At 43.5% G+C, this 57671-nt stretch carries 38 protein-coding genes (1 of these 38 only partly in view); 20 read left to right on the forward strand and 18 right to left on the reverse strand.

Going from position 1 to position 57671, the window contains the following annotated elements:
* Positions 1–48 precede the first annotated feature (48 nt).
* Together QUA99_RS06490 and QUA99_RS06495 are read left to right on the forward strand one after the other, a co-directional pair.
* Entirely contained in the window at positions 49–2946 is a 2898-nt protein-coding gene (locus QUA99_RS06490; RefSeq protein ID WP_333239253.1) for an ATP-binding protein, read from the forward strand.
* On the forward strand, positions 2943–4760 hold the full coding sequence (locus QUA99_RS06495) for an EAL domain-containing protein (RefSeq protein ID WP_333239251.1): 1818 nt from the start codon (positions 2943–2945) through the stop codon (positions 4758–4760). The genes QUA99_RS06490 and QUA99_RS06495 overlap by 4 nt, the downstream gene beginning before the upstream one ends.
* 19 nt (positions 4761–4779) lie before the next feature.
* Here the strand turns inward: QUA99_RS06495 and QUA99_RS06500 are convergent, their stop codons facing one another.
* Positions 4780–7998, reverse strand: a complete 3219-nt coding sequence (locus tag QUA99_RS06500; protein ID WP_333239249.1) for an ATP-binding protein — start codon at positions 7996–7998, stop codon at positions 4780–4782.
* A 349-nt stretch (positions 7999–8347) separates the two neighbouring features.
* On the opposite strand from QUA99_RS06500, the gene QUA99_RS06505 reads away from it, so the two are divergent.
* Complete coding sequence (locus QUA99_RS06505) at positions 8348–9733, forward strand: response regulator (RefSeq protein ID WP_333239247.1); 1386 nt, start codon at positions 8348–8350, stop codon at positions 9731–9733.
* A 429-nt stretch (positions 9734–10162) separates the two neighbouring features.
* Here the strand turns inward: QUA99_RS06505 and QUA99_RS06510 are convergent, their stop codons facing one another.
* Positions 10163–10291: a hypothetical protein gene (locus tag QUA99_RS06510; RefSeq protein WP_333239245.1), complete on the reverse strand. Its 129-nt coding sequence runs from the start codon at positions 10289–10291 to the stop codon at positions 10163–10165.
* 137 nt (positions 10292–10428) lie between these two features.
* Positions 10429–11712 carry a glutamate-5-semialdehyde dehydrogenase gene (locus QUA99_RS06515; protein ID WP_333239243.1) on the reverse strand — a complete coding sequence of 428 codons (1284 nt, stop codon included), beginning with the start codon at positions 11710–11712 and terminating at the stop codon, positions 10429–10431.
* A 226-nt stretch (positions 11713–11938) separates the two neighbouring features.
* On the opposite strand from QUA99_RS06515, the gene QUA99_RS06520 reads away from it, so the two are divergent.
* On the forward strand, positions 11939–13663 hold the full coding sequence (locus QUA99_RS06520) for a zinc metalloprotease HtpX (RefSeq protein WP_333239241.1): 1725 nt from the start codon (positions 11939–11941) through the stop codon (positions 13661–13663).
* A gap of 143 nt (positions 13664–13806) precedes the next feature.
* Here QUA99_RS06520 and QUA99_RS06525 read toward each other — a convergent pair whose 3' ends face one another.
* From QUA99_RS06525 to QUA99_RS06560, 8 genes are all read right to left on the reverse strand, one after another.
* Positions 13807–13986, reverse strand: a complete 180-nt coding sequence (locus QUA99_RS06525; RefSeq protein ID WP_333239239.1) for a hypothetical protein — start codon at positions 13984–13986, stop codon at positions 13807–13809.
* 4 nt (positions 13987–13990) lie between these two features.
* Entirely contained in the window at positions 13991–15064 is a 1074-nt protein-coding gene (locus QUA99_RS06530) for a class I SAM-dependent methyltransferase (protein WP_333239237.1), read from the reverse strand.
* 118 nt (positions 15065–15182) lie between these two features.
* Positions 15183–15905 carry a peptidylprolyl isomerase gene (locus tag QUA99_RS06535; RefSeq protein WP_333239235.1) on the reverse strand — a complete coding sequence of 241 codons (723 nt, stop codon included), beginning with the start codon at positions 15903–15905 and terminating at the stop codon, positions 15183–15185.
* Between the two features lie 97 nt (positions 15906–16002).
* Entirely contained in the window at positions 16003–16746 is a 744-nt protein-coding gene (locus QUA99_RS06540) for a hypothetical protein (RefSeq protein WP_333239233.1), read from the reverse strand.
* A 151-nt stretch (positions 16747–16897) separates the two neighbouring features.
* Positions 16898–17419: a DUF4242 domain-containing protein gene (locus tag QUA99_RS06545; protein WP_333239231.1), complete on the reverse strand. Its 522-nt coding sequence runs from the start codon at positions 17417–17419 to the stop codon at positions 16898–16900.
* A 75-nt stretch (positions 17420–17494) separates the two neighbouring features.
* Positions 17495–19099 (reverse strand): FAD-dependent oxidoreductase, encoded by a 1605-nt coding sequence (locus tag QUA99_RS06550; protein ID WP_333239229.1) that lies wholly within the window; start codon positions 19097–19099, stop codon positions 17495–17497.
* Positions 19100–19123: 24 nt separating this feature from the next.
* Positions 19124–23320: a tetratricopeptide repeat protein gene (locus QUA99_RS06555; RefSeq protein WP_333239227.1), complete on the reverse strand. Its 4197-nt coding sequence runs from the start codon at positions 23318–23320 to the stop codon at positions 19124–19126.
* A 298-nt stretch (positions 23321–23618) separates the two neighbouring features.
* Entirely contained in the window at positions 23619–26846 is a 3228-nt protein-coding gene (locus QUA99_RS06560) for a BTAD domain-containing putative transcriptional regulator (protein WP_333239225.1), read from the reverse strand.
* A gap of 391 nt (positions 26847–27237) precedes the next feature.
* Here QUA99_RS06560 and QUA99_RS06565 point away from each other — a divergent pair, with 391 nt between their 5' ends.
* Positions 27238–28083 (forward strand): SMP-30/gluconolactonase/LRE family protein, encoded by an 846-nt coding sequence (locus QUA99_RS06565; RefSeq protein ID WP_333239223.1) that lies wholly within the window; start codon positions 27238–27240, stop codon positions 28081–28083.
* 124 nt (positions 28084–28207) lie between these two features.
* Positions 28208–29947, forward strand: a complete 1740-nt coding sequence (locus QUA99_RS06570; protein WP_333239221.1) for a hypothetical protein — start codon at positions 28208–28210, stop codon at positions 29945–29947.
* Here the strand turns inward: QUA99_RS06570 and QUA99_RS06575 are convergent.
* On the reverse strand, positions 29944–30381 hold the full coding sequence (locus tag QUA99_RS06575; RefSeq protein WP_333239219.1) for a hypothetical protein: 438 nt from the start codon (positions 30379–30381) through the stop codon (positions 29944–29946). The two genes, QUA99_RS06570 and QUA99_RS06575, sit on opposite strands and share 4 nt — an antisense overlap.
* A gap of 20 nt (positions 30382–30401) precedes the next feature.
* Between QUA99_RS06575 and QUA99_RS06580 the strand changes: the two genes are divergently transcribed.
* The 4 genes from QUA99_RS06580 to QUA99_RS06595 all read left to right on the forward strand — a co-directional run bounded on the left by QUA99_RS06580 (position 30402) and on the right by QUA99_RS06595 (position 34272).
* Positions 30402–31865 (forward strand): DUF1565 domain-containing protein, encoded by a 1464-nt coding sequence (locus tag QUA99_RS06580; protein WP_333239218.1) that lies wholly within the window; start codon positions 30402–30404, stop codon positions 31863–31865.
* A gap of 322 nt (positions 31866–32187) precedes the next feature.
* Entirely contained in the window at positions 32188–32523 is a 336-nt protein-coding gene (gene psb28 / locus QUA99_RS06585) for a photosystem II reaction center protein Psb28 (protein ID WP_333239215.1), read from the forward strand.
* A gap of 84 nt (positions 32524–32607) precedes the next feature.
* Complete coding sequence (locus QUA99_RS06590) at positions 32608–33114, forward strand: MogA/MoaB family molybdenum cofactor biosynthesis protein (RefSeq protein WP_333239213.1); 507 nt, start codon at positions 32608–32610, stop codon at positions 33112–33114.
* Positions 33115–33411: 297 nt separating this feature from the next.
* Complete coding sequence (locus tag QUA99_RS06595; protein WP_333239211.1) at positions 33412–34272, forward strand: methylated-DNA--[protein]-cysteine S-methyltransferase; 861 nt, start codon at positions 33412–33414, stop codon at positions 34270–34272.
* A 112-nt stretch (positions 34273–34384) separates the two neighbouring features.
* On the opposite strand, the gene QUA99_RS06600 is transcribed toward QUA99_RS06595, so the two are convergent.
* The 4 genes from QUA99_RS06600 to QUA99_RS06615 all read right to left on the reverse strand — a co-directional run bounded on the left by QUA99_RS06600 (position 34385) and on the right by QUA99_RS06615 (position 37786).
* Positions 34385–35287 carry an alpha/beta fold hydrolase gene (locus QUA99_RS06600; protein WP_333239209.1) on the reverse strand — a complete coding sequence of 301 codons (903 nt, stop codon included), beginning with the start codon at positions 35285–35287 and terminating at the stop codon, positions 34385–34387.
* A gap of 76 nt (positions 35288–35363) precedes the next feature.
* Positions 35364–35747 (reverse strand): Mth938-like domain-containing protein, encoded by a 384-nt coding sequence (locus QUA99_RS06605; protein ID WP_333239207.1) that lies wholly within the window; start codon positions 35745–35747, stop codon positions 35364–35366.
* A 476-nt stretch (positions 35748–36223) separates the two neighbouring features.
* Positions 36224–36547, reverse strand: a complete 324-nt coding sequence (locus tag QUA99_RS06610) for a hypothetical protein (RefSeq protein ID WP_333239205.1) — start codon at positions 36545–36547, stop codon at positions 36224–36226.
* Between the two features lie 303 nt (positions 36548–36850).
* The gene (locus QUA99_RS06615) at positions 36851–37786 is read right to left on the reverse strand and encodes a class I SAM-dependent methyltransferase (protein ID WP_333239203.1); all 936 of its coding nucleotides are present in this window, start codon (positions 37784–37786) and stop codon (positions 36851–36853) included.
* Positions 37787–38116: 330 nt separating this feature from the next.
* On the opposite strand from QUA99_RS06615, the gene QUA99_RS06620 reads away from it, so the two are divergent.
* Together QUA99_RS06620 and QUA99_RS06625 are read left to right on the forward strand one after the other, a co-directional pair.
* Positions 38117–39019, forward strand: a complete 903-nt coding sequence (locus tag QUA99_RS06620) for a hypothetical protein (protein WP_333239201.1) — start codon at positions 38117–38119, stop codon at positions 39017–39019.
* Positions 39020–39247: 228 nt separating this feature from the next.
* On the forward strand, positions 39248–40189 hold the full coding sequence (locus QUA99_RS06625; protein WP_333239264.1) for a glutathione S-transferase C-terminal domain-containing protein: 942 nt from the start codon (positions 39248–39250) through the stop codon (positions 40187–40189).
* Between the two features lie 245 nt (positions 40190–40434).
* Here QUA99_RS06625 and ltrA read toward each other — a convergent pair whose 3' ends face one another.
* Complete coding sequence (gene ltrA, locus QUA99_RS06630) at positions 40435–42108, reverse strand: group II intron reverse transcriptase/maturase (RefSeq protein ID WP_333239200.1); 1674 nt, start codon at positions 42106–42108, stop codon at positions 40435–40437.
* 737 nt (positions 42109–42845) lie between these two features.
* Positions 42846–43220 carry a helix-turn-helix transcriptional regulator gene (locus QUA99_RS06635; RefSeq protein ID WP_333239198.1) on the reverse strand — a complete coding sequence of 125 codons (375 nt, stop codon included), beginning with the start codon at positions 43218–43220 and terminating at the stop codon, positions 42846–42848.
* 434 nt (positions 43221–43654) lie between these two features.
* Between QUA99_RS06635 and QUA99_RS06640 the strand changes: the two genes are divergently transcribed.
* From QUA99_RS06640 to QUA99_RS06675, 8 genes are all read left to right on the forward strand, one after another.
* The gene (locus QUA99_RS06640) at positions 43655–45352 is read left to right on the forward strand and encodes an aromatic amino acid ammonia-lyase (protein ID WP_333239196.1); all 1698 of its coding nucleotides are present in this window, start codon (positions 43655–43657) and stop codon (positions 45350–45352) included.
* Between the two features lie 230 nt (positions 45353–45582).
* Positions 45583–45921 carry a hypothetical protein gene (locus QUA99_RS06645; RefSeq protein WP_333239194.1) on the forward strand — a complete coding sequence of 113 codons (339 nt, stop codon included), beginning with the start codon at positions 45583–45585 and terminating at the stop codon, positions 45919–45921.
* A gap of 2 nt (positions 45922–45923) precedes the next feature.
* The gene (locus QUA99_RS06650; RefSeq protein ID WP_333239193.1) at positions 45924–47447 is read left to right on the forward strand and encodes a long-chain fatty acid--CoA ligase; all 1524 of its coding nucleotides are present in this window, start codon (positions 45924–45926) and stop codon (positions 47445–47447) included.
* Positions 47448–47502: 55 nt separating this feature from the next.
* Complete coding sequence (locus tag QUA99_RS06655) at positions 47503–48546, forward strand: methyltransferase (RefSeq protein WP_333239191.1); 1044 nt, start codon at positions 47503–47505, stop codon at positions 48544–48546.
* A 121-nt stretch (positions 48547–48667) separates the two neighbouring features.
* Positions 48668–49789, forward strand: coding sequence for a 3-oxoacyl-[acyl-carrier-protein] synthase III C-terminal domain-containing protein (locus QUA99_RS06660; RefSeq protein ID WP_333239189.1), 1122 nt, complete (start codon positions 48668–48670; stop codon positions 49787–49789).
* A gap of 235 nt (positions 49790–50024) precedes the next feature.
* Entirely contained in the window at positions 50025–55475 is a 5451-nt protein-coding gene (locus tag QUA99_RS06665) for an AAA family ATPase (RefSeq protein WP_333239187.1), read from the forward strand.
* A gap of 301 nt (positions 55476–55776) precedes the next feature.
* Positions 55777–57051, forward strand: coding sequence for a response regulator (locus QUA99_RS06670; RefSeq protein WP_333239185.1), 1275 nt, complete (start codon positions 55777–55779; stop codon positions 57049–57051).
* A 278-nt stretch (positions 57052–57329) separates the two neighbouring features.
* Positions 57330–57671, forward strand: the beginning of a protein-coding gene (locus QUA99_RS06675; RefSeq protein ID WP_333239183.1) for an EAL domain-containing protein. Its footprint extends 1401 nt past the window's final position; the window shows 342 of its 1743 coding nt (coding positions 1–342); the start codon lies at positions 57330–57332; the stop codon falls past the right edge of the window.

Genomic DNA, 57671 nt, shown 5'->3' on the forward strand with positions numbered 1-57671 from the left:
TCTTAATAGCTATTTACAAAGAAATCATTATCCATTACTTATTAGATTATGAACAAGCCCTTACACCAGCGCCTCACCGAACCCATAAATTTAATGGCGTTGTTGTTAATTTTTATCTTTCCTTTTGCTCTGGTAGTTTATCAACTAATCGCTGAAGTTGATAGTAAAATTGAATTGACTCAAAAAGAAAAACTCGGCTTGGCTTATAATTATCCTTTAAAAAAATTGCTTGTCGCTGTTATTGAACACCGCACGCAAGTTAATCAATATTTAAATGGGGATAAATCTTTAGCACCTGCGATCACCACGGCAACAGAAAAGATCGAAACTGCCATTCAAAACCTCAATGCAGTAGAAAAACAGCTATCGCCCCAATTTAAAACTAGCCCGCAATGGCTAACGCTCAAAACTTCCATTAACCGCAACTGGCAGCGATTAAAAAAGCAAAAATTCAACTTATTTCCTACCCAAAGCTGGCAAGCACATACAACTATTGTTAACGATATCCTAGATTTAATTGCCCACATTGGAGATGTTTCTAATCTCATTCTCGATCCATCTTTAGACAGTTATTATTTAATGAATGCAGTGGTTACGCAGCTACCATTAACGATAGAGAATACGGCTCAAGCTAAAGATCTCGGTGCAAAGCTCACCGCTCAACAAGCTAAACAAAAAATTGCAGACAGCGATCGAGCAAAACTTTTGATTATTCGGAGTTTAATTGCACCGCCTATACAAGCAGTGGAAAGAGGCTTGCAAATTTCTGCTAATGCTAATCCGCAAATTCAGCGGCAGCTATCCACTAGCGTGCGCCAAAATTTCAAGGATATCAAAAGATTTATTGACTTACTCGACAAAGATATCATTAATGCCAATAGAATCAACTTACAGCCATTCGTATATACAGCTACAGCCGAAACTGCCCTAGAGTCCCAATTAAAACTTTACGATACAGCTTTTCCACTTTTAGATCGTTTATTGGAACAGCGACTGAATCAGTTAGTTGGTAGAAAATATCAAATCATTGGGTTTGCACTGCTAGTATTAGCGATAGTTACTTACATTTTTATGGCTTTTCTCAGCAATCGCAAAAAGCGCCAACAATTTGAAAAACAATTGCAAGCTGCTGAAGCCAAATATCGCAGCATTTTCAAAAATTCAATTCACGGAATTTTCCAAATTACGCCAGATGGTGAATATCTTAGCGCTAATCCCGCCTTGGCTGAAATTTATGGTTACAATTCTACTGACGAATTAATTGGCAAATTAACCAATATTAACCAACAAGTTTATATCGAGCCCAACCGCCGAGAAGAATTCGTAAAAATTATAGGCGATCGCGGCAGTATTGCCGACTTTGAATCTCAAGTTTATCGCCGCGACGGTAGTATTATCTGGATTTCAGAAAATGCTCGCGCTATTTGTGATGAAAATGGCAATATTCTCTACTACGAAGGGACAGTAGAAGACATTACCGAATACAAACGTGCCGAACAAGAAATTTATGCAGCCAAAGAAGCCGCAGAAAATGCCAACCAAGCCAAAAGCGAGTTTCTGGCTAACATGAGTCACGAACTGCGAACCCCACTCAACGGTATCTTAGGCTACGCCCAAATCCTCAAACGTTCTGTAAAACTAGGAGAACACGAACAAAATAGCGTTGAAATTATCTACCAGTGCGGTTCTCACCTGCTAACTTTGATTAACGATATTCTCGACCTTTCTAAAATAGAAGCTCAGAAAATGGAACTCTACCCTACAGAATTTCATTTTCCCGCTTTTCTACACGCCGTTGCCGAAATTTGTCGCATTCGCGCCGAACAAAAAAGTCTCAAATTTAGCTACCAACCCGATCCCGATTTACCCATTGCCATTCACGCCGACGAAAAACGCTTGCGACAAGCATTAATTAACCTTATTGGTAACGCCATCAAATTTACCAAAATAGGAGAAATAAGTTTTAGTGTCAGTTCAATTGAAAAAAAATATATTAATTTTTCCAATCAAACTAGCTATAAAATTCGCTTCAGTGTCAAAGATACAGGAGTAGGAATTAAACCCGAAGAAATCGCCCAAATATTTTTACCTTTTGAACAAGTTGGGTCTCGCAAAAATCAAGCAGAAGGAACTGGATTAGGACTGACAATTACTCAAAAAATCATTCAACTAATGGGCAGTACCATTCAAGTCACCAGTCAATTACAAATGGGCAGTATTTTTTGGTTTGATTTAGATTTATTAGAAGCCACAGAATGGGTTAATACAAGTTCTCAAAACGACAGAGGTAGAATCATTGGATTTAAAGGAAATACCCAAAAAATTCTCGTAATTGACGATCGTTGGGAAAATCGATCGGTCATTCTTAATTTACTGACTCCTCTAGGATTTGAAGTAATAGAAGCGAGCGACGGTAAACAAGGATTGAACATAGCAATTCAGGCTAAACCAGATTTAGTTATTACAGATTTAGTCATGCCGGAAATGGATGGATTTCAATTGATGCAATACTGGAAAACAAGCTTAGAATTAAAAGATATTAAAATAATTGTTTCTTCGGCTAGTGTTTTTGAAACAGACCAAAATCAAAGCTTACAAGCTGGAGCAGTTGATTTTTTAGCCAAACCCGTTCAAGCTGAAGAACTTTTAGAAAAATTAGCACTTCATTTACAAATAGAGTGGATTTATGAACCGGTATCATTGATGCCTTCAGGAAGGAAACCCAATTACGATAAAATTGTTCTTCCTCCTCCAGAAGCATTAGATAAACTGTTGGATTTAGCGTTGCGGGGTAATTTGAAAGAAATTATCAAACAAACAGAAAATCTTGAAAAAACAGATCCAATATACTTGCCATTTGCGTCAAAAATGCTACATTTAGCTAAAGATTTTCAAGAGAAAAAAATTTTGGAGATGCTCACTCAATACAAAGAAATAAATTTATGAAAAATTCAATGTCTTACTCAAATACAATTTTGGTAGTGGATGATGTCCCTGCTAATTTAGGAATCTTAGCGGATTTCCTCAGTGAAGCTAGTTTTGAGGTTTTGGTAGCTCAAGATGGAGAAAGTGCTCTTCAAAAAATAAATTATGTGATTCCAGACCTAATTTTATTAGATATAATGATGCCCGGAATCAACGGATTTGAAACTTATGAACGCTTGAAAGCAAACCCCCTATGGAGTAAAATTCCTGTAATTTTTATTACGGCTCTTTCGGAAACAGATAATGTTGTCAAAGGTTTATCTTTAGGAGCCGTAGATTATATTATTAAACCTTTTCAAAAACAAGAGGTTTTAGCGAGAATTAAAACTCATTTAGATGTGCGAAACTTAACTAAAACTATTGAAGCTAAAAATCAGCATTTATTGCAAGAAATTGCCGATCATGCTAAGGCTCGCGCCGACTTAAAACAGCTAAATCAACAATTGGAAAACCGAGTAAAAGAACGAACAGCAGAACTTTCTCAAACGCTGCAAGACTTGTACAGAAGTAAAGCTCAATTGGAGCATAATGCCTTTCATGACTCCTTAACCGGTTTGCCGAATCGAGACTGGTTGATTAAGCAATTGCAGGAGTTAATTGCAGCCAATACGAGTTATTCTGTTTTGTTTGTTGACTTAGATCGTTTTAAAATTATCAATGATAGCCTAGGACATTTAGCAGGAGACGAGCTACTAAAGTGCGTGGCCAAGCGGATGCAAGGGTGTTTAAAACCTTCCCAAATAGCAACGCGAATGGGGGGGGATGAATTTGTTATTTTAGTAGAAACAGAAACCGGAACTTCAGTGGCTCAAAAATTATTAGAACAGTTTAAGTTACCCTTTAAGTTTAATGACTATGAAGCGATCGTAGAAGCGAGTATTGGGATCACTTCTAGTGCCATGAATTATCAACAACCGATGGATATTCTTAGAGATGTGGATATTGCAATGTATCGAGCTAAAAAGCAGGGAAGTGGTAACTATCAGGTTTTCGATCCGCAGATGCAAGCGGATGCGATCGCACGCCTCGATCTGGAGCAAGACTTGCGAAAAGCGATCTCTCAACAAGAATTTTGCTTGTACTATCAACCGATTGTTTCCCTGATTACTGAAGAAATTAAAGGTTTTGAAGCTTTAATCCGCTGGAATCATCCCAAAGGCATGATTTCACCCGATCAATTTATCCCTGTTGCTGAAGAAACCGGATTAATTAATCCTTTAGGTTGGTGGATTTTACGCGAAGCTTGCAACCAGTTACGACGTTGGCAAGAGCAATTGCCTCACCTGCCTTTGAAAATGAACGTTAACTTTTCTCCCATTCAATTCCAGCAAGTTAATTTATTTGAACAAATTGCAGAAATTTTACAACAAACTGGGATAAAGAAAAACACTTTAAATATAGAAATTACTGAAAGTTGTCTATTAAAAACAACCAATTTAAACTTGGAATTTTTAAAAACTATGGGTGTTGGTATATGTATCGATGATTTTTGTACTGGCTACTCTTCATTAAGTTTACTCAAAGAGTTACCAATTGATACTTTAAAAATCGATCGTTCCTTTTTGCAAAACCTGGCTCGAAATCCCAATGATACAAGTTTAATTCAAACAATTATATTATTAGGTAAAAATTTAAGTATGGAAATTGTTGCTGAAGGAGTGGAAACTCAAGAACAAATAGAAATTCTTCGAGAACTAGGATGTATTCTCGGGCAAGGTTACTTTTTTTCTCGCCCCTTAGATAGTCATAACGCCACGCGGTTTATAGGCTTATAATTGAACTATTATTATCGCGTTATTTTAAACCATCAATTTGATTTTTGTTATCGGCTTTGTAATCGTTGATAAATAACCGTAATTGTTTTTCCTGAAAGCTTGCAGCCAATTCACCTACCCGTTCGGCAAAGGGAATATATTTTGCATCCAAATTTTTTAACTGTTCAACTTGTTGAGTCACGGCTTTTAAATTACCTCTCATAACCAAATCGTATAAAATTACCAGTTCTTCATCTGGGGGAGGTACTAACGAAGCAGCGGAATCCGATCGCACGGATTGATTGACATTTTGATTGAGGTGAGATGACTCTTGATATACCCAAGATATCCCTAAATGCTTTTGTAGCAATACAAATAACTCAGCCGCCTGTACGGGTTTGGGTAAAAAAGCATTTGCGCCCACATCTAAACTCTTATGTTGGTCAGCTTCAAACACGCTAGCTGAAGAAACTATAATGACTAAATCTTTAAATTTAGGTTGAGAGCGGAGACAGCTCACTAACTCGAAGCCATCCATTTCTGGCATGACTAAATCAGTTATTACGGCATTAAATTGGCAAGAATTAACTTGGTTTAAAGCTTCTTTACCGTTAGCAGCTTCCAGCACTTCAAAGTCAAGGGGTGTCAACAAATTAACCAGTACGGAGCGATTTTCCCACTTATCATCAACTGCGAGAATTTTCACTTTAGTTCCCTGATAGCCCGCGATCGCAGCTTGTGGCTGAATTGCCGATTCCCATTTACTAGCAGAAGGCAAGTCTAAATCAAACCAAAATTGGCTGCCAGCATTTAACTGACTGGCCACTCGAATACTACCACCCATCATTTCGATAATTTTTAAGCTAATTGCCAATCCCAAACCCGTTCCTTCTGACATCTTCTCGGTATTGCCTACCTGTTCAAAAGGTTGAAAAATTTTCTGCATTTTCTCTTCGCCGATCCCCACTCCAGTATCTTCTATTTGAAAGCGGATAGTGTTGATGGCGTTTAATTCCTTGGGGTTAGGTTCTAAGGCTACTGATTTTATGAGTTGAACTTTGAAAGTAACGCCCCCTCGATCGGTAAATTTTACAGCATTACCTAAGAGATTAATTAAAATCTGCCTTAAGCGTTTTTCATCCCCTTGCACGTTGGTGGGTAAGGAAGAGTCAAATTGACAAATAAAACTGATGGCTTTTTGTTCGGCTCTGAGGCGAAAAATTTGACTGACTTCCTCTAAAAATGCCAAAAAATGAAATTGTGTCGGGTAAAGCTCCATTCTCCTGGCTTCGATTTTAGAAAAGTCGAGGATGTCGTTAATTAAAGTGAGCAAATGAGAGCCACACTGATGAATAATTTTCAGACCGCTCATATCTTGAGAGTCTAAATTTTTTGAACGCATGAGGATTTGAGCGTAGCCCAATATACCGTTGAGTGGCGTGCGAAGTTCGTGGCTCATGTTGGCTAAAAATTCGCTTTTGGCTTTGTTCGCAGCGTCGGCAGCTTCCTTGGCTATTTGCAATTCTATTTCCGTTTGTTTGCGATCGGTCAGATCGGTGTGAGAGCCGACTAAACGTAGGGGTTGGCCTTCCGCATCCCGCTCGACAACCCGACCTCGCGATAGTATCCACCTGTAGCTACCGTTTTTGTGTTGCATCTGAAATTCCCAACTATATGGTTCGTTACTTCCACTTTTTAAATAGTTTCCTAAAGAGTCTAATACCGGGTGTAAATTATCGGGGTGAACCAGTGTTTCCCAAGAGCTAAACTCGTTAATAATTTCGTTGTCTTGATAGCCTAGCATGGCTTTCCATTGGAGTGAAAAATAGATGGTGTTTGTTTTGATTCGCCAGTCCCAGATGCCCTCATTCACGCTTTCTAGAGTTAATTGATACCTTTGTTCGCTTTCTCGGAGGATCTCTTGGATCTGTTGGCGATCGCGTATTTCTTGCTCTAATGCTTGGGTTCTTTCTGCGACTTTTTGTTCTAAGGAGTGCGAATAATCTTCTAATTGTGCGTAGGACTGCTTGAGTTGCTGGCTCATTAAATTGAAAGAAGTCGCTAAAGCGCTGATTTCTTTAACAGAGGAAGCAGTTACTTTTTGCTCAAAGTCGCCGTCAGCGATCGCGTTTGTGGCTTTACCCAAACGCCGAATCGGTCGAGCTATCCATTCAGAAGTCAAAATTCCCAAAACAGTTGCCAAAAATAGTGCCAAAAGACATAATAAAATCGTCGTATGTCTACTGCTGTTAATTTGTTCCATAAAATCATTTTCTGGAACCGCAATGACCATTAACCAATCAATACCTTTACCATCTTGAAAAGGAACAACTTGTACTAATTGTTTTTGTCCGTTAAGTAAAAAATCTAACGGCTGAGAATTTTTAATAGAATTGAGATTGTTAAATCGCTCTGTTAGATATTTGGCAGTAGATTTGGTTAACATATTTTTGCTGTCGGTTGCAAGAAATCTTTGCTTATTTCGATAGGGTTTTTCTGATGTGGAAGTAGCGACTAGCATTCCGGTTCGCTCAATAATAAAAGTCTGTCCCGTTTCCCCAACTTTTAAAGTTTGCAAAAAATTACTAATCAGAGATAAACGTAGAGTGGTAAATAAGACACCAAGAACTTTCCCGTTTTTGTCAAAAACTGTTTGACTTGCCGCCATTAAAGGTGTATGAATAGTCTCGCCAAAATAAATTGGACTCCAGATAGGTTTGCCAGCTTTTAAGCTCTGTTGGTAGGCTTTAATCTTGCGCAGATCAAAGTTTTTAACCACTTTAATTAATTTAAGCCTTTCTCCTTTGTTACCAGCAAAATACATATATAATTGATTGGGCTTAGTTGTCTCTGTTGAATGAATTACTAGCTTTTCTTCATCATTAGTCTGAATAGCTGCACCTTGACCTTTTTCATTTATTATTAATATGCCATTTACGCTGTTAAATTGATTTTTTTGCCTCCAAATATGACGCTCCCATGCTCTCATATCTTCTATACTCAATTGATCCAGACTAACAGCATCAGCATTAATTTGATTAACTAAATGGGGAGCAGCAAGATATGTCCGCAAATTCTGCTCAATTCTCGTAGCCATTTCACGGCACAACTGTGCGGCTACATCATTAACAGCTTTTTGTCCATTTTGTAACGAAAAATATCCGGTTACCCCTACTGCTGTAAAGATTTGTAAAACAAAAGGAAGAATTAAGACACGGCGTAGCGGAATTTTCTGGAACTTAGCAACATTTGTAGACATAACTTTTTAGTAAAAATGTATTTGTCTATACTATAGCGCAAGAGAATCTTCACCAGACGTAGGACTCTTCTGTAGAGAAAGGGATAGGAAAACCATAAGACTAGAGTGTGTTACAAAAACTTTACGTTAAGATAAAAAAGATTACATTGGTTAGCATTCTCGTTGAACTATAATATGATGATACACCAAGGGAACAAAGCTACTTTTTTCCCGCCCATGAAATAGTCAGAATGCTACGCAGCTTATAATTGAAAAATCCTGCCGCAGATTGGCTCTGCAAACTGGCAGATTAGATAGTCAGGACGCCACGCGGCTTATAATTAAAAACAAAGGAGAAGGCTAAACCGTTATGAATAATTTATCTTTCTCAAAAAACACCATCTTAATTGTAGATGATAATCCGACAAACTTAGGTGTTATATTTAACGTTTTAGATGAAGCCGGGCTAGAAGTTTTAGTAGCTCAAGATGGAGAAAGTGCGCTGCAAAAAATAGAATATGTCACCCCAGATTTAATTTTATTAGATATAATGATGCCGGGAATTGACGGATTTGAAACTTGTTCTCGACTGAAAAGTAACCCGTCAACTTCAGAAATTCCGATAATTTTTATGACGGCTCTTGGCAACACAGATCAAAAAGTCAAAGGGTTGAGTCTTGGGGCTGTAGATTATATCACTAAACCATTTCAAAAAGAAGAAGTATTAGCGCGAATTAAAGTTCATTTAGAATTGCGAAACTTGACCAAAGATTTAGCGAGCAAAAATCAATTACTCCAAGAAAAAATTGAAGAAAAAACGGCTTTAGAAAAAACTTTACAACAATTGAATCAAGAATTAGAAAAACGAGTTGAAGACCGAACCTCTGAACTCAAACAAGCTCTACAGACCATCCAACAAGCTCAACTACAATTAATCCAAAGCGAAAAAATGTCTACCCTCGGTCAATTAGTGGCTGGAGTGGCACATGAAATTAATAATCCAGTAGGGTTTATCAAGGGAAACCTGACTCATGCTGAAACTTATATTCAAGATTTATTAGAAATTGTTCATCTTTATCAGCAACAGTTGCCCTCTCCAGGTGCAGCGATCGCCATTCGTGCCGAAGAAGTGGATTTAGAGTATTTAATAGAAGACTTACCCCAGCTTATTTCATCCATGAAAATGGGCGTAGAACGGATTCGTCAAATTAGTGTATCTTTAAGGACTTTTTCCCGCGCTGATAGTACATCAAAAGTAGAAGCTAACCTGCATGAAGGGATTGACAGTGCATTACTAATTCTACAACATCGATTAAAAGCAAATGATCTACGTCCGAAAATAGAAGTAGTTAAAGAATATGGAAATTTACCTCTAGTACCGTGCTACCCCGGACAGATAAATCAGGTATTTATTAACATTATATCTAATGCAATTGATACCTTAGAAGATTCTCTACTGAAGCAAAACTTGGAAGAAACAAAAGCAAATCCCAGACACATTATGATTTACACTGAAGTTGACCCCCACCGAAATCTCGCTATAATTCACATTAAAGATAACGGTTTGGGAATGTCGGAAGAGGTACGCGCTAAAATATTTGATTATCTATTTACAACCAAGCCAGCAGAAAAAGGTACGGGATTGGGTTTATCAATTAGCCGTCAGATTGTTGTAGAAAAACATGATGGTCAACTGAGTTGCTTTTCAGAACAGGGTGTTGGGACAGAGTTCATTATTGAAATTCCTTTAGCGTAAGGGAGAGCGTAGGAATTAACAAATTTATGGGAGACTAAACCGACGTAGTAGGCAACCTCTCTACTCGGTCAATGAGACCCTTCATTTAGACGCGCTATATAGCGGTTCAAAGCAGGATTTATCAACGCCCTTGGAGAAATGATGATTTTCATCCCCGCAGTTCCCCCAGCCAATCAATAAAAATTAAGAGAAGCCGCTAGGACTTACACACTGACAAAATGTTTATATTTTGTATAACTGCCCCTAGAGGCGATCGCTATTTCCAGAGCCGACAGAATTAAGTAAAAATTACTCAAGTTGTCATTGGGAGCAGAAACATTAGACATCTCCCCAAAAGCTGAATCACCTACTGGGACACAATTGTGCAGAATATTCACAGCCAGTGGACTTCACCTCGATTTGACGACAGCATCAAGATGAGAAGCAATTCTACTTCTCTACTGCTGTTGCTAAACCTTCTGCTTTTTGGGCGAGCGATCGCAGCTTTGACGAACTGATTGTATGCGCTTGTGAGAGTTGCTGAATTTCGTAAGGGTTAATTGTGATGCTGGCGGACATCTGTTTCACCTCTCAATAGTGTTGTTATTGTACCATTTACAAAACTCATCTAACATTTGTCAGGGTTGATAAAATGTAATATTGTCCCTTTTTTCAATGCTCTTGTAGCGATATTTTTCGCAAATGGTATTACTTTTTTACAAATCCCGATGAGTAAACCCCTTAGCATCTTTCCCTACATAACTAGCCGCAATATGGCCATCTCCAACAACTCGATACTTATAGGTAATCAACCCCTCTAAACCGACAGGCCCGCGAGGCGGCATTTGCTGCGTGCTAATCCCCACTTCTGCACCGAAACCGTAGCGGAAACCGTCGGCAAATCGAGTCGAACAATTGTGATAAACTCCGGCCGCATCGACTCCATTTAAAAATGTTTCGGCGGTTTCGCTATCTTCGGTGACAATCACATCTGTATGTCGGGAACCGTAGGTATTGATATGGTTAATTGCCTCTTCCACAGAATCTACTATTTTGATTGACAAAATTAAATCGCTGTATTCTGTAGACCAATCCGCTTCATTTGCTTCGGCAATATTTTCGAGGATGGCGCGAGTTTTTTCGTCTCCCCGCAATTCAACTTTTTTCTGCTGCAAAGCTGCGGCAACAGCGGGCAGAAATTTGGGGGCGATCGCACTGTGAACTAACAAAGTTTCAATGGCATTGCAGGCGGCTGGATACTGGGTTTTTGCATCGACAGAAATCTCTACTGCTTTCTGAATATCCGCTGCTTTGTCTGCGTACAAATGACAAATGCCGTCGGCGTGTCCCAAGACGGGAATTCTCGTATTTTCCTGTACGAACCGCACGAAGGAATTAGAACCTCTGGGAATAATCAAATCTACATATTCATCCATTTTCAGCAGTTCGATTGTTTCTTCCCGCGTGGTCAGCAACTGCACGACTTCTGGATTAACCGCAGTTTCTGCTAATGCTTTGTGAATTATTTTTGTCAAGATTTCGCAGGAACGAACAGCTTCTTTGCCGCCTTTGAGAATGACGCCGTTTCCCGATTTGATTGCCAAGGATACTATCTGAATTAAAGCTTCGGGGCGCGCTTCAAAAATAATGCCTAAAACGCCCAAAGGACAGGTGACGCGCTTCAGAATTAATCCTGTATCCAATTCGCGGTGAATTTGCACGGAACCTACGGGATCTGGGAGTTTCGCAACATCTCTCACGCCCGCGATCGCACTTTTCAACTTGCTCTCATCCAACTTGAGGCGATCGTACAGCGGTTTCGCAATTCCATCAACCTCAGCCGCCTTGCAGTCAGCAGCATTCGCCGCCACAATATCCGGCGCAGCAGCTTCTAAAGCTTTAGCTATAGCCTCAATAGCTTGATTTTTGGTATCAGCGGGCAAAACTGCCAATTTTCTAGCAGATACGCGCGTTTTTTGGGCAATTTCAATAATAGACATGGCAGTAAGTTTTAAATAGTTTTGATTGTTGGGTTTTGAATTTTGAGTTGTGAATTGAATCCGCACAAATAAATTTCTGGGCGGTTTTCAGTCTTAACAATTCTAGAAGAAATTCTATATTTTTGTTGAGACACCTTACAGCAATCCGCATTCACAGGTTAAAACAGTGAAGTATAGATAAAATCCCACGGTCATTTCCATTTGTCAATAACCTTAGGAGATTATTATGTCATCTCACGCCCCTTTACGCAAGGCAGGGCGAGCCGCCAAAGCCGGGGTTAAACTGATACAGAAAACTGGGGGAAACCTCGTTTTAGCTTCCGGCGTCACCATCAGCCTGCTGTTTGGTATGGTGTTAGCGCTATCTTTAGCCTCTGTTTTGATTCTCAACAGTCCCGATCCAGTTACCGGATTGGCGATCGCACTTCCAATAACTCTGATTTTTAACATCGCTACTTTTTTCCTATCGCCTTACTTGATGGACTTAACCCAAAATTGGCTCTACAATACTCGCTGGGTTTCCCTAGCAGAAATTGAAAGCCTAAGTCCCGAAACAGCGAAAGTTATTCAGAAGGTTTGCAAGCAGAAAAAACTCTCTTCTCCGCGTTTAGGAATTATCGACGACCAAAACCCTACTGCTTTTACTTACGGTTCATTTCCCAACAGCGCTCGCTTAGTCGTCAGTCAAGGTCTTTTCACCTATTTAGACGACGAGGAAATTGCCACTGTTTACGCCCACGAACTCGGTCACATCGTCCACTGGGACTTTGCAGTAATGACTTTAGCTTCGACTTTAGTGCAGATTACTTATTTAATTTACACTACAGCTCAAAGGCTGGGTCGAAGTGGTGGCGACAAAGCTAAAGATGCGGCCGGTACGGTAGCTGCTGTTGCTTATTTGTTTTACATCGCCGGCACTTATTTATTGCTGTATTTGTCGCGGACGCGAGAATATTTTGCCGACCATTTTGCAGCCGAAACAACCGGAAATCCCAATGCTTTGTCTCGCGCTTTGGTAAAAATTGCTTACGGTATTTTGGAAGAAGGACAAACAGCAACAGAACCCAGCAGCTTATTAGAAGGAACTCGCGCTTTAGGCATTTACGATGCCAAAGCTGCCACATCTACCGGCTCTGCTTACAGGATTTCTTCGGAACCAGAAAAGATTGGGCGAGTGTTTTTGTGGGATATGTTTAATCCGTGGGGTTGGTGGATGGAGTTGAACTCGACTCACCCGCTGACTGGTAAACGAGTTCGCGCTTTGAGCACTTATGCCGAACAATTAGGCTTGGATGTTGAGTTTGACATGGGCCGGATTGTCGGCGAAGGCAATCTTTTGAGCAAGCGGAAATTGTACGGAAATTTTGTGTTCGATGTGCTGCTGTACAGTGCAGAAACTCTGGGGTTAGCGGTGGGTTTTGCGATCGGCATTTCCCTGTATGCTGTAAACCCGATGATGATGGTTGCTTGTCCTTTAATCGGTTTGGGTACGGGAATTTTGCTCAAGACTCTGGTGATGTTCCCGAATTACCAACAAGCAGAACGCTTAGATATTTTAACCTTAATGTCTGACCCTTACGCAAGTCCTCTGCGGGGTCAACCGGCGCAGCTACAAGGCGAATTAATTGGTCGCGGCGATGCGGGTTATGCGTTTGGTTCTGATTTGAAATTGCAAGACAGAACGGGAATGATTTATCTGCGATATGCTTCTCGTTTTGGGCCACTTGGTAATTTTATGTTTGGTATGAAACGAGTTGAAAGTTTGATTGGGATGGATGTTAGCGCATTGGGTTGGTTCCGCCGGGGTGTTGCACCTTGGATGGATTTGATTCAGCTTGAAAGCGATAGCGGTACGACGGTTAAGAGTTATCACCGCTTCTGGTCTTTTGTGATGGGTATCGGTGCGATCGTTCTTGGTATTGCGGCGCTATTTGTTTCATTTCCAGCTTGAAAGTTGAACAGAATAAAGTCCTCACTATAAATAGGTTCATAGTGAAGACTTTATTCGTCTTAAGTCAGGGTTAATGACTAAAGCATTCGTGTCCACTTAAACTGTTGACTGATTGACCTCTTCCTAAGTAGAATCCCTGGATGTTAAACCAGGGGCTTAACTGATGACTGAGGAATGTGAAGTGGTTTAGCTGATTTGAATTCCGGTGTGGAAGACAATTGCTTCAGATCGATAAATACCGAAAATTGGCTGGTATCCAACAAGCCGGAATTAGGCTGTTTTTTCTTCTGCCATTTTTGACCGATCGCACAAATATTGCACATGATTTTAGCTCTTTTTGATGATATAATAGTTGTTCTGAATGTCATGAGCCAGCCGCTTGATTTCAACGCTGCTAAACCCAGCTTCACTCAACATTTGCAGCGCTTTTTCTTGACCCCACATGGTGCCCAATCCCATGCCGCCATAGGCTAAAGAAACTGTCATGCAGTGCATACAAGAAATGGTGTAGAGTAACGGCGCAATGGGATGCTCTAGATTACCGCCGACATCCGTTGTGGCGCGGATATCTTGCATCAAGTAAACGCCATCGGGACGCAACGCTTTGTAGATGTTTTGCAGTACAATATCGGGTCTGGCTTGATCGTGAATTGCATCAAATGTGGTGATCCAATGGTAGCGATCGCATTCATCCAATGTTGTGGCATCCTTGACCTCAAACTGGATATTGCTTAATTGCCGCAGTTGGGCTTCGGTGTTGGCATGGGCAATGGCTTCTCCCGAAAAATCATAGCCTGTGAATCGGCTATTCGGAAAGGCGACCGCCAGCTTGTTGAGTGCTCGTCCGCTGCCGCAGCCGACATCCAATACATCAATGCCTTGCTGCAACGCTTCGGTAAGTCCAGGAATTAGTGGCAGAATGTGATCAAATAACGCCGATACCACGGTTTGACCGCTATCTTCTGCCATCACCGCGTGAAAACGTTTGAACTCGGAGTAAGGCACACCGCCGCCTTTGTAGAAACAATCGATAATTTGATCCTCCACCGAACCTAACAGCGGAATGTATTGAGTAAAGGGGGCAATGTTGTCTGAAGCCGCAGCCCGTGTCAGGAATGCTGCATATTCTGTCGGCAAAGTGTAGGTTTTGTCGATCGAATTATAATCCACTAAGCGACCCGTTACCATTGCACCCAGCCACTCCCTCACGTAACGTTCGTTCAATCCGGCAGCATCGGCAATTTGTTGACTCGTAGAGGGCGGCAATTCTGCCATTGTGTCGAACAGTTCGGTGCGATGCCCGATCGAAATCATCACTGCGAGTGCGCCGCTGTTGAGAATGTCCAGCATCCGTTCGGCGAATGCTTCTGCTTTGGTTCGATCGAATGTTTGTGTCATCATAATTTAATGGTGATGGTATTCAAAAGTTTCTATTTGGAAGATTTGATTTTGGCAGGGATTATATCGTTGACGGTTGTTTCTGAACGATTTAACCGCAGAGAACGCAGAGAACGCAGAGTTAGAGAATAGAGATACGCATCTGTTCTTGCACCCATTTTTCAAACAGTTCGCGCAGCAAACGTTGACGAATGGCTACATCGAACTGCGCCGGAATCAATGTTTCTAATCTGACAATTACCAGCCATTCTTCTATGCGGATAGGATGCCAAAGCTGACCGGGCCCGCTTATCGTCAACAGATGCGCCAAATTCGGGTGGATTGTGCCGAGTTCTGCCGGGCCAAGAATCCCATTGACTTGAGCTTCTGGGCCTTGGGAATACTCGCGCGCCAGTTCGGCAAAGGATTGCTCTTTTTCTTGAATCCGAAAATACAGTTCGCGCGCAATTTCTGCGTCTTTAACCCGAATCAAAGAATAGATGACTCGATCTAGCGATCGCTTGCGTTGCAGAAAATATGACTCTAGTTTGTGATGCCAAGTTTGGTGTTTGAATTTCTCAATTTTCAGCAGTCGCGGAATGAAAACAGTCTCTAAAAATTCCCGACTCATCCCGTGCTGTTTTAGCCAAATCTGTTGTGTGGTTTCGTCGATCAGTTGATTTTGTTCGTAGAACTGCTGGCGGACATTCGCGATTTCTTCAGCGGTGCAATCGATGGGGGCGATCGCTTCATCAATGATGCTCTCGCGGTATAATTGGGGCAGCATTTGGTAGCTGGCAAGTCGAGGAACTATCTCCTCCCCAGAGAAGGTGCGATTGCGGATTTGTAATAAAACTGCGGTCATAGCTGTCTGGCTTCAATTAAAGCCATTTGAACGAACAATTGATAGGTAAGGTGCACAGTGTGCACCCTACAGATAGAGTTTTTACATCCAGGAATTTCTAGTTGGGAATCGGAGTCAAGGTAACAGAGTAATTAGTGTTACCTGTGAATTGAGAGGCTTGAAGATAGTAGTTAGTTGCAGGAGCCAAGTTTTGGACAAATCCTTCGGAAATAGTGCCTCGCTTAACGACACTTCCAATTACCTCACCTGCATCGACGGCGCGATTGTTGTTTTTGTCTTGAATCAATCGGAGATCGGCATCAGCGCTGAGATTATTGAGACCAAAGTGATAAAATCCCTGGGTATTGACAGCGAGATGGATAGTATCGGTGGTGTCGGTGTTACCCACAGAACCTTGATGAGTTCTTGGTTTGTCGTTGGAAAAGACGGCACCGAAATCATCTTCTACGGCGAGGACTTTGCTGGGTGTTCCGATCGCGTCAGCCGATACTCTCAAATTGTAGGGAGTATCGTTGAACGCACGGTTCCGATTGACTTGCACCACGTAATTGCCTGCATCAACATCAGCAACTGCTGAGGACAAGTTGATTACTTCATCCAAACGCAATCGATCGGAAATAGCAATTTGCTTATCGTTACCATCAACTAAGCCATTGCCATTGAAATCGCGAAATAGTTGAACATTCAGATCGTCGGTCATACCAACCAGCCCAAGGTTGATATTTTTATCGCTATCCAGACGGAAACTGTAGGTGTCTTTGCTGTTGAGATTACTGATAGTGCGGCGCGGAACTACTACGGCACTATTAGATGGCAAGATACCAAGGTCAAATTCAGCCATTTTATTTCTCCTTAAAGTGTAAAGGGATGAGTTAATTTGCTGGTTGTTTGATTAACTTGATATCAATCTAACGAGGCGATCGTTCCGAAAGCGTTCCGAAAGCGTTCTCGAAGCGTTCCCAAAGCATCCAAGCGCGATCGTCCGCGCGAATTCAAGGTTTGAGAACTTCCGCACACCAAACGCGATCGAAGGGAATTCCAGCTTTACCGTGGGCTTCTCGAATCATTTCGGCATCGGGCGCGTTCAGTTCGCACACCACGCGAGTTTTATCCAGCGACGCATAGGAACGCACCCATTCAATACCCCGTTCCTCATAGGAGGCTAAAATTAATCGATTGGCTTCGTTCCACTCTTCATCGGTAAAGCCATTCGGATAGCTTCTCTCCCACACCTTGAGGATTGGTTCGTTCCATACAGGTGGCACACCTTCAGGTTCAATAACTTGGGCTGTCCAAACCTTGCTAAACCCAACATCGGCTTGGCGGTAAGCTTGTCGCACAGACTCTGCATCTGGTGCCTCAAAGGTGCAAATCATGCGATCGCGATCGGCTGATAGTAAAGAGTAGCACCACTTGGCATTTCTTGCCCCAAGACAATCCAAAACTCGCGTATCAGCTAACATTTCTGCGGTTATGGGTCGATCGGTCGTTGTTTCAACTTTGATGAGAGACATAATTACCTCACAAAATGTAAAATGCGATCGCTATTAGATCCCCGACTTTTTTAATCAGTCAAGGATCTGGGTATTCTATTTTAATTCAAGCACCTTGCGGATATAAGCTGGAGCAGGATGGCGTCCTGTAATCCCTTCGTGGTCGTAAAAGTTTTCGCTGACAAACTTCGGGTCTAGAATTGCCTGGGCTAAGTCCTTAGAGAATAGAATGCACTCTGTATGCAGCCCAGCCCCGTTGCAATAGTTGCCAGATAGATAAAAAGTGCGATCGTGTAAAACATCATCGTACAAATCACTGCCGTTTTGCGGGGGGTTCCAGTTACCAATCTGGTTGAGTTGAATGTAGCGTTGCGCCTCTAGGGCTTCCTGGGTAAACTTGCAATGCAGGAATGTTGCCCGCGCTACTTCGCCGTTAGTTTGCGACAGGATGTGTTCTCTAAAATCTTGGCTGCTCGTAGTTAGCGGATTCACTGTAACGTAAAAATCTTTTGCATTTTCTTCACCCAACTGCGGTTGATGTTTGTTCGCTGAATAAGTCATGTGATAGGGCTTGAACATCCCATCAAATTTGGCCCAATCCGGCCATTCAACTTGCTCCGAGTTCAAAGCATAGTTGTGGTAATCGTATATACGCACGTTGTAAGCGCAGATGAAGTCCCATATGGGCGGAACTTGATTCGGGTCATCGTTTGCATAAACTACGCAAGGTACATAGCGAAATGCTTTGGTTTTTTGCAGGAGTTTGTTTGAGTTGAAGGTTAGCGAGTCTGCGATCCGTTCTACTTGATAAGCTGGAGTGCAAAAAACTACTTTATCGTAATAACTAGACTCTCCATAATTAGAGTAGACATAGGCTCCTTGTCCGTGGCTGCATACTTTGATACCATCAATTGCTAACTGTATATTTACCCGACAGTCGTGGATGAGCTTTGCCGCGAGAAATTCCAGCCATTTCTGACAGCCTTGGTTGAAAAACTTGCGTTCCTCGTCTTTGTCTGGGCGATCGGGATCTAAACCCAAACCCTCCTGAAGTACATAGTAGTGCGATACCAACCACATCGGCATATCCAGTACCGGAGGTCGCCCCATCGGACTTTCTTCATAAGTGAAGAACATGGCGTTGATACGCGGTAGCAAAGCTAGCTCAACGAACGGCTTGTATTTGATGTCTGTAAAATATTTATGGATAAACTGCTTAACAGTGATTTTAAATGCAGAGGGGTTGTTCTCGTTCTCGGCGTACCATTGCTTCAGGAATTTCTCAAAGTCCTGGAAACCTTGTTGTATTTTGTATTGTGTGTCATTGTCTAGATTATGAACAGAAATATCGCCATTATTAGAAACTTTGAAGCCATAAGTATCTTCTGGGGTTGCACCGTAAGAGAAAAACGAAGCTTCATTCACCAGTGTCCCTACATACTCGTTTTGGGGTAGACCAATTTCTTCCCAAAGATCCAGCATGGCATTATAGGTATTAATGTTAAAGTCATTAACTCCCATATCTACCCATGTATTGGGGCGATCGAGTCGTGAAAGATCGAGTTCTTGAGTTAGGGCATTTCCCCCAACGCGATCGGCTTGTTCGTAAACAACAATCTCTATGTTTCCCTTACTATATTTGTGCAGGTAATAAGCAAGAGAAAGACCAGAGACACCGGCGCCAACGATCGCAATTTTCATACTGAACCTCTAGATGGATGATTTTTAATTTACCATTAAAAGTTCAATTTTTTCTAATTTCTGCCGAATCTCCTGCACGGGTTGGGCGGTGAGAAAAGTTTGTTTGATTTGTTCGGATTGCAATCGCGATCCTGTATCTTCAACGAGTTGCAAAGCTTGGCGATAAGCTGTCACTGCTTTCTCAGTTTGTCCGCATTGAGAGTGTAAATCTCCCATAGCTGTATAAGTTTTCCAGAGTTGGGGAGGATTACCGAGTTCTTCGGCAAGCGCGATCGCTTTTTCTAAGCATTCCTGCGATCGTTCAATATTACTTTGAGCGAGGAAGGCTTGACCCATTAACCGCCACCCTTTGACGATATTTTTGCGGGTTTTTGTCGGTTCGGCTAGCTGTAGGCACTCCTGGGCTAACCTCAGCCCTGATTCTGCATCTCCCTGTATCAATCGCAATTCGCCCAAGCTGTGACAGCAGTGCTGCAAGTACCGCCACTTCATCCATTCTTCGCCCCACTTCCCGGATTGTTGGGAATCGCGATAAACCATCAGTAACAAAGATTCGGCTGTAATTAAATCTTCTTTCAGCAGATAGCAATCCCCCAAATTTATCGCGGCATTGCGAATAATTTCTGGGTCGCCTATTTTCCAAGCAGACTGCAATCCATCTTGATTGTATGGGATAGCTGTTTCTATGTTGTAAAGTTCGCTGTACAGCCAACCTAAAGTATTGAGGATGCGACTTTTCCAAACTTTGTCACCGAGGCGATCGCTTAATTTTAATGCCGTTTCCAAGTCAGAAAACGATCCTTCATATTTACCCTTACCGCAGCGAGTAATTCCTCTTTCCCACAAGTTCATCATCCAGACGAGGAGGATATTGTCATCTCGGCCAATTGCGACTCCCCGATCGCCTAATTGGTGTGCGGGTTCGTATTCTCCTTTCCAGTTATAAACTAGACCCAGCATAAAAGTATTCAGACCTTCCTGAATTTTATCACCAGTCTCCTGACTCCAATTTATTCCTTGAGAAAAACAACCAAAAGATTCATCTAGCTTGGCCGTCACGCCATAGATGTAGCCCATGACAAATTGGCTGGCGGCTAGCATACTTTTGTAGTCGATTTCTAATGCCAAGTTATAAGCTTGTTGGGCATATTCGAGGGCTGGCTCGAAGTCATGGGCCCAGAACAAACCATACCCGATGTTGTAAAGCGCTTCTGCTTCCTTCTGTCTGTCACCTCGACGGCGACAGACTTCCAACATATTTTGATACGCAGCAATTGAAGGCTGGAATTCACTCAGGAGAAAATGAACTTGTCCCACTCCTGCATAAATCGAAATTAAAGTATTGTCATCTACAGAATTTCCCAGTTGTTCGCAAACCGTTAAGGCTCGCTTGTAATGAGATAGCGCTTCAGGATTAACATAAGCTTGCTGTGCTTTTTGTCCGGCTTTAACCAAATAATCCAGTGCTTTGTCCCAGATTTCTGCCTGCTCGTAATGATAGGCGAGAATCTCATAATATTCTGGCATATCGTTACCATAATGTTGCTCGTACCAATCAGCCACCCGTTGATGTAACGATCGTCGCTGGGCAAACAACATCAGGTTGTAAGATACTTCTTGAGTGATGATATGTTTGAAAATGTAAGCTAATTCTGGCTCTGGTGTCATCAGCGGTGTCAGATCGAAGACTGCCAGTTGTTTTAGATACTCTGTTAATTGCTTTTTATCTGCTTCGATGGGGTGAACTTCTTGCAATATTTGTAAGCCAAATGTGCGTCCGATCGCACTCGCTACTTTTAAGGTAAGCTGCATGGAAGGAGAAAGGCGATCGATGCGACTGGTAATCACCCCCTGAACCGTATTTGGCAAGTTCAAACTGTCTAAATCAGAGACTCCGGGTGGGAGGTTACACTTACCGTCTCGAATCACAATTAAATCGGCATCACGCAGCGCATAAGCGATTTCTTCGCTGAAAAAAGGATTTCCCTGGGCTTTTTGAGCAATTAAATTGGTGACTGATGGCGGTAGGGTGTTTACTCCCAAACGCTGACACACGAGTTGCAATGTATCTGACTCATCTAGTACCTGCAATTTTAAATGCTGGGTGTGCGGAGATTGGAGTAATTGCAGGTAGTCATCGGGTGGTTTTTCTGTCAGAGGACGCGTGGATATCGTTAATAGTAAGTGTTGAATTTGTTGGCTGACTTGCAATGCGAGTGTCCAAGAAGCAGAATCTAGCCAGTGTGCGTCCTCTAATACCAAGAGTTTGGGCGATTTACGAGCAGCAATTTGTAAAACTTCAACTAAAAACTTGTGCGTTTGATCGGCCCGTTCTTTGCCGCTGAGAGATGCGGTCATCTCAGTTTCTGGGAAATCGAAAGGTAGCACGATATTAAGCAATGGTGCCAACTCTAAAATCTCCGGTTTTTCTGCCAAAATTTCTAAAACTTTTTGGTGGTTATTGCTTGAGTATTTTTGGTTAGCTGTTTCCTGTTCTCGATCGCTTGTTGGTTGTTGAATTTCTAGATTGTTTTTGTCTTCTAAGTCTAAATTGAACACCTGACTGAAGACTTTGCGCCAAACATAGTAAGGGGTAGATTTTTCAATCGCATCCGCATTTCCGAATAAAATCTCTAGTTCTTTCTCCCGCGCTGCTGCGATAAAATCTTCTACTAACCGAGATTTACCAATACCCGGTTCGCCGGAGATAATTAAAACTCCACTAATATTGTTTTCTAAAAAAGCTTGTAGTTGAAATGCCAGTTGCGATCGCTCAAGAGCGCGACCGACCATCTGACTCTGGTATTCTAAAGTTGTATGACTGGATTTAGCTGCGATCGACTGACCCGTGGGACGATAAATTTTAATTGGGTGGGCTTTGCCTTTAACTCGAATTGGTTCTAAAGATTCAAACTGCCAACTCTTTTGGGCTTCCCGATAAGTCATCTCATCGCATAAAATCTCGTTACTTGCAGCTTGCATCAATCGTGCCGAGAGGTTCACCACATCTCCCAATACGGTATATTCCCGTCGGCATTCGTTACCCACAGTCCCGCAGTAAACTCGACCTGTGGTGACACCAATCTTGGAATCAAAACCCAGACTCCGCAATCTCACTTGTATCGCTTGTGCTGCCTGGACACCTCGTACAGCATCATTTTCATGAGAGATTGGCGGCAAACCAAAAGCTGCGATCGCTACCAAACCCTTATCATCCATCATCACTTTTCGCAGAGTCCCTTCATACTGAAACAAGACACTCTGGATAGTCTGGGTACAGGACTGAATCTGTTTTAAAGCCGCTGGGGTTAAGTCTTTTACTGGCGGTAATCCGATAAACAATACGGTGACTCGGCGCAGTTCCGACAGCCACTGGCTTTGTCCTGCATCCAGTCGCGCTAGAATATCTGGGGATATATATCCCCGCAAAGCGTTTACCATTTCTGGCATTAAGATTGGGCAATTGGGATTGGAGAATTGAAATGGGGGAATTGGAAATTGGGCAGAGGAATTGTCAAGTTTTCCTGGTGTTAATAAGTTCTTTTCCTCTACTCCGAAATCACTCCCAAATTGTTCTTCTGCCCCCTTTTTCAACTCATTCAATCTCACAACTCCCGACTCTAGGAGAGTCCCTTCGCAGTAATGTTGAATCAGCGTCCAACCTTCAGGGGAAATACAGGCTTCGCCAGATTTCGCTTGAACTTCAGCTAGCGCCATTTGATTCAGAGGTTGACCAGCGACTAAATATTCCCAAGATCCGTTTACCCCACCAACGTGCAGACTCATTAAATCTCCTGCTGCAACACCGATATGCAGGGTAAGACTAACGTCTCCAGCAACGTAATGGCTGAGTTTTTTGAGAATTGCCAAGCTACACTCAGCAGCGCGGTAAGTTGCTGTCACCAGTGACTCGTCCGTGGCGGGCCAAATCGCCAACATGGCATCTCCAGCAAACTGAATGATATCGCCACCGCGATCGGTAATCAGTTCAATCAGTTGTCCAAAATAGGCGTTCAGATGCTTGGTTAGTTCTTCTGCACCATCAGGTCCGCTTTGGGCTAGGCGTTCGGTGAGGGCTGTGAATCCAGAAATATCGGTAAACAAAACTGCCGCTTTTAAGTGTTCTTGCAGCGGTGTTGGTAAGATTTCTGAGTGGACTGCGATCCGTTTGAGTAGACTCTTGGGCGCATAGCTGGCCAAAATTTCTTCGAGTCCAAGCATATAGAGTGTTTTAACTGATGTTCTAGTTTTGAATTGCTTTTAGATGCACCCTTAATATCTATTTTCACCGTCTATGGCGATTGTAGCAGACCTGAATCTTGCTAGAATCCATTACAGATATTCCCGTACATTGTCCGAAACAATTGTGACTGTAACAATTGTGACTGTATAGAAAAATTTGCTAGGCAAGATTTTGAGTTGAGTGACCTCAATAAAGATGCTGGCGGGCGATCGTAACTTTAGAGAATGTCAACAGTCAACAGTCAACAATCACCTGACGGTGTTACCGGAATTAATATCAGATCTGTTCGATCGCCCGATCGACAGCAGTGCGGGCGCGGAAACTCAGCGCAGGACGATCGATGCGATCGCGCAGCGATTCAAACAGCGCGATCGCCCCTTCTCGATCGCCCAAACCTAAAGCACCCTCAATCAAAATTGCCCAAGCCAGAGCAATCTCGCTGGGATGATCGACCATCTGAGCGGCTTCTAAAGCAACTTCAGCGCGGGCTGTTGCCAAAAGAGGTCGATCGCACTCTAAATCCACTTGAGCCGCCCCAATTAGCACGTAAGACAGCATCCGTTTGGCATCCACCTGCTGCAAAGTCGCGATCGCCCGCTCCAAAGCAGCATCGGCTTCAGTTTGCTGAAGCTGATAGTTTGCTAAAGCTAAAAGTGCATTGGCGATCGCACCTTCACTACCTTCGCCTTTAATTTTGGCTCCGACGATCGCCATTTCGTGACAATAAGGCAATGCCGCCGCCGGATCGCCCGCTTCGAGTTCCGTCATCGCCAAATAGCTGAGGTTATAACACTCGCACCAGCGATCCTGCTGGGCCGCGGCCAATCGCCACGCCTGTTGCCACAAAACTCGCGCTTGGGCATAGTTCCCGTGATGGCGCTGTACGGCACCGAACCCTTGGTCAATTCCGATGTTCTTCAAACCAACTCTCTCAGCCAGGGACTGCGCCTCTAGCAACAATGCTTCTGCCCGCGCCATTTCCCGTCCAATTTCCGCCAAGCAAGACCCGCCATAGGCCAGCAATCGCACGGCAGTAGCTGGACTGGATGCCCGACTTACCTCTGCTGCGCGCAGCGAGTGTTGATGAACGTTAGCGAAGTTGCTGCGATCGAAATGCAGGATCACCAATGCCTCAAGTCCCGTGGCTTCTGCTTCTTCTAAACCTAGAGCATTGGCTTCATCGATTAAGCGGTGCAGCTCGCTGTCGAGTTGAGAGACTCGATCGCCCGTAACGCCTGCGATCGCGCTAACCCGCAGCAATTTTAAATGCAATTGAATGCGAGTGCGATCGTCAAGTCCTTGACACTGCTCGATCCCAAGCTGAGCTAGGTCGGACGCCTCGGTGTAGGCAAACAATTTCAGGCAGCGTTCGGCGGCACAGAAGGCGCTAGACGCTGCTAATTCTCGATCGCCCCCGATGGCCGCGTGACGGGCAATATCGCCAGCCCATGCGCCGTCTGGTGTGGAGAGTTGATTCAACTTATGGGCAATTTGCAAATGTATCAAATGGCGGCGCGGTTGTGACAACTGCCGGTAGACAGCCTGACGCACAATATCGTGAGCAAAGTCATAGCCCATTTCGTCACCGAGAGAGGCGCTGGGACGGATAATGGTTTGTTGTTCGAGCTGTTCGATCGCCATCAGCAATTTCGGCAGCGGATAGTCTGCCACATGAGCCACGGCTGTCGGTTTGAAGCTCCGCCCCAATGCAGCGGCCCAAGGCAAAAATTCGCGAGCCATGTCATCTAATTGGTGGAGGCGATCGCGGATCAAAGCTTCTAAATTATCAGCATGAGTAGACCGATCCTGGGACAATGCCCGGGCAACTTCCAGCGCAAACAGGGGATTCCCCCCACTATCGATAAATACGCGATCCACCGCTTCTTTCGATAGCTCTAACGGATTAACCGCTTGCTGTCTGCGAATCAGTTCAGCCGTTTGTTCTCGATCGAAAGGATGCAATTCCAGCGTTAGCAGCCGTCGCTCTCGTCTGAGTGCCTGCACCACCCGCGAGATGCCCGCATTCTCCTCTAGTTCCCTGGAACGCCCGGTGCAGGCGAATAAAATCGGCTTATGACTCAGCAAGCGGATGGCGTAGTGCAGCAATGCCGATGAAGCTTCATCGATCCACTGAATGTCATCCAGAATGACGATTAACGCAGCCTCACTGGCAGATTGAGCCAGCAATTGTACCACCGCATCAAACAGATGACTGCGATCGGGCGGAGCTTTCCCAGGTTGAGCGAGCTCTGGGAGCAAGAAACCTAGCTCCGGCGGAATGTTGAGGGCGGGGGGAATAACGATCGATCGCAAAGCATCAATCCAGATACCGTAGGGTCGCACCATCTCGGCCGCAAATCCGCGTCCCCACAGCACTTGCACCGCCTGTGCCGTGGCTCGCAGCTCTTCCAGCAAGCGAGTTTTGCCGATTCCGGGTTCGCCGGCGAGCAAGAGCACTGGCGATGCCTCAGCGTTAGCGTTCGCGCCGCAGTTCGCAAGCAGTATCGGCTTTGCCCACTGCTGAATCAATGCCCATTCGCGATCGCGTCCCACTAGAGGCGACAAAGCTAAAGGTGAGGGAAACAAATTCGTTTGGGGTGGCCCAGCGGAGTGAGACGAGGGTTGAATGTCGGGCGCTGCGTCTTCCAGCAACAGTTGCTCGTAGAGCTTGCGAGTGATCGCACTAGGGTCAACTCCTAGTTCCTCGCGCAGCAAAGTCATGCAGCGGTGGTAGACTTGCAGTGCATTGGCGCGATCGCCGTTCAAATGGTGCGATCGCATCAAAGCTGCGTAGCTGGTTTCGTGCAGCGGATCGATCTCCAGTAAGCGCTGTGCAGAGCGGATTGCAGCCCGATAATCACCCTGAGCTTCCGACAGGCGAGTCAGAGATTCGAGTGCGTGGAGCAATTTCTGTCGCAGGTGTTCGCGTTCTGGAAAAATCCACTCATCCTCACAACTCGGCAGCAAATCACCGCCGTAAAGTGCGATCGCTTGCTCCCAGGCTGTTCTGGCACCGTTAACATCTGCGGCTCGTTCCGCTGCTTCTGCGGCGGCGAATGCCCGTTCAAACTCAGCCACATCCAGCACGAAAGGCGCATGGGGATGCCATTGCAGGGTTTTGGCATCCGCCAGCAGGTAGCGATCGGCATCGGGGAGTCCCTGACGCAGGTGATGCAATTCCCGGCGCAAGTTGGTGCGAGCTTGGGCCTCGGTTGAATCGGCCCAGAATTGAAAGGCAAGCCGCTGACGGGTTTGCGGGATATCGCGATGCAGTACCAGGTAAGCCAACAAAGCTTGCGGGCGCTCTGCGGTGACACCGACAACGGGTTTGTCTGCACAGGAAAGGCAGAATCCGCCTAGTAGTTTGATATCTAAGGTAGAAAGCATATAGCTGGATATTATTTGTGATTTTAATCCATTCTCCGGCGTGTTAACTTCAGGAATGTCCGCAGGTGGCGATCGCAAATTGAACAGTTCGCGATCGCAACAACCCGGTTTCTTCACGTAATTTGGTCGTATACGCTCGATCGCGACAAGGAGAAACCGGGTTTTTTTGGGTAGCGTGCGATCGCGAACTGTTGAAATGACATTACTATGTTATCCGCGCGGCGGTCTGTTTGAAGCCACACTTTTGTATTTTTAATATAAATGTGAAATAGATGCGGTACGATCTATTTCACTACCGCTCTCAATCAATGCAATTAACAAGGCAAACATGACCGCCAAAATTGCTACCCTCAGCCTCTTGTTTATAGTTTTTACTCTAGCATTTAGCAACAGGTCTTTCCAAAATTCTCTGTTAAAACTTTTCTCTGACAGCAACTCTACCAACGAATCAACATCGGGATTGACAAAGTTAGCCGCAAAAACGAAAAACCAGGACCCAAAAAATACCATGCAACGTATTCTCTATGACAGCGCACAATTAGAAAAACTAGCTAGCGATTTCCAATTTATAGAAGGCCCGATTTGGCATCCAGACGGCTTTTTGCTGTTCAGCGATATTCCCGCCAATATTATCTATAAATTCGCTTCAAATCAGCAAGTTGAGGTATTTCGCCGCCCTTCGGGAAAAGCCAACGGGAATACTTTAGACAAAGAAAACCGCTTGCTTACTGCCGAACACGAAAATCGCCGCGTATCCCGCACAGAAAAGGACGGCAAAGTTATCACATTGGCGGATAGATACGAGGGCAAGCGGCTCAACAGTCCGAACGATTTGGTTGTTAAATCCGACGGCAGCATTTATTTTACCGATCCGTCCTACGGTGTTAGTAAAGAGCAAGAAGAATTGGGTTTTTACGGTGTTTACAGGCTGGCACCAGACGGAAAATTAACTCTGCTGGTTAAGGATTTGGTGCTGCCGAACGGCCTCGCATTTTCACCAGACGAGCAAAAACTTTATGTCAACAATTCGGAAGCGGGATACATTGCCGTTTTCGATGTAAAACCGGACGGAACTGTTACAAATGAGCAGCTTTTTGCGGAGTTAAAAGATGCTAGCAAAAGCGGAGTTCCCGACGGTTTAAAAGTTGATGTAGAGGGGAATGTTTACAGTACCGGGCCGGGGGGAGTGTGGATTTTTTCGCCGGATAGCAAGCTTTTGGGGAAGATTTCTGTCCCTGAGACGGCGACTAATTTGGCCTGGGGAGAAAGCGATCGCAAAACGCTTTATATTACGGCAAGTAAAAGTCTTTATCGGATTCGGCTTAAAATTGCGGGCGTGGGGGCTGGAAAATGAGCGAAAATCGGGCGGAGTTGAAAGTAAAGCGGTTTTTATTAGGGGTAATTGACCGGGCATGATATAATCTTAGGTTTGAGAATCAGTCCTTCCCGATTCTTTAATCTCAAATCTCCAATCTCAAATGGTATTAATAGCTCGGTTGCACAAATTTCTGACTGCTACAGTCGATCGCAAATCCCGATCGCGCACAATATTTTGGTTGACTTTGAGCTTGACATTTGCTGCACTTTATGCTATTTTAGGACTCAAGCAAGTCTTCAGCGCCGAGTATATGGTGCAAGACGATGCGAGGCAGCACGTTTTCTGGATGATGCGGTTTGTCGATCCTGAATTATTCCCCAACGATTTCATTGCTAATTATTTTCAATCAGTCGCCCCCGCAGGATACAGCACGCTCTACAAATTAGCAGCAACACTTGGCATTCACCCGCTATTTTTTCACAAAATATTGCCGCTATTTCTCGGCTTAATCTCCACCTATTACTGTTTTTGCCTTTGCCTAGAAATGCTGCCAGTGCCGATGACTGGATTTATTGCATCTTTGCTGTTAAATCAGCATATGTGGATGACCGACGATTTGGCTTCCACAACGCCAAGAGCTTTTATCTATCCGATATTCCTTGCTTTTTTATATTATTTGTCGCGCAGTTCGCTGCTGCCTTGTTTGGGGGCGATCGCCCTGATCGGACTATTCTATCCTCCTTATGCCTTGGTTGCTGCCGGAATTTTAGTTTTGCGCCTGCTATGCTGGGAAAACGGCGGTTTGCGCTTGTCGGGCGATCGAACTAATTACCTATTTTGCACTACAGGTTTGGGAGTAATCTTTTTAGTAATGCTGCCCTATGCCTTAGATAACTCTGAATTTGGCCCAACTTATACCGCAGCAGAAGCGAAGCAAATGGCCGAATTTGCCCCCAACGGCAGAAATGCTTTTTTTCGGCCAAATCCGGTAGATTATTGGTTGACAGGGCGGGGCAGCGGGATGTTTCCCAAGTCGCTGTTTACGCCTGTAACTCACTGTGTCGGATTGTTATTTCCGCTGCTGCTGTTTTGGCGATCGGCCTTTCCCTTAGCAAATCAGATTCAAAGCAAAATCTGGCTTTTGCTTCAGCTATTTTTAGCATCCTCGGCGATGTTTTTTGCTGCTCACGCCACCATTTTTAAGCTGTATAACCCAGGTCGATATACTGCCTACAGCTTGCGATTTATTGTTTTTTTGATAACTGCGATCGCCCTAACGTTAATCATTGATGGAGTCGGTCATTGGGCATCAAAAACCGCAACAACATTTCAGTTAAAAAATCAAGTTGCCCTAATGACGACAGCGATTATCGCTGTCGCAGTGGTGCTTTATCCATGCTTGGTGGAAAAATTTCCCACAGTCGGATATATAGAAGGTAAAATGCCGGCTTTGTACAAATTTTTTGAGCAACAACCTAAAGATATCCTGATTGCTTCGATCGCGGCAGATACGGATCATTTGCCAACATTTAGTCAGCGTTCGGTTTTGGTGGCAAAGGAATATGCAGTGCCTTTTCATAAAGGCTACTACAGCAGATATCGGCAGCGAGTTAGGGATTTAATTCGCGCTCAGTACACTCCCGATCGATCTGTATTGCAAAACTTCATTAATAGCTATGGAGTTGATTTTTGGATGCTCAATCGCAATGCGTTGACTCTTCAGTATTTAGAGGATTACGGCTGGCTCGATCAGTTTGATACTACACAAGAGGCGATGCTTTCTTTCAAACAAGGGAAAATTCCCGCCTTAGCTTCAGCAATCACAAGTTGTACTGTTTTTCAAAATGAAGTTGTAGTGGTTTTGGATGTGTCTTGTATTGTGAAAGTGACTGGTAGTTAAGATGAAGCAGAGCAAGCAACGGAGGACACGGCATTGCCGTGTCCCACCCCAATAATCTGGAGAGGACACGGCATTGCCGTTTCCCTACCTATGGCCCGATTAATTGTAGTAGGGAAACGGCACGGCGCCGTGTCCTGACTGTGGGTAATGTTAATTCCGATGCCACCGGATTTAATATGACTGGGAACCTGAAAAAAATCGGTTTTCTTGACTAAAAATCTCGGTTTTCCGGTTGCACCGGAGGCAAAAAACCCGGTTGGCGACCCTAAAATTAGTAGTTTAGTGATTTCTAGTGACAATCCCGCTGCGATTGCCACTCCCGATCGGTGATTTTGCGGATATGGTGCAATTAAATAATCTCCTAAATCAAAGGTGAATAGAGATCCGGGGTCAGGTTGGTAGAGAATGAAAAGTGCATAAAGGCTCGATCGCAAATTATCTCTTCAACAAAAACATGGCAACACTTTACGTCAACCCGCAAACAGGCAGCGATTCCGCAGCCGGCACTCAATCGGCTCCATTCAAAACGATCGCCCGCGCGATCGCCCGCGCTGCATCGGGAACTGCGATTCAGTTATCACCGGGAATTTACAGCGCTGCTAGCGGCGAAAAATTCCCCTTGGAAATTCCCTCGGGAGTAAAAGTTATTGGCAATGAAGCTAACAAAGGTAGAGGCATTCTGATTCAAGGCAGCGGCAAATTTGTAAGTCCCACCTCTGCAGGTCAAAATATCACTATACTGCTAGCAACCGAGGCACAATTGCGCGGAGTAACTGTTACCAATGTGGAGATTCGCGGTACGGGAGTCTGGATTGAGTCAACTGCTCCGACTGTGGCTAACTGCACTTTCACTCAATGCAAGCGCGAAGGCATTTTTGTCACGGGCAACGCTAATCCTGCGATTCTCGACAACATATTTATGGAAAACTCAGTGGCTGGCGTAATTACGGCGGGAACTGCTAAAGGAGTAATACGGCGCAATATTTTTCAAAAGACGGGTTTCGGCATTTCTCTGCAAGCTCAGTCGGCTCCTTTGATTGCTAATAACCAAATTTTGGAAAATCGCTCCGGTATAGTTTTAGCGGGGGAATCTAAGCCGATTTTGCGCAAGAATCGCATCGAAAAAAATACCGAAGACGGTTTGAATGCGGTGGGGAAGTCGCTGCCAGATATTGGTACGGCTCAAGATTTGGGCGGCAATATTTTTCTGAATAACGGTGAATTAGACTTGCAAAACGCGACTGGGGTTAAGATTTCTGCGGTGGGAAATCAGCTCAATCCTTCGCGGGTGAAAGGTTTATTTGATTTGGGCAATGTGACGACGCCAACTCCGACTCCTGACGGGCTAAAGTTCAGCGACATCAGCACGCATTGGGCTAAGGATTTTATCGATCGCTTGGCAAAGATGAATATTGTTAGCGGGTTTCCCAACGGCACTTTTCAACCTTACGAGATCGTAACTAGATCTCAGTATGCGGCTGTGTTGGCGAAGGCGTTTGAATTGGTGCCGCGCCGTGAGGCGACGGTTTTTAAGGATGTGGCGGCCGATTTTTGGGCGCAGGGAGCGATCGCCCAAGCTAATCGAGCTGGCTTTTTGGTGGGATACCCCGACAGCACGTTTCGCCCGGAACAGAATTTGACTAGAGTTCAGGCGATCGTATCTTTGGTAAACGGCTTGCAGTTGGCGGGCGGCAACCCCAATTCTTTGAGCGTTTATGTCGATCGAGCTCTGATTCCCAGTTTTGCCACCGACGAGATAGCAACCGCCACAGAGCGCAAAATCGTGGTCAACTATCCCGCGCGCGAAAAACTTTCCCCCGCCCGCGACATCACCCGCGGCGAGATATCCGCCCTCATCTACCAAACTCTGGTAGCCACAAAGCGGGCCGAGCCAATTAACTCTCCCTACATCGTCTGAGGGAATTGGGAGACAAGGGAGAGGAGAACTTGCGGTACAAAGAACCCACATCTTGCACCATTCTCGATTAACAGGGAAGATGCCTGTGAAGCCAAGAGTAGATTTTCTTGTGGGGTGGGCAGGAGAGCCCGCCCTGAAAGGATTATTGAGAATGGTGCAATATCTCAGAAGAACCAACCCATATCCCCTCGCACTTGTCTCCGATTGCCTCACTCTCACTCACTCTCACCCACTCTCCCAAGTCTTGATTTGCGAGTACCCGAATCGTTTTATGATTAAACATTAAGAAATTAAGCAATCCTTAAGGTTCGACTGTCAGATTATGGCTAAAATTCAATTTTCTCGGGGTATAGACGAAGATGCTGTGCCCGAAGTGCGCCTAACCCGTTCTAAAAGCGGAGAGCAAGGCACTGCCACGTTTATCTTTGAAAATCCCAAAGCTCTCAGCAGCAGCAGTACCGAAGACATTACTGGAATGTACATGATCGACGACGAAGGCGAAATCCTCACTCGCGAGGTTAAGGCTAAGTTCATCAACGGTCAGCCTGCGGGTTTGGAAGCTCTTTATCTAATGAAAAGTCCCGCAGAGTGGGATCGATTTATGCGTTTCATGGAACGCTACTCGGAAGCAAACGGCTTAGGATTTAGCAAGGCATAATGGGTAGTTGGTAATTGGTAATTGGTAATTGGTAATCCGCCGATCGCCGGTTGCCGGTTGCCGATTGCTTAGAACGAAGAAACTATGACGCAAATTCCTCACCCCGACTTATCTAAAATAACCGTAAATTGCGCTATCATTACTGTTAGCGACACGCGCTCGGCTGAAACAGACACTAGCGGCTTGTTAACTAAGAGGCTGCTAAAAGATGCGGGTCACTCTGTGGTAGCTTACACTGTTGTTAAAGATGATGCGGCCAAAATTGTATTGCAAATGCAGGCGTTTTCCCAGCGTGAAGATGTGGATGCAATCATTTTTAACGGCGGCACGGGCATCGCTCCCCGAGATACGACTTATGATGTGATGGAGAGTTTGCTCGACAGGATTTTACCGGGATTTGGGGAGATATTTCGGTTTTTGAGCTATCAAGAAATTGGTTCCAGGGCGATCGCCTCTCGCGCCGTTGCAGGCGTGTATCAAGGCAAGTTAGTCTTTTCTCTTCCGGGCTCTAGCAATGGCGTGAAACTAGCTGTGGAAAAGCTAATTTTACCTGAATTAGTTCACTTGGTGACGCAGTTGCGCGGTGGGTGAGAGCGAAAGTTCGGTTAATTGACTGACAATCAAGCAATATGGGCAGTGGGGAGTCGGGAGTCGGGAGTCGGGGAATGTGGAATTATTGACCTTGACTTGATCATCCCCCTCCTACCGGAAACGATATGAGGTCGCTTTCTTCAATTTCTTCAATCTCTTCAATCTAAAATCTAAAATCTAAAATCTAAAATCGATCGACTGGCTGCATTCACCGCAAGAAACGGGTGGCTTTGAGCCTACTCTGTGGCTAAAGTGAGGAAACATCAAAATTCCTTTGACTTAGACTAGATGATTTCGATGAAAAATGCGAGTGTCTGTGCTAGCGAAGATTATCACCGGATTGCTGGGGCGATCGCCTTTATGCGACAACACCACCTAAACCAGCCCACTCTGGCAACTGTGGCCCAACACATAGGACTGAGTGAATATCATTTTCAACGGCTATTTACTCAATGGGCCGGCATTAGCCCCAAGCGGTTTTTGCAATATCTGACAGTTGAATATGCCAAGTCAAAAATCACTCAGACTAAAAGCCTTCTGGACCTAACATTCGACGTGAGGCTATCGAGTCCTGGACGATTGCACGATTTATTTGTGAACTTAGAAGCAATGTCACCTGGGGAGTTCAAAGCAGGCGGAGCAGGTTTACAAATTCGCTATGGCATTCACGATACCCCTTTTGGCACATCTCTAATCGCGACAACTGCTCGCGGTATTTGTAATCTTTATTTCTTGGAGACAACAGACGAACAAACCGCCGCACAAAGACTGCAATTGACCTGGAAAAAAGCTGAAATTATCCGCGATGAGCAAACCACTCAATCATTGCGTGACCTGATTTTCAATTCAGAAACTCTCAGCGAGCAAAAACCGCTAACGCTGTTGGTAAAAGGCACTAACTTTCAGATTCAAGTTTGGCGGGCACTTTTGCAATTGCCATTTGGTGCGATCGCAACTTATCAGACTATAGCTCAAATGGTAGCACGCCCAACTGCTGCTAGAGCTGTAGGAAATGCGATCGGTAAAAATGCGATCGGCTATCTAATTCCGTGTCACCGAGTCATTCGAGAATCTGGAGAACTCGGTGGCTATGGCTGGGGAGTAGAGCGTAAAATAGTCATGTTAGGTTGGGAAGCTAGCCGTACAATCTGCGATTGATTATCCTTTTCGTTTGTTTGCGCGGCAATTATGAACCGCCCGGTGCGAACCCGCACGCCGAGTGGTGTAAGAGCGAAGAGCTAAATACCCTTCTGGGCCCGATTATCCAGCCCTACTTGAGACTCCGATTGTAGAAATCAGCAACTTTGTCAACGTACATCTTTGGGTTGGTATTGTAGCTTTCTGGATGTTTCTTCGCATAGGTTTCCCAGTATTCGGCTGAAGGATATGCTTCTCTGAGGCGGCGAGCGTTTTGTATAGGCGTATAAGGATCGATCGCACTGTGAACGATCAAAACTGGCCTAGGGAAAATACGACCTATCTCCTGCACTGGCTTAGAAGAAGTTAGATCGTATCCAGTCAACAAATGTCCAAACATCATGGTAGAAAGAAGAAATATCCCAGGTAATCCTGAAGCTGACTGCCAATGCTTCTGAATAATTGGATAAACCTCTGCGTAACTACTGTCAGTGACCACTGCTCCGATGTCAGAGTCATCTGCTGCTGCTCCAATTACAGTAGCAGAACCCATTGAAACACCTAAAACCCCAATCTTTTTTGGCTTAAATCCCCGGATTTTAAGCCAATTCACTGCTGCAATAACATCTCGCCTTTCTGTAATTCCAAAGGTGAAGCGAGAATCAGCACTTTGCCCATGTCCTCGCAGATCGATCGTAAGTATCGAAAAGCCTTTTTGATTCATAGCTGAACCAAACTCGGCAAACTTTCCAGCAAGCTCACAAGTCCGACTGGAATTCAATCCATGCACTAAAATTAATACCTTATCTGTTGCTTTTTCTGGAATAAACCAACCAGCAACCTCCACGCCATCAGGTGTACGAAATGTTACATTTTCAGGAGGAACAGCAAAAACAGATGCTTTAAGAGGGTCAAAGCATCTGTTTGGCTTTGAAAGAGTATGTCCTGCATAAGCTGAGATGCCGAAATAGCCAACCACTAGAAATGCTGAGATACCTGAAGCTAACTTAATAAAAAGATGCTTTTGGGCTTTCATTTATTTTGTTACCTAGTTCTTGCAGATTATTTTCAGCGAATGTTCGATAGAATTTCCTGGCTGCATCGGTACCGCGTTAGCAGGTTGAGTGAAATATTCCCCCGACGTTCTTACCTTGTTGCATTAAATTGTTAAAAAGGTCTACAGCCAATTTGGTATGCCCAATATAATACTCAATACCTCTTTGACGCAGCAGTTCTTCAGTTTCTGGACAGGTATATAGCATCAGTTGCATACCACGTGTCAAAACCATAAATTCTATACCTTGCTCTAAAATTTCTTCGATATCAGCAGGTTGAATACCGGGTTGGTGACGAGTACCTGTGAGTTTCCAATCCCATTCCTTAGCACCTCCCGACCATACTTTACAATCTTTGAATTGACAAGTTTTGCCGTCAGCGGTTACTTTAATATGTCCCCAAGAGATATGAGTAATCAGGCTTTGATGAAAATTGCTCATAATATTTTTTAAACAAACTAAAGAAATAACTAATGTAGATAGGAGCGCCCAACCGCTAAATTGAGATGCCGCCAGTAACTTTAGTTTAACTGAAATTGTCTCTATTTCAGTAAATCAAGGCTCGTTTACAAACATCGAGTCCTTGAGTTAAGCATTCCTCTCGCCACTTTCGAGATATGGGTGCAAACATTTCTACCAACTGATATTTTGTCCATTCATAGTTCTGGTGTGACTTACGCTCAGAAACCAGGTTTTTACCCAATGTCGATAGACCGCAAATAAATTTCAGGGTGCAAGGGCAATCTACACTATTTATAGTGTGTTTCGCCAGCTTTCTAATCCTATTGTTTCCGGTTGCATCAGTATAGTTCAAATATCCCAACAGTCAGTTGTCAGGAAAGCATAATTTTACTCAACACTCAACAGCCAAAAGTCATCTCGCTCGTGCAACCGGAATCACTATCCAGCAAGATAGGTTATTCGATGAAAATCCCAGCCACTTTTTCTGCATTCATCGTCATGTGTACGACAAATTCATCTCCACCATCTTCAAAACTCAGTTTCCACAAATAAATCTGACAATTACCTTGTTTTAGCTCACCAAAATAATTAATTGAGTATCCCTTTTGCAGGCGGGAAGCGAGCTGATCGCTAACTTCGTCAAACATTTTTTGTGTAATGCTCGTTTTGTAGCCTGCATCACCAACTGTAGTAAAAAGCTCGTAATTTTTCGATGCCGTGGCATCCAAGATAACCTGCAAACAATCAATGACCTTTTGAGAGGGGGCTGTCAAGTTCATGATGATGTCCTTTAGTTAGGGTTTGATCAAAATCAGTAACAAATGGCGCTGTTAATAGCTCCTACGTCGGTCTAATATCAAATCCGGTTGCATGGGAATTATTTATCAGTAGGGGGCGCGATCGCAGAAATTTTAAAATCCACAGATTAGACTATTTACACTCACGCACCACCCCAAGAACTGAATAATATCGATGCAACTTTACTATTTATAGCAGTTTTCAATCGAATTAAATAAAGACAGCTTTAGACACGGCACTGCCGTGTCCTACCCGATATCTGTAGTGCACTATACTGAAAACCGCTAGATTGCCTCAGCAACAATAGTGCGGTGTCGGACTGTATTGCAAGTGATTGTGGGCTGGGCAAAACCAGAATCAACTAAAGCTTGCTCAATATCCAACCCAAAATACTGATCCAAATAAGGCTCCGTACTCTTGAGCAAAGTCAAAATATAAGGAGGCATTTTGGCATAAACTTCCGACTGAGGATTCATATCCATAATTGTCAAATGTCCGCCAACACGCAGCAAACGCCTCGCTTCCCGGAATATTTCTCTAGTAGGTTTCGGCGGCAATTCGTGACAAACTAAAAAGATAGAAACTAGGTCGAAAGCATTCGCAGGCAAACCAGTAGATTCAGCTGCAGCGTGCACCCAAGTTGGAGATTTTTGATTTAAAAATTCCGATTCTCGCTGTTGAGAACGGTATTTAGCAACTGCTAAAAAATAAGGGGACAAATCCACCCCAGTCATCTTCGCTTCCGGGTAAACATCCCCAAGAGCAAACGTACTCATTCCCACACTGCATCCCAAATCAACAATATCTTGCGGTGAAGAAGCAATTTGAGATTGGATGATTTCGTGATAGCTGGCGCGGAGTTTAGCATCGCCTTCTGCACCCGCTTCCGGCCAAATTCCGGCGTGAACAGTGCGGGCGGCTACTTCAAATTCTGTCGCTGCTTCCCAACTCATATGACCCTTTTCGTAGCCATGAAATGAAGTGAGGTAATATTTCGGGTAAACAAGATTGGGATTTTGCACGCTGAGCAATTCTGCATCCCAATTCCGGGACACAAGTGCTTGGACTTCTTGTCGCCAATGCACTCCGATTTTTGCGGCTCTTTTCATCATCATTTCCCGCGCTTGGTGCTTGGCTAGATTAGCCAAAGGCTTGATGGAGATTACGCCATTTACTAAGCGCGAGGCTAATCCCGGAGTTTTGTTAACTGCAACAGTCATATTTTAGTTTTTTCTATTTAGCGCCATTTATTTTAACACAGTGCGAGTATTTTGAGTTATCTATATAATGAAACTTAACTTTGTGCTGGCGAGTGAAATGCAAATGTTTTGTGAAAAAGACTTTTTTAATGAACCGCAGAGGGCGCAGAGAACGCAGAGGATCGAGAAGAGAGACAAGCTCAGAGGATTGCAAAACTGGAGCTGGTCGTCTAATATTTATTTGTGCTTACCTACTTAGTTCTGGGGAATTCATCGGGAATCTGGAATCACATTTGCAGAAGTTGGAGTATTTGGAAGAACACTTTAAATCTGGCTATTCAGGAGTTTGTGATGAGCAAATCAATTGTGGAATTGGTTGACAATCTGCCGTCTGGTGGCGTCACTGTGAAGATGTTAAAATCTCTCGATTTTGTGGTTCCGGGGGAGTGGAACAATCTCACGGGTTTTGATAATACTATTCAAGCGGTGACAGGGGAAACAAAGCGCAAATTAGTTGAGAAAATTCGCGATCGCGCGATCGAGCTTTACGCTAACCCCAACGAGCCCTATCAAGGCGCAGTCAGGCTTTACCAGTTAGCAGACAGCGCCGACAGTGCGTTAGGTGCAACGGCTATGGCGAATAAAATCGGCGAAAACATCGGCTTTCTTTCCTTTCTGAACCGCCTCACTCCCAAAGCTGACACAACTCAAACGATCGACTTGTGCGTCAAAGTGGCGATCGAGCTAATTGCCTTCTGCAAACTTAACAATATTTCCCTTGACAATGTGGGAAGCTTTGGTAATTATTTATCCCATTACAAAGGCGAATCTCTGATGCGGATGGCTGCTTTAGTTTGTGCTGACGGTTTAATTCCCCTCGGCCCGGACTTCCTTAGAGTAGCACAAAATACCCTAGGCGGATTGAATCCTTCAACCTTGCAGCAAAACTCAACATTCCAAAATATCAGCAACCTAATTCCCGGCGCAAATAATTCACAAAAGTTCGGATTTGTGACAGCAACTTTCGCCTCAGCCCAAGGTTGGATGAACAATTTAGTACAGTCTCGCGGCTTAACTCCCGCCACAGTTTTAGGCCATCTCAAGCAATACGTTGATGTTACTGATGACAAATTGGATTATGTGGCGGCGTTTTTAGACATGACTACCAATTATTACGAACATACGGGAATTCAGACGGTTGCTCGCCGATTGATCGATCGAGCTTATGCTGAAATAGCCTCTGGCAGAGACTAGCATTTCTCAGTTGAGTGAAGTACAAATATCGGGTAGGGACACGGCACTGCCGTGTCCCTACAGCCCTACAAATCAAGTCCTAGCAGAGAGGGATTAAGAAACCGTCGATCGCAATGTGAGTTAAAATAAGCAGATTATGTTTAGCAAACCTCTTTTAATCGCATTGTGAAAAACAAATCGCTTCCTTCATCCGTAACAGTCAAGCTCGGCAAATTTGTCTGGACATCAATGTGGCAATTAATGATGTCAAAACTCGCGCCGCCCGATCGCACCGGAGCATACATTCGCCCCACCAGCAGTTTCCGCAATTTTGTCAGCACAGCACCAGACAACCCTCACGGGCCCGCAGCGGGGCGGTATCGCCTCTTCGTGGGTACGGGATGCCCTTGGGCGCACCGCACTCTGGTGACGAGAGCGCTCAAAGGGCTTGAAGATGCGATATCCGTGTCTGTTGTCTATCCCTCGGAAGGGGGAATGTGGGTGCTGGAGTCGGAGACTTTTGGCTGCAACACGATGCCGGAACTTTACCAGTTGGCTTTACCGGGCTATCAGGGGCGGTGTACGGTGCCGGTGCTGTGGGATGACTCCAAAAAGGCGATCGTCAATAACGAAAGTTCGGAAATTATTGTGATGCTAAACTCGGAGTTTAACGAGTTTGCTAGCAATCCTCAAATGGATCTTTATCCTCTGGATTTGCGATCGCAAATTGACCAGTGGAACGAGAAGATTTACCAATCGGTGAATAACGGCGTTTATCGCTGCGGTTTCGCGCAATCTCAAGCTGCTTATGACTCGGCTTGCAGTGAATTGTTTGCTGTTTTAGACGAGATCGATCGATCGCTCTTGAGGAGTCGTTACCTGTGTGGCGATCGGGTGACTTTAGCAGACGTGCGGCTTTTTACTACTCTATTCCGTTTTGATGCCGTTTACTACAGCTTGTTCAAATGCAATGTGCGCCGCATTCAAGATTACGAGCATTTGGGAGCTTATCTGCGCGATTTGTACCAGTTACCGGGAGTTGCTGGCACTTGCGATTTGGAAGCTGTGAAGCGCGATTATTACGGCAATTTGTTCCCGCTGAATCCCGGCTGCATTATCCCCGCTGGCCCCGATCCGGCGAGTTTGCTCAAACCTCACGATCGCGCAGAGCTCAGAAACCGGGTTTCTTAACCCAATCAGGCGTGAGGATACCAGAATTATCGCTCTCACCCGGTTTCTTGGATGCTTGGGCGGAGTCCATCTTATGCTTGAATTTGATTTGTTGGCTGGTTTAAGCTGGTTAGAGTCGATAGGGGCATTTCTACCCCTACCTCTCCTTCAGAACGGAACGTGAAACTTTCGCTTCATTCCGCTCCTTGATATCTTCATCCTTTTTTACGGATACAATTCAAAACGGATGTTATAATGGTTCTTGATTAGGAACCGTCATTGTCCGTTTTTGTGTCGTGACAGTGCTTATGCAGAAGTTGGAGATTTTTGTATTCATCCTTACCGCCTAGGGAGCGGGGTTGAATATGGTCAACTTCTACAATATCTGTAGGTGTAAAGTACAGACCACAGTGGATACATTTACCTTTTTGTGTCTTAAGCAGTGTTGCCACTCTTGTTGGTGTTTCAGGGTATTCTCCACGTCTAGAGCTCCAGTAAATCCAGTCACCGTCGTAAGGTGTTGAATTGCCTTTTACCTTGACGTGCCTTATTATTGGCGTTGCTTGGTGTTGGGCCAATTCTAAGCCTTCTTCTGTGCTGAAACACCAATTTCTGTCGCCTACTGTTCGCCAGTATTTGTCTTTATTGATGCTACCTTGTCCCCTTCTCCTAGCCCAAGCTCGTAATTTGTCATAGGTCAGTTGATCTGCCTTTGTGAAGGTTTCCTTGCTTACTACTGTTGAGTAATAGTTTGACCATCCCTTAATTATTGGATTCAGCCGACTAATTAAAGCAGATTGAGGGGCGGTTTTATGCGTGTCTATTACTTCTTCAATTTTCACAAGGTGAGCTTTGATTTTTGGTTGGGAAGGAGTGATTAATGTTTTAAAGCCAAGTGATATTCCTTTGGTATTTTTGGCACTTCGGTAGTTACCTACCTTATGTTGTTGTACGTGGAATCCTAAAAACTCAAACCCAACATTTCCATTATATTCGTTGAGGGTGTGGGTGAATTTTGTTTTACTTGGCTTTAATTCTAAGCCTAAATCACTCAACCATTCCGCAATTATGTTTTGACAGGCTATTATTATTTCAATGTCTTTGTGAATAATCACAAAATCATCGGCATATCGGATTAAACTGATTTCTTTTCGTTGGTTAATGGAATTTACTACGAATTGTTTAACCCGTTCTTCCATTCCATGAAGGGCTATGTTAGCCAGTAGCGGGGAAATCACCCCTCCTTGTGGCGTACCTTCAATGGTCGGGAAAATTTCACCTTGGTCTAATACCCCACTTTTAAGCCACGACTTAATTTGTTTTCTCAGTCGTGGATAGGTATTGATTTTGTCAAGTAACGCTTTGTGATTAATGCGGTCAAAGCATTTGGCAATATCAGCATCTAGCACGTATTTGGCTTTGTATCTGATACTGTTAAAAATAGCTCCAATCGCATCGTGACATGACCTACCTGGTCTAAAACCATATGAGTTTGGCTCGAATGAGGCCTCCCATTCTGGCTCAAGCGCTGCTTTCACAACTGCTTGTAAGGCGCGGTCGTACATTGTGGGTATCCCTAACGATCTTGACTCATTAGTTCCTGGTTTTGGTATCATTACCCGACGTGTCGGTTGTGATTTACCAGTTGGTTTGAGCTGACTTACTAGCTTAATTCGTTGCTTCGGGGTTAGTGATTTAATACCATCCACTCCGGCTGTACGTTTGCCAGTATTATCTTGCGTGACCCGTCGTACCGCTAATACCTTATTAGACCATGAATTAATCAATGTCTTCTGAAGCTTCCGAACTGCTTTTACATCGCCACGCTCACTTGCTTGATAGATACGTTTTTGCAACTTGAATGTCAATCTTTCGGCTTTTCGCCAATTGATTTGATTCCATTCCACCGTCGGGTTGTCCCGCGTTTTAGACTTATTCATTGCTACTAAAGTTCCTATCCTTGAAGTTACCATGCGTCTGTCTGCATATCTCTGTCATTACAACAGAGCGTTCGCTTTTGACACAATCCCTCTCTCATATATTATTCGTTAGCTACTTACTGGGTAATCGACCTGTTTCCAGAAATATATGAGAGTTACTTCGTTCCAAATACACATTCATTGAGTTTTTAGTGTGATGCTCTCCACCGGGTTTACGGGCAGTGCTTATAGGTCGAGGACAAAATCGCCTATGCCCTATCCTTGCCTTTTGGCTTGGTCTTAATCAGTCTTTACCGTATTTTTCAATGGGTTTATACATGATTCAGCCGTTAGACCATCTATAATAACGATGGTTCAGACACATCTTTGCTTTTGCTACACATGAACTCTTGCTCGACAGTTACCAGTTTCGGCTACCAGTATTCTGCCTTTTGTCCCCGCTTTATCCTGTTGGTTGCTATTCAACAACATAGGGGATATGCTTTCACCGCTGCACTTGCGGACTGGGACTTGGGATGACCCGCACCCAGATGTGTATTTAGTTGTTATGGCTTTGATGACCATACTAGCCATCCTTGAGTATTGCTACTCATTTCGACTAAACGAATCGCACTTCTCCATTTAAATTGTGTGTCAAAAATGACTCAAATTATTGTGGGATGGGCACGCGATCCCGTCCCGAATATGCAATTTAAACGCGCAACAGTTTACTTCTTCGTCTTTAACTTCAAAATTTATTAGCCAATTAGTTCCAAACCCTTCGCATGAGAAGAGGAAACACCATTCTTCATCCGCCCCGCCACCACCATCAGTAGCAAAGCCAAACTGTCGTTAGAAAGCCCATCAACCAATATCTGCATATCTAACAAAGACTCTAGTTGCTTTGGCACTGACATCTGACTGCTGTTGCCAAATCCCTCTCCCCCCGTCAGCCGATTGCAGAAGTAAGCGCGGGCTCCCGGCTTGATCTCGTCCATTGCCTCGATTAATTTCCACAGCACCTCAGTAGAGATGCCAGTCTTGCCCCGCCGAAACTCAGAAATATGATTCTCGCTAACGCCTGAAAACTTGGATAACTGTTTTCCAGATATCCTGTAGCGTTCAATAGTCATCCTAAAAATTTCGGAAATCATTGTAACGTTTTGTGACAATAATCTATGATTAGCCTTTAGCGGTGGTATTGTCATTAAGTTATCGGTCAATAGCCCAAGTAACAGCCCCACAGCTTTAATAACTCAACCAATTATAACTCTGCCCGCATTATGTAGTGTCGGCGCAGTTTTATTTTGCCCTGAGCACAATAGACACCAACCGAATTTTAGTTTTCAGCCTTGACGCAATCCGGCTGGCAGACTCATTATCGGTGATGTCTAATGGCTGCGGCTTGTTTTACGAAACCAAAGGCAAGATTTGAATACAAATGGCAGAGTATGGTATCCAGTCATATTTCTCTGTCGTTCAATTCAAAGTAACATCCTGGTTTCGAGTTTGCTGTGACTAGAGTCACATTTGAGTGGCATCTCTCTATAAATTTAGGATCTAAGAAGTGTCAAGAAACTTAACACAGCCGATTTCTCTAAAATTACCCAAATGGCCAGAGGCTAATGTAAGTAACGTAACTGTGGGGAATCGACGGCTGAGTGTAGAAGAAGTTGCCAGGGTTGCCCGCTGTGGAACCAGAGTTCGGTTGAATGATGAAAGCGATATTGCCGATCGAGTGCAAGCATCTTGCGACTACATTGCAAATGCTGTCGAGTCGGGAAAGCCGATTTACGGCGTGACAACAGGATTTGGAGGGATGGCGAATACTGTAATCTCTACTGAAGATGCGACTTCTCTACAAAATAATCTCGTCTTTTATCACAAGGCTGGGGCTGGTAAGCGGTTGCCGATCGCTGATGTCCGGGCCGCGATGATCCTGCGGATCAACTCGCATCTATACGGTGCCTCTGGCATCCGGTTGGAACTGGTGGAGCGCATGACAACCTTCCTCAATGAAGGAGTAACACCTCACGTTTACGAATTTGGCTCTATCGGCGCTAGCGGCGACCTTACACCCCTAGCTTACATTACTGGATCGCTGATTGGGTTGGACAAATCCTTTACCGTTGACTTTCAAGGTGAGGAGATGTCATGCGTACAAGCGCTTGAGAAGCTTGGCTTACCCCCCCTGACGTTGCGCCCCAAAGAAGGGTTAGCAATGATGAACGGTACCTCTGTTATGACTGGTATCGCGGCCCTGTGCCTCCGCGACGCACAAGTCTTGCTTGCCCTAGCAATGGGGGTTCACGCCCTGATGATTCAAGGGTTAGGGGGTACTAATCAATCGTTTCATCCTTTTATTCACGCGCTCAAACCTCATTCTGGCCAAATATGGGCAGCTTCCCAAATGGTCGCACTCCTTACAGATTCGTGCTTGAGCCGAAACGAGTTAGATGGTAAGCACGATTACCGGGGTGCAGATCCAATTCAAGACCGCTATTCGCTCCGCTGCTTGCCTCAATATCTGGGGCCAATTGTTGATGGATTGGCAGAGATTGTTCAGCAGATTGAAGTAGAAATAAACTCGGTAACAGATAACCCTTTGATCGACGTTGAGAATGAAGCCAGCTATCACGGCGGCAATTTTCTGGGACAGTATGTTGGTGTGGGAATGGATCGTTTGCGGTATTTCTTAGGTCTGCTATCTAAGCACCTGGATGTGCAAATAGCACTGTTGGTTGCACCGGAATTTAATAACGGGCTGTCACCGTCTTTAGTTGGTAACACGAGCCGTAAGGTCAACATGGGTCTAAAAGCTCTGCAAATAACTGGAAACTCGATTATGCCGCTGTTGACTTTTTATGGCAATTCGATAGCAGATCGCTTTCCCACTCACGCCGAACAATTCAATCAAAACATCAACAGCCAAGGATTCGCTTCAGCTAATTTAGCTCGTCGCTCAATTGAAATCTTCCAGCAATATATGGCAATTTCCCTCATGTTTGCCGTCCAAGCTGTTGACTTGCGAACCCATCAAGTCGCCGGTCACTATGATGCGCGGGAGTGTTTGTCGCCACTTAGCTTACCGCTATATGAGGCTGTGCGTGAAGTTGTGGGACAGCCGCCGAATATTGAAAAATCTTACATTTGGAATGACAACGAGCAATCTTTAGATGTACACATTGCCCTGATTGCTGCTGACATTGCACAGGAAGGACGAATTGTCCAAGCTGTGAACCGGATTTTATCAAGTTTGAAATAGGAAGAGGAAGGAGAAGGGTAAGAAGTTTTGCAAAAAACTCACATTATTTTTTCTCTTTTCTCCTCTTTTTCCCTGCGTAAAACAATCCATTTGTAGCTAATAATAGCCTGCGAAACGGTGTAAAAAATGAGTTGAAAATTTAACTCTTTCAGAGCTGCTTGTCTGTTACACAAGCATTCGCAATATTTCTGCTGCAAAAAATTGTTGAACATTACTAGAAAGACACAAAAATGGTTACTCACAATATTTCAGCTAACATCTCTGAAACTGCTTTTCAGGTAGATATTTACCCAAGTAAAAAAGCAGAGAGATTCTCAAATCAGCAACACTTTTTGACGGATACTGTTCGCCAGTGCGTCAAAATCTATCAACTTGAACCAAGGGATTGGCAACAATTTTATCAGGCAATTCATCCTGGTTGCGTAGGGGATGTTTTCTCAGAAAAAAAATATCGCTCAAAAGCTTTACGTAGTGGTTTTCTATTGGCTTTAGCGACAATGCACCAGTGCATCCAAATCATGAACACGAAACCTCTTATTTGGCAGCAATTTTACCGAGGTATGAAATAGGGATGAACATTGCAGAGCATATCGAGAGAGGATGCAAGTTTTTCCCTCACAAACCAGCCTTAATTTTTGAAGGCAAATCTTTCACGTACAAGCAGCTTAACGAATTGGCAAATCGCGCTGCTAATGGTTTGCAAGGATTGGGAGTCAAGCGAGGCGATCGCGTTGCTCTCTTCCTCCCTAATATTCCTGAATTTGTCATATCTTATTTGGGCATTCTCAAAATTGGAGCGATCGCAGTTTCTATCAGTGCGATGCTCAAATGTGATGAAGTTCGATTTATCCTTAATGATTGTGAAGCTAAGGTCGTTATTACCACCGAATCATTAAGTAGACAAGTCCCAGATGCGGATTTAGCTTATCTCGAACACATTTTGATTGCTGAAAGTGAAGCGAACAAAGGAAGCAGTCTGGAAGAACTGATGGCAAATGCTTCGCCGGAAGCGCGGGCTATGAAAATGGAGCGACATGAACCAGCAGCGATTCTCTATACATCGGGAACGACAGGTTTTCCCAAAGGGGCTACTTTGTCGCACGGCAATGTCATTTCCAATATTTATGCCAAAAACCGATGCTGTAAAATGCAGCCAGAAGATCGGTTACTGCTGTACTTACCGCTATTCCATTGTTTCGGTCAAAATGCTATTCTCAATAGCGCTTTTAATGCTTGTGCAACGATTGTTTTGCAGCGCCGTTTTGCCCCTGCGGAAATTCTGAGCGCGATCGCTCGCGAACGGATCACGATGTTTTTTGGCGTGCCGACAGTTTTCATCAAACTGTTAGAACTGCACCCATCTGAGTGCGAGTTAAGTTCAGTCCGTTACTACTTTACTGCATCTGCTCCTATGTCAGGGGAGATTGTTCAGCAGTGGCGATTGCTTCACAATTTGGTGATTCATGAAGGGTACGGCCTAACTGAAACTTCTCCTTTTGCCTGCTACAACCACGAATTGAAATATAAACCAGGCTCGATTGGAATGCCGATTGAAAATGTGGAAATGCAGGTCATCGATCGCGATGGTAAAGAAGTCGCGCCAGGGGTAGTGGGGGAACTTGTCATTCGCGGGCCGAATGTGATGCTGGGTTACTGGAATCGCCCTGCTGAAACAGCCCAAGTCTTAAAAGACGGTTGGTTTCATACAGGCGACCTCGGCTGGATGGATGATGATGGCTATTTTTACATTGTCGAGCGCTTGAAAGACATGATCAATGTTTCTGGCTTTAAGGTGTATCCCAATGAAGTTGAGCGGGTGCTTACTACGCATCCAGCGGTGGCTGAAGTGGCGGTTTATGGGGTTCCAGATCCGGTTAAGGGTGAGCTCGTTAAGGCAAATATTTTGCTGAAATCCGGTCAATTGCTGGCAGCCGAAGATGCGATCGCTTTTTGTTCCGAGCGGATCGCTGCTTACAAGGTGCCGAGCCTTGTCCAGTTCGTTGATTCTCTTCCGAAGAATGCGACGGGTAAGGTGTTGAAACGGGTTTTGCGGGAGCAAGAACTGGCAAGCCGAATGCCATCCGTAAAAAGTTAAGGGTTTTTCAAGTTTCTCTCGTTGCTAACTTACAACTACTCTAAGGAGGATGATTATGAACCGCCAATTTACTTCTTGTGCAGACATTCAAAAACCGAGAACTGATGAAGCACGACTGTGGGATATTCTCTTTGGACATGCTGCATACCGAGCGCTCCTAGTTGCCTATGACCTCAAGTTCTTTCCTCTTCTTGGCAAAAAACCGCATAGGCTAGCAGAAATTTCTGAAGCACTAAACATTCACTGTCGTCCAGCTAAAGCCATCTTGGATGTACTGGTATCTATTGAATTGGTGCAGGTAAAAGATGGCTATTATTCACTGACTTTGCTAGCAGAAGACTATCTTGTGGAAAGTAGTCCAACATATTTTGGTGGTATGTTGGATATTATGCTCATCAATACTCACACCGTTGCCTCTGTTGACAGCTTAAAAAAGGCTGTGTTGACTAATTCTCCACAGCTTTATCACTCAGAAAAACCATTCAATACTCATGAAGAGCAGGTGGAGCTAGCTCGTACTTTCACCTACGCTATGCACGGTCACAGCATAGCTCCTGCTCTTGTTTGGCCGGAACTTATTGACCTGTCAAAGTACAAGCTTTTGCTAGATATTGGCGGAGGTTCGGGAGCACACGCGATCGGTGCAGCATTGAAGTGGTCGCAATTGCAAGCCACTGTTCTGGATATGCTTCCAGTCTGTGAAATAGCAAAAGAGTTTGCACAGCGTTATGGTTTGCAGAGTCGGATTAAAACCCATACTAGCGATATGTGGAAAGATCCTTTCCCAGCAGCAGATATCCACTTTTATGCTGATATCTATCACGATTGGTTGCCAGAGCAGGGAAGTTTTCTAACCCAGAAAAGCTTCGATAGCTTGCCTTCTGGTGGTCGAATTATTATCCACGAAATGCTCTACAACGAATCTAAAACTGGACCTTTTACAGTTGCAGCTTACAACATGGGGATGCTCGTAACAATGGAAGGTCAGCAGTATTCAGGTAGCGAATTGTCAGAGATGTTGGCAGAAGCTGGTTTCGCTGATATTGAAGTTAAGCGGACGTTAGGCTATTGGAGCATTGTTACTGGCTGTAAACCTTAGAACTTAGAAACAGGAAAAGGGGAAAAGTAAATATTTTTCCTTTTCCTCTTCTAACCAATACGCTCTGGCAAAGAGCCAAAATTTCAGTTATTTTATTTCTGTTCAAATGAGTTTTATCAAGATGAATCAAGCTGTAGGAATTCGGGCAATTGCAGTTAATTTTCCAGAGCGTGTACGTACTAACGATTACTGGAAAAAAAATTATCCAGAGTTTTTAGCTGAGCTTGAGCAAAAAAATCAAAAAGTGCGACTGTTTGATAATGATTCTCAAGAAAATATCAATTGGGTACAGGCAGTAAAACCTTATCGAGAAGATATATTCAGAGGAACGTTAGAAAGAAGAATTTTGGCTGAAGGCGAAACCTCTATTCTTCTTGAATGTGGAGCTATCAAAAAGGTATTGCAAGCCAGTAAATTAGAAATAAATGATGTTGACTTATTGATTTCTTGTGCTATGTTTTCAGAACAATTAGTGATTGGCAACGCTACTCTGATATCACAAAAATTAGGTTTTCGAGGTGCGGCTTGGAATTTGAACGCCACCTGTGGAGGCGCTCTGTTAGCCTTAGACAATGCTGTTGCGTTAATCAGAGATAAAAGATTTAAAAGGGTATTAGTCTCATTATCCTGCAATTATTCCCAGCACATAGAATATACCAATTCTTTCTCATTCACGCTTGGAGATGGCTCCGCCGCTTTCATTGTTGAGAAACTAGAAGAAGGACAAGGTTTACTCGATTCCTATTCCACAAACACTCATGATACCTGTGGAGTAGTTTATTCCAGATTGACAGTCGATAAAATCGGCAATCCAAGAATATTCATTACAGTGAATAAAGAGACAGTGAAATACGCCACTTCTTTATTCATTAAATATTTCCAGCAATGCTGCCAAAAAGTTTTGTCTAAATCTGGAATGAAAGTGGAGGATATAGACTACTTCATTTTTTACCCGCCAGCAGCAGGTTATGTCGATTTTTGTGCTTTAGAACTGAATATACCTAAAGAAAAAACTATCGACCTCTTTCCAAAGTATGCTAATATTTCCGTAGTTTCAGCTATAGCTGCTTTATATCATGCAGCAGCCTTGAAAAAAATCAGAAAAGACGATTTAGTGATGATTTATTCTCACGGTTTTTCTGGCAGTTCCGCCGCCAGTATTATTCGATGGGGCGATGTAGCTCTAGGGTCTGCTCCGACCCCCTCAGAAAATTTAATAGCCACACTTGTAGGCGCACGATAATAGATTAGGGAGGTGCGCTAGTCTGGTTGTGTTCGGATAAAGCTTCCATTTTTATCTAATAACTAAATTTTTGTCAATACTTAAGATTTAATTAATTAAATCTTAAGTTTTTGTTTTATATCGGAAGTAATCTTCGATACAAAGGTAAAATATCAAAAACTGATAAGATGATATATCAACTCAGGGTTCATCAGTATCATGCTTTTTCACTACTGTACTCCCTTAAAGAAATACAATGAGAACCCCCCTACCCGGATACCAACTGATCGCCCCGCTCCACGAAGGTACAAAAACTGTTATTTATCAAGGTCGCTACGAGCTAGAACGCACTCCTGTCATCATTAAAACCCTCAAAGCCGAGTATCCGACCCTAGAAGAAATCGCCCGAATCAGACACGAATATCAAATCCTCCACTCTTTAAACATCCCAGGCATTATCAAGCCCATTGACTTAAAACCTTATGAGCATGGACTTGTCTTAATCTTAGAAGACTTTGGCGGTCAACCCCTCAAACAATATATTACCTCCCAAAAAACTTCCTTAATAAACTTTCTTCAAATCGCCAGTCAACTCGCCCAAATTCTCGGAGAACTGCATCAAAACCAAATTATCCACAAAGACATTAAACCCCAAAATATCCTCATAAAACCAGAAACTAGGCAAATCAAACTCATCGATTTTAGCATTGCCACCCGCCTAGCAAAAGAAAATCCTACCATCAGTAACCCCAACTACATCGAAGGCACTCTCGCCTATATGTCTCCCGAACAAACTGGGAGAATGAATCGGTCAATTGACTACCGCACAGACTTTTACTCCCTTGGCGTTACCTTCTACGAAATGCTTGCGGGTCAACTACCTTTTAATTCTAACGACCCAATGGAATTGGTGCATTGCCACATCGCCAAACAACCCAAGTCACTAAATCAGCTAAATCCAGAACTTCCCAAAGCGGTTGTTGACATCGTAATGAAATTATTAGCCAAAACTGCTGAAGACAGATATCAAAACGCTCGCGGACTTTTAGCTGATTTAGAAGAATGTCTTAAACAATTAGAAGAATCTGGACAAATCCAAGATTTCACAGCGGGTAAATTTGATCGATTCGGTCAATTTCTCATTCCTCAAATACTCTATGGAAGAGAAACAGAAGTTGCAACCCTAATGGCTGCCTTTGAACGAGTTGCAGTTGGCTCAACAGAAATGATGCTTGTCAGCGGTTATTCAGGGATTGGAAAAACCTGCGTTGTGCAAGAAATTCATAAACCCATAGTCCGCCAGCGCGGTTATTTTATCGCAGGCAAATTCGATCAATTTAAAAAGAATATTCCATATTCAGCCTTAATTCAAGCTTTTCAAGAATTAATCCGGCAACTGTTAACAGAAAACTCTGAAAATATAGAAATATGGAAAGAGCAACTTATAGAAGCTTTGGGACAAAATGGACGGGTAATTATCGACGTAATTCCTGAAGTAGAACTGATTATGGGCGAACAGCCAGAAGTTCCTATGCTAGGGCCAACAGAATCTCAAAATCGCTTTAACCTAGTTTATAAACAATTTATTCATGTATTTACTAAGCCAGAACATCCGCTTGTTCTGTTCCTAGATGATTTACAGTGGGCAGATTCAGCGTCTCTGAAGTTGCTGCAACTCTTGATTGCAGACACCGATAGCGAATATCTGTTACTAATTGGAGCTTATCGAGATAATGAAGTCAGCCCAACTCATCCCACAACTCAAACCATTGAAGAGATTGAAAAAACAGGTGTGGTTGTAAATAACATCGTCCTCCAGGCTTTAGATATTAGCAACGTCCGTCAATTAGTAGCCGATACTCTTCAGGAAGATAACAATTCAATCAAATTAGCAGACCTACTATTCAATAAAACTCAGGGTAATCCGTTCTTCTTAACACAACTTTTCAAGACTCTACACTCTGAACAACTTTTAAACTTTGACTTTATCAAAAGTTTCTGGCAGTGGGACATCAAGCAGATTCAATCTCTAGGAATTGCTGATTATAACGTTGTCGAACTGGTAGCCAGAAATATTCAAAAACTGCCAGAAGCCACACAGAAAATATTACAACTAGGCGCTTGTATCGGCAACCGCTTTAACTTAGATGTTTGCGCGATTGTTAATGAAAAACCTCCGCTAGAAACAGCCGATGATTTGTGGTCAGCACTTCAAGCAGGTCTCATTTTGCCCCTCAGTAACGACTACAAAATTCCTCTGGCTTTTCAGTCAAAAGAACAGGGGATGCTACTTTTTGATGAATCGAGAGTTGGCTATAAATTTTTACATGACCGGGTGCAACAAGCAGCCTATTCAATGATTCCTGAAAATCAAAAAAAAGCAACGCACTTGAAAATTGGTAAGCTCTTATTACATCAATACGCAGAAAACGCCCTGGAAGAGAATATATTTGATATTGTCAATCAGTTAAATATTGGCGTGGAATTCATCGCGCAGCAGTCAGAAAAAGATGAACTTGCCAACTTTAACTTAATAGCTGGACGAAAAGCAAAAGCAGCAACAGCTTATGAAGCCGCTGTCAGATATTTGAATGTAGGGTTAGAAATTCTGCCAGAATATAGCTGGCAAAGTCACTACGATTTGACACGGAATCTCCACTTAGAAACACTAGAAGCCGAATACCTGAATACTAACTTTGAACGAGCGCAACAACTATCAGAAATTGTTCTTTTAGAAGCTAAAAGTCAGCTAGAAAAAATCAAGGTTTATGAACTAAGAATCCCATTTTATTTACAGCAAAACCAACCACAAGTAGCACTAGAGAAAGCTTTACAAGTCCTAAAAATGCTGGGAGTATCCCTACCTAGAAATCCCACAAAATTTAGTATTATGATGGGATTGATTCGCAATAAAATAGCAGTAGGCGGTAAACAGATTGAGGATTTAGCTTTTTTGCCATTAATGACTGACCCATATAAGCTCGCAGCTATGCGGATATTAATCGCTGTAATTCCGGCTGCTTTTATGACAAATCCCATGCTTTTTCCGCTGATTGTATTTAAGATGGTCAATCTTTCTCTTCGATATGGAAATTCATCTCTATCCGCTTTCGGTTATGTAAATTATGGGATGCTTTTGTGTTGTCCGTTATCTGACATCGATTCTGGATATCAATTTGGTAAACTTGCACTTAGTCTGATAGAAAAATTTGATGCTAAAGAACTTAAAACTAAAGTTAACTTAAACTTTAGTATTTTTATAAGGCACTGGAAAGAGCATATTAAGGAAACAAGACAACCTTTGCTTGAGGCATTTAAAAATGGATTGGAAACAGGAGATATAGAATTTGCTTGTTATTCAGCCTGGGGCTATTACAACTACCCTTTTTGGATGGGAGAACATTTAGAATATGTCGCCAATACTCAGGCTAAATATATTGAACTCATCTTAAAATATAAACAGTATATGCTTAGCGAACATTCAAAAGCATGGCATCAATTAGTGTTAAATATTTTTGATGAAGCGGCAGATAAGGCTAGATTAATTGGCAAGAGTTTTGATGAGAATAAAAGTTTACATATTCTGATAGAGGCAAATAATAATGCAGCTATTTCTTATATTTATTTATTCAAATCAATTCTTTTATATTTATTTAAAAAATACGCCAATGCTGTTGAAATCGCAGAATCAACAGAAAAATATAAAGAAAGTCTGGGTGCGCTCATTCATTCATCAGAACACAATTTTTACTATTCTCTAATCCTCCTCGCTCACTATCCCACCACCACCAAAACCGAACAAAAACAATACCTAAAAAAAGTAGCATCCCATCAAAAACAAATGAAAAAATGGGCGCAGCACGCCCCTATGAACTTCCAGCACAAATACGAACTCGTAGAAGCAGAAAAAGCGCGAGTATTAGGACAAAACGAGACCGCAATAAACTACTACGAACGAGCCATCAACGGAGCCAAAGAACAAGGTTTTATCCAAGAAGAAGCCCTAGCCAACGAACGCGCTGCCGAATTTTACCTCGCCCTCGGTAGAGAAAAAGTCGCCAAAACCTACATGACTGAAGCCTATTACTGCTACATTCGTTGGGGAGCGATCGCCAAAGTCAGAGACTTAGAAGAAACATATCCCCATCTCATCTCCCGCACCCAGCAGGCTGAAACTAGCAGTCTCGACCCCACTAGCACAACGACCTCAAATCGGACAACAACCTCTACTTCCGGCCATTCAACAGCACTTGACCTCGGTACAATTATGAAAGCAGCACAGGCGTTATCTGGGGAAATTGTTCTCAGCGAACTGCTAAGTAAATTAATGACCATTCTCATAGAAAATGCCGGGGCTACTCGCGGCTCATTGCTCACCAAACCAACTTTTTCATCTAACCAAAGTGAGAATCAGTGGGTGATTTCAGCCACTGGAATTGTGGAAGGTAACGACCTCACCGTATTGACCAATCCTCAACAACCAGAAGAGGAAACTATTTCCGTTACTCTCCTAGAAAATTCAGTTCCAGCCGCTATTATCAACTACGTTGCTCGCACTAAAGAAACAGTCGTTTTAAACGATGCCAGCCACAAAGGAATCTTTACAAAAGACTCCTATATCCAACAAAATCAGCCCAAATCAATCTTGTGTACACCCCTGCTCAATCAAGGTCAACTTTCAGGGATTATCTATCTCGAAAATAACTTGACAACCGTTGCCTTTACCGCTGATAGACTCACAGTCTTACAAATGCTATCGGGACAAGCTGCCATCGCTATTACTAATGCTAAACTCTACGCAGAAGTCAATCAACTCAACGAAAATTTAGGACAAGCCAATCAACAACTTGCAGCCTATTCGGAAACCCTAGAACAGAAAGTTGAAGAACGCACCGCTGAATTAAAAACAGCTCAAAAACAAATAGTAGCCTCAGAAAAACTCGCCTCCCTCGGAGCTCTCACCGCAGGTGTTGCCCATGAAATCCGCAATCCCCTCAACTTCGTTACCTCTCTTGCTACTCTCTCAGAAGACTTAACATCTGAAATCGCAGAACAAATAGACCGCCAATCCCAAAACTTAGACTCAGAATCCCTGGAATTAATTAACGAAAATCTCACTTATCTTAAGCGCAACGTATCAGAAATTAACGAACAAGGGCAACGGGCAAATAGCATTATTCAAAGTATGCTAATGCACGCTCGCAGCGAGGGCAGTAGCCGCCAAAAAACCGACATCAACGCCCTCGTCGCTCAATCCCTACAATTAGCTTACCACAGCATCCGTGCCAAAGATAAAACCTTCAACCTTACCATTGAAACCGACTATGACAAATCAATTGAAGAACTAGATGTCGCCTTTTCTGACCTCAGCCGCGCTTTAATTAACATCATTGATAATGCTTGCTATGCCTCCCATATTAAACAATCTAAAATGACCGCAGATTTCAATCCCACAGTTTCTGTTACCACTAAAAATCTAGGCACTGCAATAGAAATTCGCATTCTTGACAATGGCATCGGCATTCCTAAAGAAAATCAACAAAAAATATTCCTCCCTTTCTTCACTACCAAGCCTCCCGGACAGGGAACAGGTTTAGGTTTATCCATCACTCACGATATCATTGTTGGCCAACATCGAGGCAACTTAGAAGTGCAAACAGAACCCGGAAATCACACCGAATTTATCATTACTTTGCCCAAAAGTTAAATAGCTTTGGCGCACGATAGAGGCGTTCAAACACTACATCAGTAACTTTACTCGAAGGTTGAAACCGCTTCTACACAAACCAAACCCACCTGCACGGGTTAAAATTATACAGTGCATCTTAAGTATATCCACTTAATTAAACGTAAAATACGGATGACTAAAAAGCTGATTGCATAAGTCTTCTTCCTTCTTCCTGACTACATTCTCATTAATTATTTTAATCGTTTACAAATTTTAAACAAGGCGCTATAGTAAGCTAATGACCCTAGTTATTTCTACCATAGGATACAGGATAGATCCCATGACAGCCAAAATCCTAGTCGTCGATGATGAACAACTTTTAGAATACGTCATTCAACAAAGATTCAGGCAAAAAATTCGGGCAAAAGAAATTGAATTTGTCTTTGCTCGCAATGGTAGAGAAGCTTTAGAAAAAATTGCTGAATTTCCACCCTTCGATTTAGTGCTAACAGATATTAATATGCCCGAAATGGACGGGTTAACTTTACTAGAAAAACTCTCACAAATCGACAATACATTAAAAGCAGTTGTCATATCCGCCTATGGAGATATGCAAAACATTAGAACTGCTATGAACCGAGGAGCTTTTGACTTTTTGACAAAACCCATTGATTTTCAGGACATGGAAATCACCATCCAAAGAGCCTTAGAAACTGTTAAACAAGTCAGACAAAATTTAACAGAACTTCAAGAGGTGCAAACTCAACTCATTCAAAACGAAAAAATGGCTTCCGTCGGCCAGTTAGTGGCCGGAGTTGCCCACGAAATTTACAATCCCATTAGCTTCATTATAGGAAACATTGAACACGCCGAAAACTACTTTCAAGAATTGATAACGACCCTCAACATTTATCAACAACACTGCTCCCTAAATAATCCAGAAGTACAAACTAAAATTGAAGCTCTTGACCTCCCTTTTCTCTTAGAAGACTTGCCACAATTGCTCAATTCTCTGAAAGGAGGAGCTGAACGAATTCGGGAAATCAGCATTTCTCTGAGAAGTTTTTCGCGGGCAGATAGTACATCTAAAGTTAGTTTTAATATCCATGAAGGAATTGACAGTAGCTTATTAATTTTGAGACATCGGCTCAAAGCGAATGAGGGTAAACCCGAAATTCAAGTGATAAAAGACTACGGAGAATTCCCCCCAATAGAGTGTTATCCCGGACAGTTAAATCAGGTATTTTTAAATATCCTTGCTAATGCCATAGACGCATTGGAAGAGTGGGATTCAGGGCGGAGCCGCGATGAAATTAAGGCGAATCCTAATAAAATTAGGATTCACACTTTCCTTACCGATGAGAGTGAAAAAATCATCAAGGAGAATTCCACTTCTCATGTTATAATTTCTATTGCTGACAATGGAATGGGAATGACAGAAGAAGTGAAACAGCGGGTATTTAACCACTTATTTACTACAAAATCTGTGGGTAAAGGGACGGGATTGGGTTTGTCAATTTCGCGGTCTATTGTTGAAGAAAAACACGGAGGATGGCTCAGTTGTAACTCTACACCGGGCGAGGGAACTGAATTTATTATTGAAATTCCCACTTAAGGGTTGGAAACTGATAAAATCAGGACATACGCACGTCGAGACCAGAAACCGGGTTTCTTCGTAGATATCTAGTGAGAATCTTCAATTTTTCAGAGAAATCCAGTTTAGGAGCGTAAGTCCTGAAAATGATGAGTTTTCTGTAGGAGCAGTGCTTTCATGCCTGCCCCAAACTTACTTACGGTGCAACCCCAGGGGGGCAATCAGAGGGTGGCAACCACAGGGGGATTGCCCTTACAAGAGAATTAAACTCCTGGCTACTTGCTAACAAGAGCAATTCCATGACAGCTAAAATCTTAGTAATTGATGACGAACCACTTTTAGAATATGTAATCCTTCAGCTATTTCGGCATCAAATCAGCACTCAAGAATTTGAGTTTGATTTTGCAATTAATGGAGTTCAAGCTTTGGATAAACTGCAAGCTGATGGCTCCTTTGACTTGGTGCTAACTGATATCAGTATGCCCGAAATGGACGGTTTAACTTTGCTAGAGAATCTGCCAGCTATTGACCCGACGCTCAAAGCTGTAGTGGTTTCAGCTTACGGGGATATGCCAAATATTAGGACAGCTATGAATAGGGGTGCTTTTGATTTTTTAACGAAGCCGATTGATTTTGATGAC

Source organism: Microcoleus sp. F10-B2 (assembly GCF_036704965.1).
In the GTDB taxonomy this organism is placed as follows: Bacteria; Cyanobacteriota; Cyanobacteriia; order Cyanobacteriales; family Microcoleaceae; genus Microcoleus.

Excerpts from the sequence above, each read along its gene's own strand:
- QUA99_RS06650 (WP_333239193.1), top strand. The coding sequence starts at position 45,924 with ATGAACATTGCAGAGCATATCGAGAGAGGATGCAAGTTTTTCCCTCAC.
- QUA99_RS06555 (WP_333239227.1), bottom strand. The coding sequence starts at position 23,320 with ATGCTTGGACTCGAAGAAATTTTGGCCAGCTATGCGCCCAAGAGTCTA.
- QUA99_RS06600 (WP_333239209.1), bottom strand. The coding sequence starts at position 35,287 with ATGAAAGCCCAAAAGCATCTTTTTATTAAGTTAGCTTCAGGTATCTCA.
- QUA99_RS06655 (WP_333239191.1), top strand. The coding sequence starts at position 47,503 with ATGAACCGCCAATTTACTTCTTGTGCAGACATTCAAAAACCGAGAACT.
- QUA99_RS06540 (WP_333239233.1), bottom strand. The coding sequence starts at position 16,746 with ATGGCTGAATTTGACCTTGGTATCTTGCCATCTAATAGTGCCGTAGTA.
- QUA99_RS06525 (WP_333239239.1), bottom strand. The coding sequence starts at position 13,986 with ATGTGCAATATTTGTGCGATCGGTCAAAAATGGCAGAAGAAAAAACAG.
- QUA99_RS06665 (WP_333239187.1), top strand. The coding sequence starts at position 50,025 with ATGAGAACCCCCCTACCCGGATACCAACTGATCGCCCCGCTCCACGAA.
- QUA99_RS06530 (WP_333239237.1), bottom strand. The coding sequence starts at position 15,064 with ATGATGACACAAACATTCGATCGAACCAAAGCAGAAGCATTCGCCGAA.
- QUA99_RS06635 (WP_333239198.1), bottom strand. The coding sequence starts at position 43,220 with ATGACTATTGAACGCTACAGGATATCTGGAAAACAGTTATCCAAGTTT.
- QUA99_RS06670 (WP_333239185.1), top strand. The coding sequence starts at position 55,777 with ATGACAGCCAAAATCCTAGTCGTCGATGATGAACAACTTTTAGAATAC.
- QUA99_RS06490 (WP_333239253.1), top strand. The coding sequence starts at position 49 with ATGAACAAGCCCTTACACCAGCGCCTCACCGAACCCATAAATTTAATG.
- QUA99_RS06520 (WP_333239241.1), top strand. The coding sequence starts at position 11,939 with ATGTCATCTCACGCCCCTTTACGCAAGGCAGGGCGAGCCGCCAAAGCC.
- QUA99_RS06550 (WP_333239229.1), bottom strand. The coding sequence starts at position 19,099 with ATGAAAATTGCGATCGTTGGCGCCGGTGTCTCTGGTCTTTCTCTTGCT.
- QUA99_RS06615 (WP_333239203.1), bottom strand. The coding sequence starts at position 37,786 with ATGACTGTTGCAGTTAACAAAACTCCGGGATTAGCCTCGCGCTTAGTA.
- QUA99_RS06625 (WP_333239264.1), top strand. The coding sequence starts at position 39,248 with ATGTGGCAATTAATGATGTCAAAACTCGCGCCGCCCGATCGCACCGGA.
- QUA99_RS06500 (WP_333239249.1), bottom strand. The coding sequence starts at position 7,998 with ATGTCTACAAATGTTGCTAAGTTCCAGAAAATTCCGCTACGCCGTGTC.
- QUA99_RS06495 (WP_333239251.1), top strand. The coding sequence starts at position 2,943 with ATGAAAAATTCAATGTCTTACTCAAATACAATTTTGGTAGTGGATGAT.
- QUA99_RS06565 (WP_333239223.1), top strand. The coding sequence starts at position 27,238 with ATGCAACGTATTCTCTATGACAGCGCACAATTAGAAAAACTAGCTAGC.
- QUA99_RS06570 (WP_333239221.1), top strand. The coding sequence starts at position 28,208 with ATGGTATTAATAGCTCGGTTGCACAAATTTCTGACTGCTACAGTCGAT.
- QUA99_RS06620 (WP_333239201.1), top strand. The coding sequence starts at position 38,117 with ATGAGCAAATCAATTGTGGAATTGGTTGACAATCTGCCGTCTGGTGGC.
- QUA99_RS06595 (WP_333239211.1), top strand. The coding sequence starts at position 33,412 with ATGAAAAATGCGAGTGTCTGTGCTAGCGAAGATTATCACCGGATTGCT.
- QUA99_RS06590 (WP_333239213.1), top strand. The coding sequence starts at position 32,608 with ATGACGCAAATTCCTCACCCCGACTTATCTAAAATAACCGTAAATTGC.
- psb28 (WP_333239215.1), top strand. The coding sequence starts at position 32,188 with ATGGCTAAAATTCAATTTTCTCGGGGTATAGACGAAGATGCTGTGCCC.
- QUA99_RS06535 (WP_333239235.1), bottom strand. The coding sequence starts at position 15,905 with ATGACCGCAGTTTTATTACAAATCCGCAATCGCACCTTCTCTGGGGAG.
- QUA99_RS06610 (WP_333239205.1), bottom strand. The coding sequence starts at position 36,547 with ATGAACTTGACAGCCCCCTCTCAAAAGGTCATTGATTGTTTGCAGGTT.
- QUA99_RS06580 (WP_333239218.1), top strand. The coding sequence starts at position 30,402 with ATGGCAACACTTTACGTCAACCCGCAAACAGGCAGCGATTCCGCAGCC.
- ltrA (WP_333239200.1), bottom strand. The coding sequence starts at position 42,108 with ATGAATAAGTCTAAAACGCGGGACAACCCGACGGTGGAATGGAATCAA.
- QUA99_RS06505 (WP_333239247.1), top strand. The coding sequence starts at position 8,348 with ATGAATAATTTATCTTTCTCAAAAAACACCATCTTAATTGTAGATGAT.
- QUA99_RS06605 (WP_333239207.1), bottom strand. The coding sequence starts at position 35,747 with ATGAGCAATTTTCATCAAAGCCTGATTACTCATATCTCTTGGGGACAT.
- QUA99_RS06510 (WP_333239245.1), bottom strand. The coding sequence starts at position 10,291 with ATGTCCGCCAGCATCACAATTAACCCTTACGAAATTCAGCAACTCTCA.
- QUA99_RS06645 (WP_333239194.1), top strand. The coding sequence starts at position 45,583 with ATGGTTACTCACAATATTTCAGCTAACATCTCTGAAACTGCTTTTCAG.
- QUA99_RS06545 (WP_333239231.1), bottom strand. The coding sequence starts at position 17,419 with ATGTCTCTCATCAAAGTTGAAACAACGACCGATCGACCCATAACCGCA.
- QUA99_RS06660 (WP_333239189.1), top strand. The coding sequence starts at position 48,668 with ATGAATCAAGCTGTAGGAATTCGGGCAATTGCAGTTAATTTTCCAGAG.
- QUA99_RS06515 (WP_333239243.1), bottom strand. The coding sequence starts at position 11,712 with ATGTCTATTATTGAAATTGCCCAAAAAACGCGCGTATCTGCTAGAAAA.